The sequence below is a fragment of the Streptomyces sp. NPDC056883 genome, from assembly GCF_042788835.1.
GTDB classification, from domain to species: domain Bacteria; phylum Actinomycetota; class Actinomycetes; order Streptomycetales; family Streptomycetaceae; genus Streptomyces; species Streptomyces stoeckheimensis.
This window is the reverse complement of the sequence record NZ_JBHUBS010000028.1, coordinates 1-55172: the sequence shown is the minus strand read 5'-3', so window position 1 is coordinate 55172 and position 55172 is coordinate 1. Positions and strand designations below refer to the sequence as shown.

The 55172-nt window shown below is 71.7% G+C and carries 58 protein-coding genes (1 of these 58 running past the window's edge); 35 read left to right on the top strand and 23 right to left on the bottom strand.

Going from position 1 to position 55172, the window contains the following annotated elements:
• The 8 genes from ACFRU2_RS39000 to ACFRU2_RS38965 form a co-directional block, all read left to right on the top strand.
• A protein-coding gene (locus tag ACFRU2_RS39000; RefSeq protein ID WP_250742257.1) for an ABC-F family ATP-binding cassette domain-containing protein crosses the window boundary here: on the top strand, positions 1–377 show its 3' portion. 1222 nt of this gene lie to the left of the window's left edge; only the last 377 of its 1599 coding nucleotides appear in the window; the start codon falls outside the window, past its left edge; its stop codon occupies positions 375–377.
• Between the two features lie 352 nt (positions 378–729).
• Positions 730–951 carry a helix-turn-helix domain-containing protein gene (locus ACFRU2_RS38995; RefSeq protein ID WP_204357858.1) on the top strand — a complete coding sequence of 74 codons (222 nt, stop codon included), beginning with the start codon at positions 730–732 and terminating at the stop codon, positions 949–951.
• 169 nt (positions 952–1120) lie between these two features.
• A complete protein-coding gene (locus ACFRU2_RS38990) occupies positions 1121–1900 on the top strand; it encodes an enoyl-CoA hydratase/isomerase family protein (RefSeq protein ID WP_382981051.1) in 780 nt (259 codons plus the stop codon).
• 290 nt (positions 1901–2190) lie between these two features.
• Entirely contained in the window at positions 2191–2628 is a 438-nt protein-coding gene (locus tag ACFRU2_RS38985) for an Asp23/Gls24 family envelope stress response protein (protein WP_382981050.1), read from the top strand.
• A gap of 10 nt (positions 2629–2638) precedes the next feature.
• Complete coding sequence (locus ACFRU2_RS38980) at positions 2639–2875, top strand: hypothetical protein (protein WP_382981049.1); 237 nt, start codon at positions 2639–2641, stop codon at positions 2873–2875.
• Positions 2872–3234, top strand: coding sequence for a hypothetical protein (locus tag ACFRU2_RS38975; RefSeq protein ID WP_250742253.1), 363 nt, complete (start codon positions 2872–2874; stop codon positions 3232–3234). Before ACFRU2_RS38980 ends, ACFRU2_RS38975 begins: the two co-directional genes overlap by 4 nt.
• Positions 3231–3761, top strand: coding sequence for a DUF6286 domain-containing protein (locus tag ACFRU2_RS38970; protein ID WP_382981048.1), 531 nt, complete (start codon positions 3231–3233; stop codon positions 3759–3761). The genes ACFRU2_RS38975 and ACFRU2_RS38970 overlap by 4 nt, the downstream gene beginning before the upstream one ends.
• On the top strand, positions 3758–4306 hold the full coding sequence (locus ACFRU2_RS38965) for an alkaline shock response membrane anchor protein AmaP (RefSeq protein WP_382981047.1): 549 nt from the start codon (positions 3758–3760) through the stop codon (positions 4304–4306). The genes ACFRU2_RS38970 and ACFRU2_RS38965 overlap by 4 nt, the downstream gene beginning before the upstream one ends.
• Positions 4307–4327: 21 nt before the next feature.
• Here ACFRU2_RS38965 and ACFRU2_RS38960 read toward each other — a convergent pair whose 3' ends face one another.
• The 6 genes from ACFRU2_RS38960 to ACFRU2_RS38935 form a co-directional block, all read right to left on the bottom strand.
• Positions 4328–5083, bottom strand: coding sequence for an SDR family oxidoreductase (locus tag ACFRU2_RS38960; protein WP_382981046.1), 756 nt, complete (start codon positions 5081–5083; stop codon positions 4328–4330).
• Positions 5084–5093: 10 nt separating this feature from the next.
• Positions 5094–5891, bottom strand: coding sequence for an SURF1 family protein (locus tag ACFRU2_RS38955; protein WP_382981045.1), 798 nt, complete (start codon positions 5889–5891; stop codon positions 5094–5096).
• Positions 5892–6020: 129 nt separating this feature from the next.
• A complete protein-coding gene (locus ACFRU2_RS38950; protein ID WP_112453882.1) occupies positions 6021–6254 on the bottom strand; it encodes a hypothetical protein in 234 nt (77 codons plus the stop codon).
• 154 nt (positions 6255–6408) lie between these two features.
• Entirely contained in the window at positions 6409–7389 is a 981-nt protein-coding gene (locus tag ACFRU2_RS38945) for a DEDDh family exonuclease (protein ID WP_382981044.1), read from the bottom strand.
• 63 nt (positions 7390–7452) lie between these two features.
• A complete protein-coding gene (locus ACFRU2_RS38940; protein WP_382981078.1) occupies positions 7453–10071 on the bottom strand; it encodes an MXAN_6230/SCO0854 family RING domain-containing protein in 2619 nt (872 codons plus the stop codon).
• Positions 10072–10218: 147 nt separating this feature from the next.
• Positions 10219–10842, bottom strand: coding sequence for a TetR/AcrR family transcriptional regulator (locus ACFRU2_RS38935; RefSeq protein ID WP_382981043.1), 624 nt, complete (start codon positions 10840–10842; stop codon positions 10219–10221).
• Positions 10843–10968: 126 nt separating this feature from the next.
• Between ACFRU2_RS38935 and ACFRU2_RS38930 the strand changes: the two genes are divergently transcribed.
• The 4 genes from ACFRU2_RS38930 to ACFRU2_RS38915 are packed head-to-tail and all read left to right on the top strand — an operon-like array spanning position 10969 to position 15175.
• Entirely contained in the window at positions 10969–11766 is a 798-nt protein-coding gene (locus tag ACFRU2_RS38930; protein ID WP_382981042.1) for an acetoacetate decarboxylase family protein, read from the top strand.
• Entirely contained in the window at positions 11766–12650 is an 885-nt protein-coding gene (locus ACFRU2_RS38925; protein WP_382981041.1) for an SDR family NAD(P)-dependent oxidoreductase, read from the top strand. The genes ACFRU2_RS38930 and ACFRU2_RS38925 overlap by 1 nt, the downstream gene beginning before the upstream one ends.
• A gap of 12 nt (positions 12651–12662) precedes the next feature.
• Positions 12663–13949: an amidohydrolase family protein gene (locus ACFRU2_RS38920; protein WP_382981040.1), complete on the top strand. Its 1287-nt coding sequence runs from the start codon at positions 12663–12665 to the stop codon at positions 13947–13949.
• On the top strand, positions 13946–15175 hold the full coding sequence (locus tag ACFRU2_RS38915; RefSeq protein WP_382981039.1) for an amidohydrolase family protein: 1230 nt from the start codon (positions 13946–13948) through the stop codon (positions 15173–15175). The genes ACFRU2_RS38920 and ACFRU2_RS38915 overlap by 4 nt, the downstream gene beginning before the upstream one ends.
• 82 nt (positions 15176–15257) lie before the next feature.
• Here the strand turns inward: ACFRU2_RS38915 and ACFRU2_RS38910 are convergent, their stop codons facing one another.
• Positions 15258–18263, bottom strand: coding sequence for an NACHT domain-containing protein (locus ACFRU2_RS38910; protein ID WP_382981038.1), 3006 nt, complete (start codon positions 18261–18263; stop codon positions 15258–15260).
• Positions 18264–18391: 128 nt separating this feature from the next.
• Between ACFRU2_RS38910 and ACFRU2_RS38905 the strand changes: the two genes are divergently transcribed.
• The 3 genes from ACFRU2_RS38905 to ACFRU2_RS38895 are packed head-to-tail and all read left to right on the top strand — an operon-like array spanning position 18392 to position 21099.
• A complete protein-coding gene (locus ACFRU2_RS38905) occupies positions 18392–19315 on the top strand; it encodes a sterol desaturase family protein (protein WP_382981037.1) in 924 nt (307 codons plus the stop codon).
• On the top strand, positions 19312–20037 hold the full coding sequence (locus tag ACFRU2_RS38900; RefSeq protein ID WP_382981036.1) for a lysoplasmalogenase: 726 nt from the start codon (positions 19312–19314) through the stop codon (positions 20035–20037). Before ACFRU2_RS38905 ends, ACFRU2_RS38900 begins: the two co-directional genes overlap by 4 nt.
• Positions 20038–20055: 18 nt before the next feature.
• Positions 20056–21099, top strand: coding sequence for a zinc-dependent alcohol dehydrogenase family protein (locus ACFRU2_RS38895; protein WP_382981035.1), 1044 nt, complete (start codon positions 20056–20058; stop codon positions 21097–21099).
• An 84-nt stretch (positions 21100–21183) separates the two neighbouring features.
• Here the strand turns inward: ACFRU2_RS38895 and ACFRU2_RS38890 are convergent, their stop codons facing one another.
• Entirely contained in the window at positions 21184–22731 is a 1548-nt protein-coding gene (locus ACFRU2_RS38890; protein ID WP_382981034.1) for a S8 family serine peptidase, read from the bottom strand.
• A 265-nt stretch (positions 22732–22996) separates the two neighbouring features.
• Here ACFRU2_RS38890 and ACFRU2_RS38885 point away from each other — a divergent pair, with 265 nt between their 5' ends.
• From ACFRU2_RS38885 to moaA, 3 genes are all read left to right on the top strand, one after another.
• Positions 22997–23362, top strand: a complete 366-nt coding sequence (locus ACFRU2_RS38885) for a DUF485 domain-containing protein (RefSeq protein ID WP_382981033.1) — start codon at positions 22997–22999, stop codon at positions 23360–23362.
• A complete protein-coding gene (locus tag ACFRU2_RS38880) occupies positions 23359–25014 on the top strand; it encodes a cation acetate symporter (protein WP_382981032.1) in 1656 nt (551 codons plus the stop codon). The genes ACFRU2_RS38885 and ACFRU2_RS38880 overlap by 4 nt, the downstream gene beginning before the upstream one ends.
• A 196-nt stretch (positions 25015–25210) precedes the next feature.
• Positions 25211–26200: a GTP 3',8-cyclase MoaA gene (gene moaA, locus ACFRU2_RS38875; protein WP_382981031.1), complete on the top strand. Its 990-nt coding sequence runs from the start codon at positions 25211–25213 to the stop codon at positions 26198–26200.
• Positions 26201–26248: 48 nt separating this feature from the next.
• On the opposite strand, the gene ACFRU2_RS38870 is transcribed toward moaA, so the two are convergent.
• Complete coding sequence (locus ACFRU2_RS38870) at positions 26249–26509, bottom strand: hypothetical protein (RefSeq protein ID WP_382981030.1); 261 nt, start codon at positions 26507–26509, stop codon at positions 26249–26251.
• Positions 26510–26645: 136 nt separating this feature from the next.
• Positions 26646–26924, bottom strand: a complete 279-nt coding sequence (locus ACFRU2_RS38865; RefSeq protein WP_382981029.1) for a DUF3099 domain-containing protein — start codon at positions 26922–26924, stop codon at positions 26646–26648.
• 232 nt (positions 26925–27156) lie between these two features.
• On the opposite strand from ACFRU2_RS38865, the gene ACFRU2_RS38860 reads away from it, so the two are divergent.
• Positions 27157–27435, top strand: coding sequence for a GlsB/YeaQ/YmgE family stress response membrane protein (locus tag ACFRU2_RS38860; protein ID WP_250742233.1), 279 nt, complete (start codon positions 27157–27159; stop codon positions 27433–27435).
• Between the two features lie 105 nt (positions 27436–27540).
• Here the strand turns inward: ACFRU2_RS38860 and tyrS are convergent, their stop codons facing one another.
• The 3 genes from tyrS to ACFRU2_RS38845 form a co-directional block, all read right to left on the bottom strand.
• Complete coding sequence (tyrS, locus tag ACFRU2_RS38855; protein WP_351439341.1) at positions 27541–28806, bottom strand: tyrosine--tRNA ligase; 1266 nt, start codon at positions 28804–28806, stop codon at positions 27541–27543.
• 94 nt (positions 28807–28900) lie between these two features.
• Positions 28901–30301: a metallopeptidase TldD-related protein gene (locus tag ACFRU2_RS38850; protein ID WP_382981028.1), complete on the bottom strand. Its 1401-nt coding sequence runs from the start codon at positions 30299–30301 to the stop codon at positions 28901–28903.
• Positions 30298–31821 carry a TldD/PmbA family protein gene (locus ACFRU2_RS38845; protein ID WP_382981027.1) on the bottom strand — a complete coding sequence of 508 codons (1524 nt, stop codon included), beginning with the start codon at positions 31819–31821 and terminating at the stop codon, positions 30298–30300. The genes ACFRU2_RS38850 and ACFRU2_RS38845 overlap by 4 nt, the downstream gene beginning before the upstream one ends.
• Positions 31822–32007: 186 nt before the next feature.
• On the opposite strand from ACFRU2_RS38845, the gene fabG reads away from it, so the two are divergent.
• The 3 genes from fabG to ACFRU2_RS38830 all read left to right on the top strand — a co-directional run bounded on the left by fabG (position 32008) and on the right by ACFRU2_RS38830 (position 34147).
• The gene (gene fabG / locus ACFRU2_RS38840; protein WP_250742229.1) at positions 32008–32727 is read left to right on the top strand and encodes a 3-oxoacyl-[acyl-carrier-protein] reductase; all 720 of its coding nucleotides are present in this window, start codon (positions 32008–32010) and stop codon (positions 32725–32727) included.
• A gap of 5 nt (positions 32728–32732) precedes the next feature.
• Positions 32733–33506, top strand: coding sequence for an enoyl-ACP reductase FabI (gene fabI / locus ACFRU2_RS38835; protein WP_382981026.1), 774 nt, complete (start codon positions 32733–32735; stop codon positions 33504–33506).
• A 209-nt stretch (positions 33507–33715) separates the two neighbouring features.
• Entirely contained in the window at positions 33716–34147 is a 432-nt protein-coding gene (locus ACFRU2_RS38830) for a hypothetical protein (RefSeq protein WP_382981025.1), read from the top strand.
• Here the strand turns inward: ACFRU2_RS38830 and ACFRU2_RS38825 are convergent.
• Positions 34128–34835 carry a FadR/GntR family transcriptional regulator gene (locus tag ACFRU2_RS38825; RefSeq protein ID WP_382981024.1) on the bottom strand — a complete coding sequence of 236 codons (708 nt, stop codon included), beginning with the start codon at positions 34833–34835 and terminating at the stop codon, positions 34128–34130. The two genes, ACFRU2_RS38830 and ACFRU2_RS38825, sit on opposite strands and share 20 nt — an antisense overlap.
• 99 nt (positions 34836–34934) lie before the next feature.
• On the opposite strand from ACFRU2_RS38825, the gene ACFRU2_RS38820 reads away from it, so the two are divergent.
• The 4 genes from ACFRU2_RS38820 to ACFRU2_RS38805 all read left to right on the top strand — a co-directional run bounded on the left by ACFRU2_RS38820 (position 34935) and on the right by ACFRU2_RS38805 (position 37371).
• On the top strand, positions 34935–36230 hold the full coding sequence (locus tag ACFRU2_RS38820) for a CynX/NimT family MFS transporter (protein ID WP_382981023.1): 1296 nt from the start codon (positions 34935–34937) through the stop codon (positions 36228–36230).
• Between the two features lie 5 nt (positions 36231–36235).
• Positions 36236–36355 (top strand): SGM_5486 family transporter-associated protein, encoded by a 120-nt coding sequence (locus ACFRU2_RS38815; RefSeq protein ID WP_266958903.1) that lies wholly within the window; start codon positions 36236–36238, stop codon positions 36353–36355.
• A 151-nt stretch (positions 36356–36506) separates the two neighbouring features.
• Positions 36507–36722: a hypothetical protein gene (locus ACFRU2_RS38810; protein WP_382981022.1), complete on the top strand. Its 216-nt coding sequence runs from the start codon at positions 36507–36509 to the stop codon at positions 36720–36722.
• A gap of 130 nt (positions 36723–36852) precedes the next feature.
• Complete coding sequence (locus ACFRU2_RS38805; RefSeq protein ID WP_266958907.1) at positions 36853–37371, top strand: histidine phosphatase family protein; 519 nt, start codon at positions 36853–36855, stop codon at positions 37369–37371.
• A gap of 109 nt (positions 37372–37480) precedes the next feature.
• Here the strand turns inward: ACFRU2_RS38805 and serB are convergent, their stop codons facing one another.
• Positions 37481–38680 (bottom strand): phosphoserine phosphatase SerB, encoded by a 1200-nt coding sequence (serB, locus tag ACFRU2_RS38800; protein WP_382981021.1) that lies wholly within the window; start codon positions 38678–38680, stop codon positions 37481–37483.
• Positions 38681–39063: 383 nt separating this feature from the next.
• Here serB and ACFRU2_RS38795 point away from each other — a divergent pair, with 383 nt between their 5' ends.
• Entirely contained in the window at positions 39064–41619 is a 2556-nt protein-coding gene (locus ACFRU2_RS38795; RefSeq protein WP_382981020.1) for an FHA domain-containing protein, read from the top strand.
• A gap of 120 nt (positions 41620–41739) precedes the next feature.
• Here the strand turns inward: ACFRU2_RS38795 and ACFRU2_RS38790 are convergent, their stop codons facing one another.
• The 3 genes from ACFRU2_RS38790 to ACFRU2_RS38780 all read right to left on the bottom strand — a co-directional run bounded on the left by ACFRU2_RS38790 (position 41740) and on the right by ACFRU2_RS38780 (position 44753).
• Positions 41740–42429: a transglycosylase SLT domain-containing protein gene (locus tag ACFRU2_RS38790; protein WP_382981019.1), complete on the bottom strand. Its 690-nt coding sequence runs from the start codon at positions 42427–42429 to the stop codon at positions 41740–41742.
• A 306-nt stretch (positions 42430–42735) separates the two neighbouring features.
• Positions 42736–43848, bottom strand: coding sequence for an S-adenosylmethionine:tRNA ribosyltransferase-isomerase (locus ACFRU2_RS38785; RefSeq protein WP_382981018.1), 1113 nt, complete (start codon positions 43846–43848; stop codon positions 42736–42738).
• Positions 43845–44753, bottom strand: coding sequence for an SDR family NAD(P)-dependent oxidoreductase (locus tag ACFRU2_RS38780; protein ID WP_382981017.1), 909 nt, complete (start codon positions 44751–44753; stop codon positions 43845–43847). The genes ACFRU2_RS38785 and ACFRU2_RS38780 overlap by 4 nt, the downstream gene beginning before the upstream one ends.
• 248 nt (positions 44754–45001) lie before the next feature.
• On the opposite strand from ACFRU2_RS38780, the gene ACFRU2_RS38775 reads away from it, so the two are divergent.
• From ACFRU2_RS38775 to ACFRU2_RS38765, 3 genes are all read left to right on the top strand, one after another.
• Positions 45002–46159 (top strand): GAF domain-containing sensor histidine kinase, encoded by a 1158-nt coding sequence (locus ACFRU2_RS38775; protein WP_382981016.1) that lies wholly within the window; start codon positions 45002–45004, stop codon positions 46157–46159.
• Entirely contained in the window at positions 46152–46829 is a 678-nt protein-coding gene (locus tag ACFRU2_RS38770) for a response regulator (RefSeq protein WP_382981015.1), read from the top strand. The genes ACFRU2_RS38775 and ACFRU2_RS38770 overlap by 8 nt, the downstream gene beginning before the upstream one ends.
• 128 nt (positions 46830–46957) lie before the next feature.
• Positions 46958–47203, top strand: coding sequence for a chaplin (locus ACFRU2_RS38765; protein WP_243338617.1), 246 nt, complete (start codon positions 46958–46960; stop codon positions 47201–47203).
• A 421-nt stretch (positions 47204–47624) separates the two neighbouring features.
• On the opposite strand, the gene ACFRU2_RS38760 is transcribed toward ACFRU2_RS38765, so the two are convergent.
• Positions 47625–48404: a hypothetical protein gene (locus ACFRU2_RS38760; RefSeq protein WP_382981014.1), complete on the bottom strand. Its 780-nt coding sequence runs from the start codon at positions 48402–48404 to the stop codon at positions 47625–47627.
• Between the two features lie 144 nt (positions 48405–48548).
• On the opposite strand from ACFRU2_RS38760, the gene ACFRU2_RS38755 reads away from it, so the two are divergent.
• From ACFRU2_RS38755 to ACFRU2_RS38740, 4 genes are all read left to right on the top strand, one after another.
• Positions 48549–49343, top strand: coding sequence for an ABC transporter ATP-binding protein (locus ACFRU2_RS38755; RefSeq protein WP_250742216.1), 795 nt, complete (start codon positions 48549–48551; stop codon positions 49341–49343).
• A gap of 65 nt (positions 49344–49408) precedes the next feature.
• A complete protein-coding gene (locus ACFRU2_RS38750; protein WP_266958917.1) occupies positions 49409–49840 on the top strand; it encodes an NfeD family protein in 432 nt (143 codons plus the stop codon).
• A 129-nt stretch (positions 49841–49969) separates the two neighbouring features.
• Positions 49970–50977 (top strand): SPFH domain-containing protein, encoded by a 1008-nt coding sequence (locus ACFRU2_RS38745; RefSeq protein WP_382981013.1) that lies wholly within the window; start codon positions 49970–49972, stop codon positions 50975–50977.
• Between the two features lie 99 nt (positions 50978–51076).
• Positions 51077–51847 carry a sulfite exporter TauE/SafE family protein gene (locus ACFRU2_RS38740; RefSeq protein ID WP_382981012.1) on the top strand — a complete coding sequence of 257 codons (771 nt, stop codon included), beginning with the start codon at positions 51077–51079 and terminating at the stop codon, positions 51845–51847.
• A gap of 79 nt (positions 51848–51926) precedes the next feature.
• On the opposite strand, the gene ACFRU2_RS38735 is transcribed toward ACFRU2_RS38740, so the two are convergent.
• The 3 genes from ACFRU2_RS38735 to ACFRU2_RS38725 all read right to left on the bottom strand — a co-directional run bounded on the left by ACFRU2_RS38735 (position 51927) and on the right by ACFRU2_RS38725 (position 53988).
• Positions 51927–52430: an HNH endonuclease gene (locus ACFRU2_RS38735; protein ID WP_254387938.1), complete on the bottom strand. Its 504-nt coding sequence runs from the start codon at positions 52428–52430 to the stop codon at positions 51927–51929.
• A gap of 162 nt (positions 52431–52592) precedes the next feature.
• Positions 52593–53126 carry a YbhB/YbcL family Raf kinase inhibitor-like protein gene (locus ACFRU2_RS38730; RefSeq protein ID WP_382981011.1) on the bottom strand — a complete coding sequence of 178 codons (534 nt, stop codon included), beginning with the start codon at positions 53124–53126 and terminating at the stop codon, positions 52593–52595.
• 79 nt (positions 53127–53205) lie between these two features.
• Complete coding sequence (locus tag ACFRU2_RS38725) at positions 53206–53988, bottom strand: sporulation protein (RefSeq protein WP_274552572.1); 783 nt, start codon at positions 53986–53988, stop codon at positions 53206–53208.
• Positions 53989–54131: 143 nt separating this feature from the next.
• Between ACFRU2_RS38725 and ACFRU2_RS38720 the strand changes: the two genes are divergently transcribed.
• A complete protein-coding gene (locus ACFRU2_RS38720; protein WP_382981010.1) occupies positions 54132–54773 on the top strand; it encodes a DNA-3-methyladenine glycosylase in 642 nt (213 codons plus the stop codon).
• Positions 54774–54944: 171 nt separating this feature from the next.
• On the opposite strand, the gene ACFRU2_RS38715 is transcribed toward ACFRU2_RS38720, so the two are convergent.
• On the bottom strand, positions 54945–55172 hold a 228-nt coding region (locus ACFRU2_RS38715), incomplete at its 5' end, for a hypothetical protein (RefSeq protein ID WP_382981009.1).

Genomic DNA, 55172 nt, shown 5'->3' with positions numbered 1-55172 from the left:
AGAACATGCGCTCCTCGGCGCCCGACCTGGACCTGGTCTCCGTACGCAAGACGCTGGGCTCGTTCCTCTTCTCCGGCGACGACGTGGACAAGCCCGCGGGCGTCCTGTCCGGCGGCGAGAAGACCCGCCTGGCCCTGGCGACGCTGGTCGTCTCCTCGGCCAACGTGCTGCTGCTCGACGAGCCCACCAACAACCTCGACCCGGCCAGCCGCGAGGAGATCCTGGGCGCCCTGCGCACGTACAAGGGCGCCGTCATCCTCGTCACCCACGACGAGGGCGCGGTCGAGGCGCTGGAGCCGGAGCGGATCATCCTGCTCCCGGACGGCGTCGAGGACCTCTGGGGTCCGGACTACCGGGACCTGGTGGCGCTCGCCTGAGGCGCTTCCGCTTCCGTGATCCTTCGCTTATGGATCATTCGGCTCAGGCGTGATCCATCATCTGAGTGAGACGGTCTCATACCGCTCCGTGCTCGACGAAGGCCCCGGCCGCATCTCCCAGGATGTGCGGCCGGGGCCTTCCGTTTGTGCGCTCCGGCCCCTGACCTGGTGATTCACACCGGGGGAGCGGAAATGTGACGGAGGTCATGCAGCGGAAGAGAAGATTCCGTTCTGCTCGTGTGTCCACGGCCGAAGAAATGCCGCCGTACCGACCTTGCTGAATGGGTGGCCAGGAAGCCGGGGAGGGGTGATCATGAGAAGTCCAGAGCGCACTTCCCATGAGGAGGCACGGGTGGCCGAAACTCTGAAGAAGGGCAGCCGGGTAACCGGCGCCGCGCGCGACAAGCTCGCGGCAGACCTGAAGAAGCAGTACGACTCCGGTGCGAGTATCCGGGCGCTGGCCGAATCGACTGGCCGGTCCTACGGATTCGTCCATCGGATGCTCAGCGAGTCCGGAGTCACGCTGCGTGGTCGCGGAGGCGCGACGCGCGGCAAGAAGGCGGCTACGGCCTGACCATTTGGTTCCCCTTGGTTCCAACGGTTTTCCGTATTCAGCTTCACGGTTCCAGTTCCACCGTCCTTCGGTGACCCCCGGTCGGCTCCATGGCCGGCTGGGTGGTTACTGTGCAGTCACTTAGGCCGAGATCGCGGCCGAACGACGGCACAACACCGGAGGCACACAGATGGCTCTGCTCGACAAGGACGGCGTACGGCTCACCGTCGACGACACGGTCGCCACGGTGACACTGACCAATCCGGCCAAACGAAACGCTCAATCCCCCGCGCTCTGGCGGGCGTTGACGGAGGCTGGAAGGTCGTTGCCGGGCACCGTCCGGGTCGTCGTGCTGCGCGGCGAAGGGCAGTCCTTCTCCGCAGGGCTCGACCGGCAGGCGTTCACCCCCGAAGGCTTCGAGGGCGAGCCGTCCTTCCTTGACCTGGCGCGCGGTTCGGAGGAACTGCTCGACTCCACCATCGCCGAGTACCAGGAGGCGTTCACCTGGTGGCGGCGCAACGACATCATCTCCGTCGCCGCCGTTCAGGGGCACGCGATCGGTGCCGGTTTCCAGCTTGCCCTCGCGTGCGATCTGCGCGTCGTCGCGGACGACGTGCAGTTCGCCATGCGCGAGACCGGGCTGGGCCTGGTGCCCGACCTCGGCGGCACCCAGCCGCTGACCTCGACGGTCGGCTATGCCCGCGCGCTCGAAATCTGCGCGACGGGACGCTTCGTCCACGCCGAGGAGGCCGAACGGATCGGCCTCGCGAACCTGGTCGTCCCCGCGGGTGAGCTCGACGCGGCCGTCCAGGACCTCACCACCGCGCTGCTGGCTCCGCCGCGGGATGCGGTGGTCGAGACGAAGGCGCTGCTGCGCGGCGCGACGACCCGGGCGTACGACGACCAGCGGGTCGCGGAGCGTGCGGCCCAGGCCCGCCGCCTGCGGGACCTGGCGGGCCTCTCCGACTAGCCGCGCCGCCGCGGCACGGGGACCAGCCCCCGGACCCCCGCTCCTCAAACGCCGGAGGGGCTGGATTTTGGCCGGCCCCGGGGTTTGGCCTTTTCAGCCGTCCGGCGTTTGAGGACCGGGGTCTGGGGCGGAGCCCCAGGGCGGGTCCGGGCAGCGCCCGGGGAACGGGCGAAGGGCGGGTAGGGGACTTCGCCCCGCAGGGTCGCCACCCGGGCGGTCGCGTCGGGGCGGGCAGCGGAAGCGGTCCCGACTTACCGTGGTCGGGAGCCCACCGTGCGAAGGGATCCGCCATGACCGAATCCGCCCCGGGCGGCGGCAGCACCGCCAAACCCCCCGCCGACCGCGGCCGCACGAGCATCGCCGACGGCGTGGTCGAGAAGATCGCCGGTCTGGCCGCCCGCGAGGTGCCCGGCGTCCACGCCATGGGCAGCGGCAGCGGCCTCTCCCGTACCTTCGGAGCCGTCCGCGACCGCGTCCCCGGCGGGGCCAAGTCCACCGTCAGCCGGGGCGTGAAGGCGGAGGTCGGCGAGGTGCAGACCGCCCTCGACCTGGAGATCGTCGTGGATTACGGCGTGTCGATCAGGGACGTGGCCCGGGCCGTCCGTGAGAACGTCGTCTCGGCGGTGGAGCGGATGACCGGCCTCGAGGTCGTCGAGGTCAACATCGCGGTCAGCGACGTCAAACTGCCGGACGAGGACGACGAGGAGCCGGAGTCCCGACTGCAGTAGAGGAGCCCGCATGAGCATGGCGGTCGTCGGCCTGGTGGCCGGCATGGCACTGGGGTTCGCCGGGTACTTCGGCGGGTTCGGGGCCTTCCTGCTGGTGGCCGCCCTCGGCGCCATCGGCTTCGTCGTGGGCCGGTTCCTCGACGGGGACCTGGAACCCGGGGACTTCTTCCGCCCCAGGGGCCGCCCCGGCGACCGGGACCGGGAGCGTAACCGGAGCCGCGACCACGACCGAGACCGGGACCGATGAGCACCCCCCGCCCCACCCCGCCCCGGGTGCCCGCCGCCGAGCGGGGCGCCACCCGGATCGCCGACCGGGTCGTCGCGAAGATCGCCGCCCGGGCCGCCCGCGAGGCCCTGACCCGGCCCGCTCCGGACGCGGCCCCGCCGCACGCCACCGTCACCGTGCACCACGACATCGCCCGCGTACGGGTGGTCCTGGAGCTCCCCTACCCCTCCGACCTCGCCGCCCAGTGCGCGGCCGTGCGCCGCAGCGTCGCCCGGCGCGTGGAGGAGTACGCGGAGATGGCCGTACCCGAGGTGGACGTCGACATCGAGCACCTGCGCCCCGCCCGGCCCGCCGCCGGACGAGACCGGCGGGTCCGGTGAGCGCCCGGTTCCAGTCGCCCCGGCGGCTGCCGGCCGCCGTGGGGGCGTTCGCCGTCCTCGGCGTGGCGGGGCTGTTCCTGTACGACCTGGCCGCCGTACGGGCGCACCACCCGGGCATGCGCTGGCGCGACGAGCTCTCCCGCGCACTGGAGCGGCACACCCCGGCCGACCCCGGCGTGCTGCTCGGCGGCGGGATCCTGGCCGCGGCCGGGGCAGCACTGCTGCTGTACGCCCTCACCCCGGGCCTGCGCGGAATCCTCCCCATGGCCTCCGGCCACCCGGAGGTCCGGGGCGGACTGGAACGCAAGGCCGCCGCGCAGGTGCTGCGCGACCGGGTCATGGAGGTGTCCGGGGTGCGCTCGGTGCGGGTCAGGGTGGGCCGGTCCCGCATCGGGGTCCGGGCCGTGTCCCACTTCCGCGAACTGGACGACGTACGGGCCGATCTGGACGCGGTGCTGGCCGTCGGCGTCGACGAGCTGGGCCTGGCCCGCGAGGTACGGCCGAGGGTACGGGTGAACCGGCGGTGACCCTCGGGACGGTGAACCGGGTCCTGCTCGGGCTGCTCGGGCTGGTCCTGCTGGCGGCGGGGGTATCGGTGCTGAGCGCGTCCGGGCCGTTCGAAGGCCGCGACGAACCCCTGCTGGCCCCGCACGGTCCGGGCCGGCCGGTGCCCTGGTGGGCGGTGCTCGCCGCGCTCGGGGTGTGCGTCCTGCTGGCGCTGTGGTGGCTGCTGTCCCAACTGCGGCGGCCCCGGCTCGCGGCGGTGCTCGTGGACACCGGGGACGGGGCCTTCGCCGTGCTGCGCGGGCGGGCGCTGGAGGAGGCCGTCGAGGCCGATGTCCAGGAGGCCGTGGAGGGCGTGGCGCGGTGCCGGGTCACCCTGTGCGGGCGGCGCGGGGCCCCGGCCCTGCGGGTCGCCCTGGAACTGGAGCCGCACGCGGTGCCGGCCGACGCACTGGCGGCCCTCGCCGGACCGGTGCTGGGCCGGGCCCGCACCTCGGCGGCGCTCCCGGCCCTCCCGGCGGAGGCCCGCCTCCACGTCACCCCGCGCCGGGCGCGGCGGGTGACGTGAGGCGGAGCCGGGGCGGACGGCTCAGAAGCCGTGCCGGGAGCCGCCGTCCACCGGGAGCATGACGCCGGTCAGGTAGGAGGCCGCCGGGGACAGCAGGAACGCCGCCGAGCGGCCGAACTCCTCCGGGGTGCCGTATCGCCGCAGCGGGATCCCCGCCTCGTTGCGGGTGCGCGCGAGGTCCGCGTCCCCGGACAGGGCGTCGAGCTCGCGGACCCGGTCGGTGTCGATGCGGGCGGGCAGCAGGCCGACCACCCGGATGCCGCGCGGGCCCAGCTCCACGGAGAGGGACTTCGCGAAGCCGGCCAGGCCGGGGCGCAGTCCGTTGGAGATGGTGAGGCCCGGGATCGGCTCGTGCACGGAGCCCGACAGGACGAAGCCGATGACCCCGCCGTCGGAGAGCTCGGCGGCCGCCGCCCGCGCGAGGCGGACCGCGCCGAGGAAGACCGACTCGAAGGCCGCCGCCCACTGCTCGTCGGTGTTGTCCGCCGCCGAACCGGGCGCCGGGCCACCGACGCTGATGAGGATGCCGTCGAGGCGGCCGAAGTGTTCCCGGGCCGCGGCGACGAGCCGCGCGGCGGCCCCGGGGTCGGAGTTGTCGGCTGCCACGCCGACCGCGTTCGGGCCCAGCGCCTTGGCCGCGGCCTCGGCGCGGGCGGCGTCCCGGCCGGTGAGCACCACCTTCGCGCCGTCGGCGGTGAGTTCGCGGGCGGATGCGTAGCCGAGGCCCCTGGTGGCGCCGGTGACTACGTAGACACGGTCCTTCAGTCCAAGATCCATGCCCGACACGCTACGCGGTCGCCACCGGCTCCCGCTCGGAAGCGGCGGTCCCGGCGGCTGCCGCCGCCTCGCGGTCGCGCTTCTCGCGCCGTACGAGCACGATCCAGCCCACCGGCACCGCGAAGGTGAACAGCCACCACTGGATGGCGTACGCCATGTGCGGCCCGATCGAGTCGTGGTCGGGCTCGGCGACCACCTCGGGCTTGCCGTCGGCCGGGACCGGGGAGGTGAGTTCCAGGTAGCCGCCGAGGACGGGCTTGCCCAGGTACTGCGCCTGCTGTGCGCTGTTGATCAGCATCACCTGGCGGTCCGGCAGGCCCTTGCGGTCCTTGATGCCGCTGCCGCCGCTGGTCTCGTCGGCCTTCAGCCGCCCGGTGACCGTGACCTCGCCGGTGGGCGCGGCCGGCACCGGCGGGTAGGCGCGCGGGTCGTCGCCGCCCTGCACCCAGCCCCGGTTGACCAGGACCACCCGGCCGTCGGAGAGGACCAGCGGGGTCAGGACGTGGAAGCCGACCTTGTCGTCGTTGTCGGTGCGCATCCGCACGACGACCTCGTGCGCGGAGTCGTACGTACCGGTGGCGGTCACGGCACGCCAGTAGTCGGCGCGCGGGACCACGTGGCCGGGGGAGGTGACCTCGGTCATGGGGACCGGCTTCGCCCGCAGGTTCGCGTCGATCAGCTGGTTCTGCGCGACACGGTGCTCATGCCGGTGGAACTGCCAGAACCCCAGCTTGATCATCGCGGGGATCAGGGCGAGGCCGATGAGGGTGAGGCACACCCACTGCCGGGTCAGCACAAAGCGGTACACGCCCACGACGGTACCCCCAGCGGCGAGGACCCCGGCGGCCGGGTGGCCGTCCGGGGTCGTGGCGGAGGGAGGGGAGGAGCTGGGGGAGAGGAGGGGAGGAGGGGGAACTCGGGGAGGACGGGACGGGAATCAGACGCGGTCGGTGATGCCCACCTTCCCCTCCGCGCGGGCGCAGTGCCCTCCGCAGAACCACTGTCCTTCGACCTCGACGCCCTGCCCGATGATCTGGACCCGGCAGTGCTCGCAGATGGGCGCCATGCGGTGAATGGCGCAGGAGAAGCAGTCGAAGACGTGCACAGCACCCTGTGCGTGTACTTCGAAGGACATGCCGTAATCGTTCCCGCAGACTTCGCAACGTGCCATGCGCGGCATGCTGCGCAGGGCGGACCGCCGGAACAAGATCCACCGGGGTGAGTCGCCGAGCGTGCACCCGGCCGGCCCAACGTCCGGCCTGACGTCCGGCCCAAGGTCCGGCCCGAGGGCAGCCCGACGTCCGCCCCCCCGGCCCTCCCCGGGGTCAGTCCTGCGCCGGCGCCACGTCGCGCAGCAGCTGGGTGAAGGCCGCCTCGTCGACGACGGGGGTTCCGAAGGACTTCGCCTTCACCGTCTTGGAGGTCGAGGAGTCCGGGTCGTTCGTCACGAGCAGGCTCGTGAGCCGGGACAGGCTCGTCGCGACGTGCAGGCCGGCTTCCACGGCGCGGTCCTCCAGCAGCTCCCGGTCCACCGAGGTGTCGCCGGAGAACGCGATCCGCATGCCCTGCTTGAGCGGGGTGCCGTCCGCCCACCGCCCCGGGTTCGGGTACGGGCACGGCGGCCGCTTGCGCGAGGGCCGCCAGCTCGAGCTCGCACCGTACGAGGCCTGGTACCCGACGCGCGGGGCGGCGGGGGTGTCCGACCACTCCGTCAGCGGCCGGCATTCCAGCAGGGGGAGCCGTACGTTGTCCCGTGCGGCCGCGTGCAGGGACGGACGGAACGCCTCCGCGAGGACCCGGGCGTCGTCGAGCGCGTGGTGGGCGCGCTGCTGGACCACGCCGAAGTGCGCGGCGAGCGACTCCAGCTTGTGGTTGGGCAGCGGGAGGTTCAGTTCCTTCGACAGGGCGATGGTGCACAGCCGCTGGCGCACCGGCGCGGTGGCCTCGGCCCGCGCGTACTCGCGGGCGATCATCTGCCAGTCGAAGATCGCGTTGTGCGCGACCAGGACCCGGTCGGCGAGCCGGTCCGCGAACTCCCCGGCGATGTCCTTGAAGAGCGGCGCGTCCTGGAGCATGTCGCTGGTCAGACCGTGGATCCACACGGGCCCGGGGTCCCGGAGCGGGTTGACCAGCGTGTACCAGTGGTCCTCGACGTTGCCCTGAGCGTCGAGCCGGTAGACGGCGGCGGAGATTATCCGGTCGTCGCGAGCGAGCCCGGTGGTCTCCACGTCGACGACCGCGTACCCCTGTGGGTACGCGGTCGGCCACATCGTCTCTGCGGTCGTACGGTCGGCGAGCATGGTCACAGAGGATATCGGCCCGCGCCGACACTCGAAGCCTTACGGCCCTTCAGCCCGGCTCAGCTCGGCTCAGCCCAGCTCCGCCACGAGGTCCCCGGCCGTCACCCGGGTGAAGGACCCGGGCACTTCGGCGGGTCCGGGGAAGAGCCGGTAGGCCGTCCCCGAACCCCCTTCGGGGGCCACGCTCGCGCAGGTCAGCGCCAGGAACGCGCGCTTGCCGGCGGCCAGTTCGGCGGCCTCCGCGTCGGCGTCGGCACGGGTCCGGCGCTCCTCGGGCGGCTCCAGGGCGGCGACCCGGGCGGCGAAGCCGGCCGGTTCCTCGCCGTCCGCGGCCCGGTAGAGCCACACCTCGTCGGTGGCCGAAGTCTCGGTGGCCCGCCGGATCACCGCCACCTCACGGGTGCGGGCCGCCGCCCGCCACACGGTGAGGTCCCACAGGGTGGTGCGGGTGCCGGAGCCGAAGTGCGCGCAGACGTCCTCCGCGGCGGCGGCGAGCCGTGCGCCGCCGGAGGCGCCGACGCTCTGGAAGGAGCCGGAAGGGGGCAGGTGGACGTCCGCCCACAGGGCCCGCCGGTTGCTCAGGTCCACCACCATCGGGAGGTAGGCCTTGGACTCGCCCGCCAGGTCGAAGCGCTGGCGCACGGTCCGGGGATCGTACGAGGCGTCGCGCGGCCCGTCCGCAGGCAGGGCCATGAAGCCCGCGAAGGCGTCCGGCAGCTCCTCGAACGGCACGTTGTTGAAGCTGAACACCAGGGGCACCGCGTACGCGTCCCCGTGCGCGGCCAGCTTCGCCAGGTCCAGGTCCACGTATTCGGTGGCCCCGGCCGGGGCCGGCGCCGAGGTCAGGTCGCCGGAGTGCACGGCGGCGCCCTCGGGGCCGTGCCGCAGCCGCGTGTAGTCGCACTGTCCGGTGAACCGCCAGTCGGCGTCGAAGAAGGCGACGGACAGGTCGAGGTCGGTGCGCTGGCCCGTGGGCTCCGTCCAGTGCAGGAACAGCCGCAGGACCTCTCCCGTGGGCAGGCTCTGGGTGCTGCCCCGCGGCACCGCGACCAGGGTCCTCGCCGCATCGTGCTCCGCGAAGGGGACGACGAGGTCCGCGAGCGCGGAATCGAGCACCGCCAGGTCGTACGGCTCCGCACCGGGCCGGGCGAACCGGCGCAGCACCTCCGCCTCCAGCAGCCCCGCGACCTCCCGGACCAGCGGCTCCGGCAGCGGCGGCCGGTCCTCCGCCACCGACAGGGCGCGGGTGACCTCGCCGCGCGGGAAGAACACCCGGCGGGCACCGCGCCGGTCCTCGGCGCGCACGCGCAGCGCCCCGAAGGCGGAGAGCAGCGGGCCGGGGCCCACGGAGGGCAGTCCGCGCTCCAGCGCCCGCACGAGCTCCGGGACGGGGCGGTCGCCGGTGTGCAGCCGCAGCAGGTGGTCGAGGCGCCGGACGAGCTCGCCGGGACGCTGCCCGGCCAACGCCGCGGCGGCCCCGGGGTTCCCGTCCGCCAGGGCCCGCTCCAGGCGCCCGCCCCAGGATGCGGGCCGGACCCGGTCCTCCTCCACGCACACGGCGTCCGGGTGCGCGGCCGCGGTGTCCCGCAGGGCGGCGCCCAGGGCTCCGTCGAGCCGGGTCCCGCGCAGGACGGCGAAGGCGAGCGCGGCCCGCGGATGGCGGGCGTGCCGCTCGAAGGGGTGCAGGGTCTCGGCGGCCCGCTTCCAGGCGGTCGGATGCCGCAGCAGGTCCTCGACGAGGTAGGGGACCGGCAATGCGTCGAGCAGGGAGAGGAGTTCGCGTCGCAGCGGCCGGCCGAGGGAGACGAACGCGGGCAGGGGCAGCAGTCCGGGATTGCCCCCGGACGCCACGGCCAGCAGCCGGAGCACGTCCGTGGCCGTGGTCAGCCACTCGGCGAGCAGCGGCCGTACGCGGTCCTGCGCGCCGGGAAAGGTGAGCATGGTGGCCAGGACCAGCGCCTTGGTCTCCCGTACGGGGATCTCCTCGGGGAGCTCCCCGCGCGCTGCCGGGGTCAGCGGCAACAGTGTGACCAGGTCCTCGCGGTCCTGCGGGGACAGGGGGGTCGCGCGGGCGAGCAGCGCCGCCACGATCGGGGTGGCGTCAGCGGCCGGGGCGGTGCCGTGCCGCAGCAGCCGGAGCGGGCCGGGGCGTGCGGGCCTGGCCGCGCCGACGGCCCGCACGGGACGCAGGAACGGGTCGGCGGGATCGAGCCGCCGGTGGCACAGCGGGCAGCCCGCGTAGTCGGCGCCGTCCCAGCAGAGCCGGCACACGAGGTGGGCGCAGGGGGACACGGGGAAGACGGTGCGCTGCTCGCCGCAGAGCACGCACGGGTGGTCGGCCTGCTGGAGGAGATGGGCGAACACCCGGTCCACGTAGAGCCGTTCGGTGTCGCGCGGGGCGACCACCGGTATGGCCGGGAAGCGGCGGAAGAGCGGCGTGTGGGTCCGGTCGGCGCCGAGCAGGTCGTCGACCAGGGCGAGGAGGCGGACGTGGGAGGCGGCGAGCTCCTCGGGGGGCAGTGCGGCCAGTGCCGCGTAGAGCTCCGGGTCCAGGGTGTGGCCGCGTCCCAGGAGTTCGGTTTCGAGCCTGCGCAGGGCGGGCCCGCCGGGTGCGCCGACCGGGGCGGACGGACCGTCGACGTAGAAGGTCTGAAGGCGGCGCAGCAGGACGGATTCTGCGGTTGCTATGGGTGTTTTCCCCTCCGTGAACGTGCAGAACGGGGGCGGGGAGTGGGCGCGCGGGGTCGTCGGAGGAAGGGTGAGAAGGATGCGCGCCGGGGAGCCGCCCCCGTGTCCACGGATCCCATCACGAGGCCGCCGCAGGGCGCAAAGGAATTACCCGCCCGGTGTGAGCAGGGCCCGCACCAGTGCCCTCAGGGTGAGTTGGAAGAGCCGTTCGGGATCGACCGGCCGGGCCAGTGCGCGGGCCAGCGGCGGGTCGTGCGGGGCGTCGGCCGGGTCCCAGAGCTCGCTTTCGGCGGGGGACTGGGCGGGGGAGCGTTCGCGATTGCGCTCGACCAGGACGAAGCCGATGATCTGGAACTGGATCGCGCGCACCGCGTCCGCGGCCCGGGTCCCGCGCAGGCCCGCCGCGTGCACCTCGTGGACCAGGGCCTGCTGGGCGGGCAGGAACATCCGGTCGGTGAGGCCGCGCTCGTGGACCATCGCGATCAGGTGCGGGCGCTCGCGCAGCTCGCGGCGCAGGATCCGGGCGACCGAGAGGATGCGGTCGCCGGGGTTGCGGCCGGCCGGCCGGATGGCGCCCACCTCCTCCACGGTCCGCTCCACGAGGGCGTCGAGCAGTGATTCGCGGTTGCCGACGTGCCAGTAGATGGAGGTCACCGCGGTGCCCAGCTCGGCGGCGAGCTTGCGCATGGTGAGGGCGGCCGGGCCGTGCTGCTTGACCAGGGACGCGGCGGCGTCCAGTACCTCCGCGCGGGTCAGCGTGGTTCTGGCCATCGTGTCCGTCCCAACTTTCTGTCGATCCGTCAGATCGGTTACGTGCACGGGTCTTTACCCTTCATCGGCGGCGGTGTAACTGTGTTACAGAACCGACTGCGTCCTAGACGAAGGATGGTGCGATAGATGGCACGCGTACGGTACGGAGCGCGCACCGAGGCCGAGATCGCCGCTTCGCGCGAGAAGAGTTCCAAGCTCCCCGACATCTGGTCCACCGGCGTGGTGGCCGTCTGGGAGACCGACCCGGACGTGGTGGCGGCGGTCCTGCCGCCGCCGCTGAAGCCCACCGAGCGGCCCCTGGTGCGGGCCAACATCAGCAAGGTGGACCTGCCCGGCTACCCGCTCGGCGCCGGTTCGGTGGCCGTCGCCGCCCAGCACGACGGGGTCGAGGGCTGGTACCCGCTGGTCATGCCGATGAGCATGGAGCGCGCCCTGATCGGAGGCCGCGAGGTCTTCGGCGAGCCGAAGAAGCTCGGCGAGATCACCGTCGAGCGCGAGGGCCTGGTCGTCCGGGCCTCGCTCGCCCGGCACGGGATCGCCTTCGTGGAGGTGCGCGGCGCGGTGGACCGCGAGCTGCCGCTGCCCGAGCCCACCGTGAAGACCGACTTCTACTTCAAGTTCCTCCCCGCGGTGGACGGTTCGGGCTTCGACGCCGATCCGGTGCTGGTGCACTGCACCCGCAACGAGAAGGTCCGCAAGCTGGAGCACATCACCGGCGACGTGGTGCTCCGGGAGTCGATGTTCGATCCGATCGCCGATCTCCCCGTACGCCGCCTCGTCGAGCTCGCCATCGGCGAGAAGACCACCGACCAGCGGGGCAAGGTCGTCGAGCGGGTCAGCGCCCAGGCCCTGCTCCCGTACATCCACCAGCGCTACGACGACCCGATGCAGATCCTCGACGGACCGCCCGAGGGGAGCGTCTGATGCGACTCGAACCGGGACAGGTGGCCGTCGTCACCGGAGCCGCGAGCGGCATCGGCCTCGCCATGGCCCGCCGCTTCGCCGCCGAGGGGCTGAAGGTGGTCCTCGCCGACGTGGAGGAGGGCGCCCTGCGCAAGGCCGCCGACGAACTCACGGCCGACGGCGCCGAGGTGCTCGCCAAACTCGTCGACGTCAGCGACCGCGACTCCGTGATCTCCCTCGCCGACGCCGCGTACGAGACCTTCGGTGCCGTGCACGTCCTCTGCAACAACGCAGGCGTCGGCTCCGGAGCCGAGGGCCGCATGTGGGAGCACGAGCCCAACGACTGGAAATGGGCCTTCTCCGTCAACGTCTGGGGCGTCTTCCACGGCATCCAGGCCTTCGTCCCCCGCATGATCGCGGCCGGCGGCCCCGGCCACATCGTCAACACCTCCTCCGGCGACGGCGGCATCGCCCCGCTGCCCACCGCCTCGGTCTACGCGGTGACCAAGGCGGCCGTGGTCACCATGACCGAGTCGCTCTACGCCCACCTCAAGGCCGAGGGCGCGGCCATCGGCGCCTCCGTCCTCTTCCCCGGACCGCACATGCTGCGCACCGGCCTGTGGGAGTCGCACCGCAACCGGCCCGACCGGTACGCCAAGGAGCGCCCGCGCAAGTCCCCGTACCGCAGCCTCGACCAGTACGAGGCCGCCATGAAGCAGGCCGGCCACGAGGTGAACTTCACCCCGGTCGAGGACGTCGCCGACCACGTCGTCGACGGCATCCGCGCCGACCGCTTCTGGATGCTGCCCGACAGCGAGCACAGCGACCGGCAGATCCGCGCCCGGTCGCAGTCGATGCTCGACCGCGCCAACCCCGCCTACCTGGAAAGCTTCATCCTCGACTGAGGAGCCTCAATCGTGAGTGCGTACGAAGACCCGTACCTGATCATCTCCTCCGACTGCCACGCGGGGCTGCCCACCGAGCAGTACCGCCCCTACCTGGACAGCGCCTTCCACCCGCAGTTCGACGAGTTCCTCGGCGAGCGCGACGCCCGGCGCGCCGAGGCCACCAAGCTCGGCGTGCGCAACGAGGCCTTCGCCGAGAAGTGGTTCCACGACCACGAGGAAGGCCTCAAGGGCGGCTGGGACGTCACGCAGCGGCTGAAGGAACTCGACGGCGACGGCGTGGCCGCCGAAGTCGTCTTCCCCGACGCCGACGCCGTGGACAGCCAGACCGCCGCCCCCTTCGGAGTGGGCCTCGGCCTCTCCGGGGACCAGGACCCCGAGCTCGGCATGGCCGGCGCCCAGGCGCACAACCGGTGGCTCGCCGAGTTCGTCTCGGAGAACCCCGAGCGGCACTGCGGGGTCGCCCTGCTGCCCATCACCGGCGAACCGGACAAGGTCGTCGCCGAGATATACCGGGCCAAGGAATCCGGGCTCGGCGCCCTGATGATCCCCGCCATGTGGGTGGACAAGGCCCCCTACCACGACCGCCGTTACGACCCGGTGTGGGCCGCGGCGGCCGAGACGCAGATGCCGATCGTCACCCACTCCGGCTCCTCGCCGCGCCACGAGTACGGGGACCACCTGGGCATCTTCGTCTCCGAGGTCACCTGGTGGCCGGCCCGCCCGCTGTGGTTCCTGCTCTGGTCCGGGGTCTTCGAGCGGCACCCGGGGCTGAAGTTCGGCGTCGCCGAGTCCGGCTGCTGGTGGCTGCCGAACCAGCTCTGGTTCATGGACCGGCTCTACCTCGGCGCGCACGGCGGCAAGAAGCTCTCGCCGTTCGAGGAGCTGAAGCGGCCGCCGAGCGAATACCTGGACCGGCAGGTGTTCGTCTGCGCCACCAACACCAAGCGGCGCGAGCTGGCCCAGCGCTACGAGATCGGCGTGGACAACATCCTGTGGGGCTCGGACTTCCCGCACCCCGAGGGGACCTGGCCGAACACCCGCAACTGGCTGAAGAACACCTTCCACGACATCCCCGTCGAGGAGACCCGCCGGATGCTGGGCCTGGCCGCGGCCGAGGTCTTCGGCTTCGACACCGAGAAGCTGGCGCCGATCGCCCGCCGCATCGGCCCCACCCCGGCCGAGCTCGGCCAGAGCGAGGACCAGGCGGCCGTCGAAGCCTCCTGGGCGCGCTCGCGCGACGTGGGCCGGCACTGGCTGACCGACAACGACTTCCCGGTCCTGGGGGTGAACCCGTGAGTTCGAGTTCCGAGGACCGCTACACGGTCATCTCCGCCGACTGCCACGCGGGCGCCGACCTGCTGGACTACAAGCCGTACCTGGAGAAGCGGTACCACGCGGAGTTCGACGCCTGGGCCGCGACCTACGTCAATCCGTACGAGGACCTCCTCGCGGACACGGCCGACCGCAACTGGAACTCGCAGCGGCGCCTCGCCGAGCTCGAAGCCGACGGGATCGTCGCGGAGGTGCTCTTCCCGAACACCATCCCGCCGTTCTTCCCCAAGGCCTCGCTGATGGCCCAGCCCCCGACGGCGGCCGAGTACGAGATGCGCTGGGCCGGGCTCCAGGCCCACAACCGGTGGCTGGCGGACTTCTGCGCGGACGCGCCGGGCCGCCGGGCGGGCGTGGTCCAGATCCTGCTCAACGACGTGGACGCGGCGGTCGAGGAGATCCGCCGCACCCGCAACGCGGGCCTGACCGGCGGCATCCTGCTGCCCGGCGTCCCGCCCGGCTCCACCGTTCCCGAGCTCTACTCGGAGGTCTACGACCCCATCTGGGCCGTCTGCGACGAGCTGGACGTCCCGGTCAACCACCACGGCGGCTCCGCCTCGCCGCCGCTGGGCGACGAGCCGGCGGCGCGGGCCGTCTTCATGGTGGAGACCACCTGGTTCTCCCACCGGGCCCTGTGGCACCTCATCTTCGGCGGAGCCTTCCGCCGCAACCCCGGGCTGAAACTGGTCCTGACGGAGCAGGGCTCCGGCTGGATCCCGGGCGTGATCGAGATGCTGGACTACTACCACGGCCGCCTGGTCGCGGCCTCGGCCACCGCCGAGGCCAAGTTCGGCGCCGGGCTGGCGGAGTCCATGGGCAAGGGGCCGAGTGAGGTCTGGCGGGAGAACTGCTTCGTGGGAGCGAGCTTCATGCGCCCCCACGAGGTCCCGCTGCGGGACCGGATCGGCCTCGACAAGATCATGTGGGGCAGCGACTACCCCCACGACGAGGGCACCACGCCCTACTCGCGCGAGGGCCTGCGCATCGCCTACGCGGGCCTGCCCCGCGAGGAGGTCGCCGCCATGGTCGGCGGCAACGCCGCCCGGGTGTACGGCTTCGACCTCGCCCTCCTGGACGCGGTCGCCGCCAAGCACGGCCCGCTCGTCTCGGAGGTCGCGCAGCCCCTGACGGAGGTCCCGGCGGGAGCCACCAGCCCGGCCTTCGCCCGCGGGGGCTCGGTCCGGGTCTGGTGACCGGGAGCGCGCGAACGCCCCGTGGCACCGGGGCCGCCTGACCCGGCGGTCCCGGCGCTCCGAGAGCTCCCGGTGGAGCGGCTCAGTCCCTGCGGACGAGCCGCTCCGGCGGGATCGGCGCCGTGCCCCGCACGTGGGTGCCCCGGCGCAGTTCGATCACCAGCTGCTCCATGGGCGCCAGCGGCGACAGGTCCACGGTTCCGAGGCATTCGCTGAGTACGAGCCGGCGCAGCGCGGGGAACTCGCGCAGCGCCTCCAGCGACCCCTCCAGCGCGCACCGGATCAGCACGAGCCGGCCGAGTCGTTCGTACGGCAGGAGGGCCCCGGCCGATACCGGCGCGGCGTGCCGGATCTGCAGCGCGGTCAGTCCCCTGAGCGGCAGCGAACGCACCAGCTGCCGGTACTGCCCGCTCCCGGCGACCGTCAGCTTCTCCACCCGCGGCCAGCGCTCGATCCCGTCGAGCGTCATCCGGCGGGCGCCCTGCCACAGGTGCAGCGCGGTCAGCGAGTCCGCGGCGGGGACGTCCCCGATCCGGCGCTGCTCCGGCTCGAAGCCGATGATCAGCGAGCGCAGGCCGGCCGCGCCCGCCAGCGGGGCGAGCGAGAGGTCGTCCCGGAGGTAGCCGAAGGCGAGGCTGTCCGCCCGGAGTTCGCCCACCACCTCGATCCCGGTGACCTGCGGGCAGTCCAGGACACCCAGGTGCCGCAGGGCGGACTGTCCGGCCAGCGGGGACAGATCGGCCAGCCGCGGATTGCGGTGCAGGGTCAGCGACTCCAGGTCCCGCCGCCGCACGATCTCGGGCGGGATCGGGCCGTCCCAGGTGACGTGCAGCCGGCGGACGTGCCGGAGCCGGTCCAGGGCCCGTAACTGTCCGGGCGTCCGCACGTGCAGGTGGGCCGTGTTCATGGGGGCGTCCGCGAGGACCGTGTCCGCGTACACGTCCACGGGGAACCGCCCCCAGGCGTCGGAGAGTTCGCGGGCGGCCTCGTAGCGGTCGTCCGTCCGGAAGCCCGCGATCACCTGGAGCGCCCGGTCGCCGCCGACGAGCGCCGCCGTACGGATCGTCGCGGCCGCCTCGGCCTCGACGAGCCCGGCCGGCTCCGGCAGCAGTTCCAGCACCAGTTCCCCCGCCTTGGCCAGTTCCTCGGCCTGGCCCGGGGAGCGAGGGGGCAGCAGGAGCGCCGTCCGGGCCGTCACCTCGCGCCGGACCTCCGGATCCAGTTCCGGTGCGTGTTCCAGGCAGGCGGCCGCGAGCAGCACGAGCCGGCTGCGGTCGGGCTCCGACTGATCGGCCCGTGCGAGCAACTCGCGCAGCAGATAGGCGCGTTCGTCGGGCCGGGCGTGCCCCACGGCCATCCGGACCACGTTGTCCCAGGTGTACTCGTGCGCATTGCGCACCAGGACGCCGAAGTCCCGGGCCTCCACCGCCGCCTTGGCGCCGAGGTAGTCCTGGAAGGTCTGGTGGACGAACAGGACCGAGCCCGGCACCGGCTCGCGGAGCAGCCCGCTGCGGATCAGCAGGTGGCGGAACACCGTCTGCGCGCTGCCCTGCGCCTTGACCTGGGGCATGGAGTCGAGCGATGCGGCGATCATCCCGATCGCCTCCTCGGCGGAGGCCTCCACCTGTCCGTTGCGGATCAGCCAGTACGCCAGCCGCTGGAGCAGCAGGGTCTGCTCGTCCCGGCTGAGGTAGACGCCCTCGACCCCCGAGATGTCCCGTTCGCTGTCGCGGCGGATCAGCAGCATGTCCAGAGCCGTGTCGTAGAGCTCCTTGCGGGCCCGGGGCAGATGCATCCGGCGGTCCCGGTTCAGGGCGCACAGCAGGGCGCACATGAGCGGGTTCGTCGCCAGCCTGCCCAGGTCCCGGCGCGATCCCACGGCCTCCAGGAGCGCCTTCTCGTACCGGTCGAGCAGCTCGCGCTCCGGCCCCTCGCCCTCGCCGTCCGCCTCCGCCCGGGCGGAGGCGTGCCAGTGCGTGATGAAGGCGCCGACGTCGTCCCGGTCCATCGGCAGCAGGGCGAGGGAGCTGAAGCCGTGGGCGGCCAGCCAGTCCTCGGGCACCGCCGAGTGGCGGGTGGTGACCACGAAGCGGGCCGCCGGGTACTCGGTGAGCAGGGCCCGCAGCCAGGACTCCGTCCTGTCGCGCAGCCGCGGGGGAACCTCGTCCACCCCGTCGATCAGCACCAGCGCCCGCCCGGAGGCGAGGAGCCCGGTGATCCAGCCCTCCGGAGGCGGCAGCGGGACCCCGGTCGCACCGAGCCAGTCCTGCGGCCGGGGCAGTCCGGCGGGGGAGTTGAACGAGCGCAGCGGCAGGACGAAGGGGACCAGGCCGTTCCAGTCCGGCAGCTGGGGGCCGAAGCTGTTCCGGGCGGCATTGAGGGCCAGCCATTTCACGAGGGTGCTCTTGCCCGAGCCGGCCGGGCCGCGCAGCAGCACCCGCTCCGTCGCGTTCAGCGCCACCTCGGCCTTCACCGAGCTCTGCAGGCCCGGCTCCTCCAGGAACTCCCCGCCGCTGACCGCGAGGCTGATGTAGGCCAGGTCCAGCGACCAGTCCTGGCGGTCCTGGCTGAGCGTCAGGCCGTACAGCTGGACCCGGCCCTGGGCGCCGGCGACGTACCGGGCGTACTGCTCCTCGAAGGCCGCGGCGGTCTCCGCGTCCGCTGCGGCGCGGGGGTCGTCGCCCCCGGCGGAGCCCTCCTCCTGAGCCGTCCGGCCGCCGAGGCACAGCACGAACAGCTCCCGGTAGGCGGCCTCCGCCGCGGAGGTGAGCTCCGCGGGCGGCGGGGGCACCGGGACGGCCGAGGGGCCGTAGGCGGCCATGACGAGGGCCCCGGCCTGCCGCGGGCCGAGCACGGCGAACGACCGGCCGACGGCGGCCACCGCGGCGGAGCGGTCGGGCTCGTCCAGCCCCGCGCTGGCCTCCGTCAGCAGGGCGATCAGCCTGTTCGCGCGGCGCAGCAGGTCGGGGCCGTTCTCCCGCACCGGCCTGATCCGGATTCCCCCCGGCGGCCGGGCCCTGGCCAGCGCCCGAGCCACGGCGTCCGCCGCCTCTAAGGCGATCCCCTCGAAACCCGGTTCGTACCCCATCCCCACGCCCTCCCCTTGGCCCGGACACCCTCACCGGGAAGCATCTCGTGAACCGTCGGTAACACCGATGGATACCGATCGGTAACAACCCCTAGCCGAGTCCCCGAACCCGCCTCTATGGTGCGGACATGCCGAACCTGCCCGATGTCGTGCTGTGGTCCATACCCGCCTTTGTCCTGCTCACCGTCATAGAGCTGGTGAGCTACCGCATCCATCCCGACGAGGACGCCGCCGGGTACGAGACCAAGGACGCCGTCACCAGCCTCGGCATGGGGATCGGCAGTCTCGGCTTCGACTTCCTCTGGAAGATCCCGATCGTCGCGATCTACACCGCGGTCTACGAGCTCACCCCGCTGCGCGTCCCCGTCCTGTGGTGGACCGTTCCGCTGATGCTGCTCGCCCAGGACTTCCTCTACTACTGGCAGCACCGCGGCCATCACGTCATCCGGATCCTGTGGGCCTGCCACGTCGTCCACCACAGCAGCCGCAAGTTCAACCTCACCACCGCCCTGCGCCAGCCCTGGACCAGCGCCACCTCCTGGCCGTTCTACCTCCCGATGATCGCGCTCGGCGTGCACCCGGCCGCCATCGCGTTCTGCTACTCGGTCAACCTCGTCTACCAGTTCTGGATCCACACCGAGCGCATCGACAAACTGCCCCGGCCCATCGAGTTCGTCTTCAACTCGCCCTCCCACCACCGCGTCCACCACGCCTCCCAAGGCGGCTACCTGGACCGGAACTTCGGCGGCATCCTGATCGTCTGGGACCGGATGTTCGGCTCCTGGGTGGGGGAGACCGACAAGCCCGTCTTCGGCCTCACCAAGAACATCGGGACCTACAACCCGCTGCGCGTCGCCACCCACGAGTACGCCTCCATCGCCCGGGACGTCCGCGGGGCCACCACCTGGCGCGAGCGCGCCGGACGCATCTTCCGCGGCCCCGGCTGGCAGCCGGCACAGGCCGCACAGGCCGCACAGGCCGCACAGGCCGCGCAGCCCGCACAGACCGCCCCCGCCGAGGCGTCCGCGCCCGCCCCGGAGCACGCCGCGTGAGCGCCGCCGGGTCCACCGATCGCGCGCAGTCCCGTACGCCCTCCTGGGCGCGCCCCGCCGTCCCCCCGGGCTCCGGTCCCGCCACCAGGGCGCTGCTCGTCGCCTTCGCGGCCGCCACCGCCGTGGACCTCGGGTCCCTGCTGGCGGGCTGGCACACCGGGCACCTCATCGCCAAGCCGCTGCTGATGCCGCTGCTCGTCGCCTACGTGATCACCCGCCGGGCTCCCCGCCTGCTGATCGCGGCCCTGCTGTTCGGCTGGGGCGGGGACCTGGCCCTGCTCTTCGACGCCGATCCCGCCTTCCTGATCGGCATGGGCTCCTTCGCCGCCGGGCACGTCTGCTATCTCGTGCTGTTCGGCCGCCGCCGGACGGGCCCCCTGCTCGGGGCCGCGTACGCCGCCGCGCTCCTGTCCACCGTCACGCTGCTCTGGGGCGACCTGCCCGCGGAGCTGCGGATCCCGGTCGCCGGGTACAGCCTGCTGCTCACCGCCATGGCCTACCGCTCCAGCGCCCTGGGGCGGCGGGCCGGGCTCGGCGGGGCGCTGTTCCTGCTCTCCGACACGCTCATCGCCACCGGGGTTGCCGAGTGGCCCCAGCTGCCCCGCCCCGACTTCTGGGTCATGGCCACGTACGTGGCGGCCCAGTACCTGCTGGCCACGGGAGCAATCGCTCCGGAGCGGGCGTACGGTAGGGAGGCCCTACAGGGCTCAACCATTTCCTAGCCGGAGGACTGCACCACCATGCGCGCCACCGTCATCCACGCCCCGCACGACATCCGCGTGGAGGAGGTGCCCGACGCTGCGATCCAGCGCCCCGAGGACGCCGTCGTCCGCGTCCTGCGTGCCTGCATCTGCGGCAGCGACCTCTGGGCCTACCAGGGCGTGGCCAAGCGCCAGCCGGGCCAGCGGATCGGCCACGAGTTCCTCGGCGTCGTCGAGGAGACCGGCTCCGCCGTCTCCGGCCTGCGCGCCGGCGACCTCGTCGTGGCCCCCTTCATGTGGTCCGACGGCACCTGCGACTACTGCACCGAGGGCCTGTACACCTCCTGCGAGCACGGCGGCTTCTGGGGCTCGGTCGGCCACGACGGCGGCCAGGGCGAGGCCGTCCGCGTCCCGCACGCCGACGGCACGCTCGTGAAGCTGCCCGCCGACGCCGTCTCCGACGACCACCTGCTGACCGCGCTCCTCGCGCTGTCCGACGTCATGGGCACCGGCCACCACGCCGCGCTGGGCGCGGGCGTCCGCAAGGGCTCCACGGTCGCCGTCGTCGGCGACGGCGCGGTCGGCCTGTGCGGCGTCCTGGCCGCCAAGCGCCTGGGCGCCGACCGGATCATCGCACTGGGCCGGCACACCGTCCGTACGGACATCGCGAAGCTCTTCGGGGCCACCGACGTGGTCGCCGAGCGCGGAGAGGCCGCCGAGGCGGCCGTGCGCGAGCTCACCGGCGGCCAGGGCGCCCACTCGGTCATCGAGGCGGTCGGCACCGAGATGTCCATGCGCACCGCCGTGAACATCACCCGCGACGGCGGGGCCATCGGCTACGTCGGCGTCCCGCACGGCAGCGGCACCGGCCTCGACCTCGGTGTCATGTTCGACCGCAACATCACCCTGCGCGGCGGTGTCGCGCCGGTCCGCGCATACATCCCCGAGCTGCTCGCGGACGTGCTCAGCGGTGCGATCGACCCGTCGCCCGTCTTCGACCGGGCCGTCACCCTGGACGAGGTCCCGGACGGCTACCGGGCGATGGACGACCGCAGCGCGCTGAAGGTCATGATCAAGCCGTAGTCGTCCAGGACGACGCCGAAGCACGAAGGAGGGGCCGGCCCGGGGAGATCACCCCGGGCCGGCCCCTCCGTCGGTTCCGAACGGTTACTTCACGGCCCGCAGCGCGTCGACCACGCCGAAGCCGTCGTAGCTGTTCTGACCCCACTTGCTGTTGCAGGTGGCGGCGTCGACCAGCGCGCCCGTGGCGTCGTAGACCTTCTCGGGGCAGGCGGTCTTCGTGGCCTGCGCCTTGAGGAGCAGCTGGAGCTGCGCCGGGCTCGCCCACGGGTGCGCGCTCTTGAGCAGCGCGGCGACACCGGCGACGTGCGGTCCGGCCATCGAGGTGCCCTGCTTGTAGCCGTAGCCGCCGCCCGGGAGGGTGGACAGCACGCGGCCGTTGGCGTCCGGGGTGGCGGGTATCTGCCACTTGTCGCCGCCGGGGGCCGCGACGTCGACGACGCCCAGGCCGTAGCTGGAGTAGTACGACTTGAAGCCCTTGTCGCCGACCGCGCTCACCGTGACCACGCCCGGGAGCTGGGTGGGGACGTCCAGGCAGACGTGCGGGTCGATGGTGCGGGTCACCGGGGTGGTGTCGTTCGGGCTGGTGTCGTCCACGATGGCGTTGGACGCCAGGTCGTGGTTCGAGTTGCCCGCCGAGGCGACGCTGAGGACGCCCTTGCGCTCGGAGTACTTCGTCGCCCGGGTGAGGGCCTCCACCAGCGCCTTCTGGTCGTCGTCGTCCTTGCAGTTGTAGAGCCAGGGGTCGACGTAGTAGCTGTTGTTGGTCACCTCGATCCCCTTCTCGGCGGCGAACATGAAGGCGCAGACGACGGCCTCGGTGTAGAAGAGGCTGGTCGCGGGCTCGCTCACCTTGATCGCGGCCACCTGGACGCCGGGCGCCACACCGCTGATGCCGACTCCGTTGCGGGGGGCCGCGATGGTGCCCGCCACGTGGGTGCCGTGGTCGCTGCCGTCGGCGTACGGGCGCCAGGAGCCCTCGGTGGTGTCGGCGACGCCGCCGACGCAGTTCGCGGACTGGCCCTTGGAGAAGTTCGGGGCGAGATCCGGGTGCGTGTCATCGACACCCGTGTCGATGACGCCCACCGTCACGTTCCGGCTGCCATCGTTGATCTTGTGAGCCTGGTCGGCCTTGATCGCGCGCAGGTCCCACTGGTTGGACTCCAGGGGCTCCTGTCCGGGCTCGGCCTGCGCTGCCGCCTTGGCGGCGTCCGCGTCGCTCAGCCGCTGCGTCGACCCCTCCTCGTCGGTCTGCACGACCGAGAGGGGAGCGGTGCGGGTGGCGCCGACGGAGACGAACAGGCTCCGCTGGCCGCGGAGCTGCTTGGCGAACTCCGGGTTCTGCGAGTGGGCTACGACCACTCCGATCTGCTCATATGCGATCACCACGGTGCCGCCGGCACGCTCGATCGCCTTCTTCGCCTGCTTCACGCTTCCGTACGAGGTCAGGTTGGCCACGTAGGACAGCTTGGGGCCGGAGGTGTCGGGCGTGGCGGTGGCCGAAGCGTCAGCCGTCGTGCCGAGCGGAGCGGCGGAGGCCGCGACCGAGGGCAGGAAGGCGAGCGAGGCGGTGAGCGCCAGGCCGACCGGAACGGCGAGAGCGCGCCGCCGGTTACCGGTTCCCAGATGAGCCATGGGTTCTCCACATCATCGTGAAAAAGCCGTGCGGGCGCGGTCGCGCCCGACGGGTTCATGTCACGTGAACCTAGTGCCGGTGTTCGACTCAGCGCCATCAGTTCGAGGAATCAGTTTCCAAAGAAACCAACAGGTGTTGAACCGCCCCGACGCGCCGGCCGTGCCGATGACAGGGGGCTCGGCACCACAGTCCCCCCACACGGAGGTTGTTTTGTCCGCCGTCCCCGCCGTCCCCACCGCCCCCGCGTCACAAGGAGAGTCCCCCGTGACCACCGAAGCAGCGCCACCTCCGGGCAGTTCGGGAGCGCCGCCGGCGACCCCCGCGGCCGAGGAGTTCGTACGCGTCCAGCAGAGCGCGGAGTTCTCCGAACTGCGCCGCGCCCACCGCTCGTTCGCCTTCCCGCTCACCGTGGCGTTCATCGCCTGGTACCTGCTCTACGTGCTGCTCTCCAACTACGCGGGCGGCTTCATGGGGACGAAGCTCTTCGGGAACATCAACGTCGCGCTCGTCCTGGGCCTCGGCCAGTTCGCGACGACCTTCCTCATCGCCTGGCTGTACTCGCGCCACGCGGCGGCCCAGCTCGACCCCAAGGCCTCGGCCATCAAGGCAAGGATGGAGGCGGGCGAATGAGCGCCCCGCTGTACGTGGCGGTCGCCGGGGCGGCCACGGCGGGCACGACCACCGCCGCCGGCGCCTCCGAGCACCGCCCGCTGATCATCACCCTGTTCGGGCTGTTCGTCGTCGCCACCCTGGCCATCACGGTCTGGGCCGGACGCCAGACCAAGGACGCCGCCGACTTCTACGCGGGCGGCCGCCAGTTCACCGGATTCCAGAACGGCCTGGCCATCTCCGGCGACTACATGTCCGCCGCGTCCTTCCTCGGCATCGCCGGAGCCATCGCGCTCTTCGGCTACGACGGCTTCCTCTACTCGATCGGCTTCCTCGTCGCCTGGCTGGTGGCCCTGCTCCTGGTCGCCGAGCCGCTGCGTAACTCCGGCCGCTACACGATGGGCGACGTGCTCGCGTACCGGATGCGCCAGCGCCCCGTACGCACCGCCGCCGGCACCTCCACCATCGTGGTATCGATCTTCTACCTGCTCGCCCAGATGGCCGGCGCCGGCGTGCTCGTCTCGCTGCTCCTCGGCATCACCAGCGACTTCGGCAAGGTCGTGATCGTCTCGCTGGTCGGCGTCCTGATGATCCTCTACGTCACCATCGGCGGGATGAAGGGCACCACCTGGGTCCAGATGATCAAGGCCGTGCTGCTGATCGCGGGCACGCTGCTGATCACCTTCCTGGTGCTGTGGAAGTTCAACTTCAACATCTCCGACCTGCTGGGCAAGGCCGCCGACAACAGCGGCCAGGGAGCGAAGTTCCTGGAGCCGGGCCTGAAGTACGGCAAGGACTCACTCTCGAAGCTGGACTTCCTCTCGCTGGGCCTCGCCCTGGTCCTGGGCACCGCCGGCCTGCCGCACATCCTGATCCGCTTCTACACGGTCCCCACGGCCAAGGCCGCCCGTAAGTCCGTGAACTGGGCCATCGGCATCATCGGCGCCTTCTACCTGATGACGATCGTCCTCGGCTTCGGCGCCGCGGCCCTGCTCAAGCGGGCCGACATCATCGCCTCCAACAAGGCCGGCACCACCGCGGCCCCGCTGCTCGCCCAGGAGATCGGCGGCGGCTCGGGCTCCACCGGCGGAGCGGTGCTGCTCGCCGTGATCTCGGCGGTGGCCTTCGCCACGATCCTCGCGGTCGTCGCGGGCCTGACGCTGGCCTCCTCCTCGTCCTTCGCGCACGACATCTACGTCAACGTGATCCGCAAGGGCAAGGCCACCGAGAAGGAAGAGGTACGGGCGGCCCGCTGGTCGACCGTGGTCATCGGAGCCGTGGCCATCGGGCTCGGCGCCCTGGCCCGCGACCTCAACGTGGCCGGCCTCGTCGCCCTGGCCTTCGCGGTCGCCGCGTCCGCCAACCTGCCGACGATCCTCTACAGCCTCTTCTGGAAGCGCTTCACCACCCAGGGCGCCCTGTGGTCCATCTACGGAGGCCTGATCTCCTCGGTCGTCCTGGTGCTCTTCTCGCCGGTCGTCTCCGGCAAGCCCACCTCGATGTTCAAGGGCGCCGACTTCTACTGGTTCCCCCTGGAGAACCCCGGCATCATCTCCATCCCGCTCGGCTTCCTGCTGGGATGGCTGGGAACCGTCCTCTCCAAGGAGAAGGCCGACCCGCAGAAGTTCGCCGAGCTGGAAGTCCGGTCACTCACCGGAATCGGCGCGCACTGACACGCAGCACCTGAGCGAGATCCTCCGAGCACCCAGCGTGGCCGTGTCGTATTTCCCTACGACACGGCCACGCCTCGTCTCGTTCATTCGGGCATCCCTACACGGCATGGGCTTCGCGTAGGCTCGTCAGTAGCGCTCGTAATCTCATCCGCTATGGCGCAAACCTCTACAAACCGGACAGGGGAGGGGGCTCACAGTGCTTCTCGACACTTACGGCCGCGTGGCCACTGACCTGCGTGTCTCGCTCACCGACCGGTGCAATCTGCGCTGTACGTACTGCATGCCCGAGGAGGGTCTGCAGTGGCTCGGCAAGTCGGATCTGCTCAGTGACGACGAGATCGTCCGCCTGATCCGCATCGCGGTCACCCAGCTCGGGATCGAAGAGGTCCGCTTCACCGGCGGCGAACCGCTGCTGCGCCCCGGCCTCGTCGGGATCGTCGAGCAGTGCGCGGCCCTGGAGCCCCGCCCCAAGATGTCGCTGACCACCAACGGCATCGGCCTCAAGCGCACCGCGCAGGCCCTCAAGGCCGCCGGCCTGGACCGGGTGAACGTTTCCCTGGACACCCTGCGGCCCGAGGTCTTCAAGACCCTGACCCGGCGCGACCGCCACAAGGACGTCATCGAGGGCATGGCCGCCGCCCGCGACGCCGGCCTCACCCCCGTCAAGGTCAACGCGGTCCTGATGCCCGGACTCAACGACGACGAGGCCCCCGACCTGCTGGCCTGGGCCGTCGAGAACGAGTACGAGCTCCGCTTCATCGAGCAGATGCCCCTCGACGCCCAGCACGGCTGGAAGCGCGACGGCATGATCACCGCCGGTGACATCCTGGAATCCCTGCGCACCCGCTTCACGCTCACCGAAGAGGGGTCCGAGGAGCGCGGCTCCGCCCCGGCCGAGCGCTGGGTCGTCGACGGCGGCTCCGCCACCGTCGGCGTCATCGCCTCGGTCACCCGCCCCTTCTGCGGAGCCTGCGACCGTACGCGCCTCACGGCCGACGGCCAGATCCGCACCTGCCTCTTCGCCACCGAGGAGTCCGACCTGCGCGCCGCCTTGCGCTCGGGCGCCCCGGACGAGGAGATCGCCCGCCTGTGGAAGGTGGCGATGTGGGGCAAGAAGGCCGGGTCCGGCCTCGACGACCCGACCTTCCTGCAGCCCGACCGCCCGATGTCGGCGATCGGCGGCTGACCTCCACCGTCAGGAACGGTTCCGAGCGACCCCGAGGGCTCGCAGTGGCTACGGCCGCTGCGAGCCCTCGGGCGCTTCCCACTCGTCGAGCTTCACCACGTCCTTGAGGAAACCGCGGACCCCCAGGAACTGGGACAGGTGCTCGCGGTGCTCCTCGCACGCCAGCCAGGTCTTGCGGCGCTCGGGGGTGTGCAGCTTCGGGTTGTTCCACGCCAGGACCCAGACGGCCGCCTCGCGGCAGGCCTTGGCGGAACAGGTGGGCGCGTCGGCGGCGGAACCGTCGTTCAGGAGTGCGTCAAGGGGAGTCACGGCTCAACCCTAAGACGGAATGGCGACGCCGAGCAGCCACGGGGGGAGCTGCCCGGCGTCGGTCCGTCGCTCCGACGGGGGATGCGGAGCGCGTAGGCAGTATGTCACGCAGGACCCGGTGCGGTGCACTGGAACTTCATGATTGATCTGAGCTTTTCTTGAGGTTCCCGTCACCCAGCGCGGGTCGCACGGGCGCCGGAACGAAGTGGGACGGCAGGGAGGGCGTCGATTCGCGCCCCGCGTTGGCGATGACCACCGCGATGTACGGCAGCAACGCCCCCGCGACGAGCGTCACGACGGCCACGGGCCGCTGCACGTTCCACAGGACGATCGTCGCGACGACCGACAGGGTCCTGATCAGCATCGAGATCACGTACCGGCGCTGGCGTCCGCGCACGTCCTCGGCGAGGCTCATCCGCGCCCCCGTGATCCGGAAGACCTCGGACCCGTTCCGCTTCGTCCGCTCCACAACCCACCACCCGATCGATCGCCGGACGCTCCCCGGCCCGGACGTCTCCACGGTACGCCGCGTGCGCGCGGCCGGGCAGAGGGGGTGTCCCTCGAATGGCCCTGTCCGAAATGCGCAGTAGGCCGGACGGGTCGAGACTGGGCCCACATGCGCACAACGCGCCAGGAGGAGGCTCGACATGGGTTGGTTGTGGGCGATCATCGTCGGCTTTGTTCTGGGACTGATTGCCCGGGCGATCCTGCCGGGCAAGCAGCACCAGCCCCTTTGGCTGACGACCATCTTCGGCATCGTCGGCGCGGTCCTCGGCAACGCCGTGGCCACGTGGATCGGCGTCAACGAGACCAGGGGCATCGACTGGATCCGGCACCTGCTGCAGCTTGCCGGAGCCGTCGTGGTGGTGGGCCTCGGAGACCTGATCTACAGCTCGCTGCGCGGCGGCAAGAAGCAGATGACCTGAGGGTGATCCGAGGGCTCCCGCCCGCTCTGCGGCGGAGCACGACGGAGGGGCCGGCCCGGACAGTGCGTCCGGACCGGCCCCTCCGTCGTGCTTCCGAGCCGGCGCCTAGCCGGTGACCTCGACCGCCGCCAGGTTCTTCTTGCCGCGGCGCAGCACCAGCCAGCGCCCGTGCAGCAGGTCCTCCTTGGCGGGGACCGCGTCCTCGGAGGCGACCTTCACGTTGTTCACGTAGGCGCCGCCCTCCTTGACGGTCCGGCGGGCGGCCGACTTGCTCGCGACCAGCCCGGTCTCCGCCAGCAGGTCGACGACCAGGCCCGGCTCCGCCACCTTCGCCTGCGGCAGCTCGGACAGGGCCGCGGCCAGGGTGGCCTCGTCCAGGTCCGCCAGCTCGCCCTGGCCGAACAGCGCCTTGGACGCCGCGATCACGGCGGCGCACTGGTCCGCGCCGTGCACCAGCGTGGTCAGCTCCTCCGCCAGCGCCCGCTGGGCGGCGCGCGCCTGCGGCCGCTCGGCGGTCTGCGCCTCCAGCGCCTCCAGCTCCTCGGGGGTCTGGAAGGACAGGATGCGCATGTAGGTGGAGACGTCCCGGTCGTCCACGTTCAGCCAGAACTGGTAGAACGCGTACGGGGTGGTCATCTCCGGGTCGAGCCAGACGGCGCCGCTCTCGGACTTGCCGAACTTGGTGCCGTCCGCCTTGACCATCAGCGGGGTCGCGATGGCGTGGACGTGCGCGTCCGGCTCCACCCGGTGGATCAGGTCGAGACCGGCCGTCAGGTTGCCCCACTGGTCGGACCCGCCCTGCTGGAGCACGCAGCCGTGCCGGCGGTACAGCTCCAGGAAGTCCATGCCCTGGAGCAGCTGGTAGCTGAACTCGGTGTAGCTGATGCCCTGGTCGGACTCCAGCCGCTTCGCGACCGAGTCCTTCGTCAGCATCTTGTTCACGCGGAAGTGCTTGCCGATGTCCCGGAGGAACTCGATGGCGGACAGGCCCGCCGTCCAGTCCAGGTTGTTCACCATGAGCGCCGCGTTCTCGCCCTCGAAGGACAGGAACGGCTCGATCTGGGTGCGCAGGCGCGTCACCCAGTTCGCGACGGTCTCCGGGTCGTTCAGGGTGCGCTCGGCGGTCGGCCGCGGGTCACCGATCTGACCCGTGGCCCCGCCGACCAGCGCCAGCGGGCGGTGGCCCGCCTGCTGGAGCCGGCGCACGGTGAGGACCTGCACCAGGTGGCCGACGTGCAGCGAGGCCGCGGTCGGGTCGAAGCCGCAATAGAACGTGACGGGACCGTCCGCGAACGCCTTGCGCAGCGCTTCTTCGTCGGTGGACTGGGCGAAGAGCCCGCGCCACTTCAGTTCGTCGACGATGTCCGTCACGGTTCTGGGTCTCCTTGAACGAGGTGGAACAGAAAGCTGAGGGATTCCCCGCCAGTCTAGGCGGGGAAGGCCCGCACCTCTCACGCTTTGTTGATCAGACGCCCTTGCTGACCGAGCTCATGTTGAAGTCCGGGATGCGCAGCGCCGGCATCGAGGTCCTGGTGAACCAGTCGTTCCATTCGCGCGGCAGGGTCTTCTCGGTCCGGCCGGCCTCCGAGGCCCGCGACAGCAGGTCCACGGGGGACTCGTTGAACCGGAAGTTGTTGACCTCGCCGACGACCTGGCCGCCCTCCACCAGGTAGACGCCGTCCCGGGTCAGCCCGGTGAGCAGCAGCGTCGCCGGGTCCACCTCGCGGATGTACCAGAGGCAGGTCAGCAGCAGCCCGCGCTCGGTCGCCGCCACCATCTCCTCCAGCGACTTCTCCCCGCCGGCGTCCAGGATCAGGTTCCCGAAGGACGGGGTGACCGGCAGTCCGGTCAGTTCCGCGGTGTGCCGGGTCGTGGTCAGCCGGGCCAGCTCGCCGTCCTTGATCCAGTCGGTCGCCGGGACCGGCAGGCCGTTGTCGAAGACGGACGCGTCGTCGCCGGAGCTGTGCGCGATCACGAACGGCGCGGACTCCAGGCCCGGCGCGTTCGGATCGCTGCGCAGGTTCAGCGGCAGCGGGGAGAGCCGCTCGCCGAGCCGGGTGCCGCCGCCGGGCTTGGAGAAGACGGTCCGGCCCTCCGCCGCGTCCCGGGCCGACGCCGACCACATCTGGTAGATCAGCAGGTCGGCCACCGCCGTGGGAGGCAGCAGCGTCTCGTACCGCCCGGCCGGCAGGTCGATCTTCCGCTCCGCCCAGCCGAGCCGTACGGCCAGCTCCGCGTCCAGCGCGGTCGGGTCCACGTCCTTGAAGTCCCGCGTCGCACGGCCCGCCCAGGCCGAGCGCTGGCGGTCCGGGGACTTCGCGTTGACCTCCAGGGTGCCGTTGGGCTGGTCGTGGCGCAGGCGCAGCCCCGTAGAGGTGCCGACGTACGTGGAGACCAGCTCGTGGTTGGCGAACCCGTACAGCTCGCGGCCGCCCGCGCGGGCCCGGGCGAAGGCCTCGCCGAGGGCCGGGGCGAAGTCCGCGAACACCGCCGAGGAGGTCTCGACCGGGGCGTCGGTGAAGTCCGGCGAGGACGGGGTGCCGGTGACCAGCGGCCGGGCGTCCTCCGCCGGTCCGGCGCCGCGGGCGGCCGCCTCGGCCGCCCGGACCAGCGGCTCCAGCTCCGCGGCCGTGACGGCGGAGCGCGAGACGACCCCCGAGGCCGTGCCCTCCTTGCCGTCGACGGTGGCGATGACCGTGAGGGTCCGGCCGCGGGTGACCCCGTTGGTGGTCAGGGCGTTGCCCGCCCAGCGCAGGTTCGCGCTCGACTGCTCGTCGGCGATGACGACGCAGCCGTCCGCGGTGGACAGCTCCAGCGCCCGCTCGACGATCTCGTGGGGCTTGGTGGTACGACTCGACGAGGTCATCGTCCGGCCTCCTGCGTGGTGTTCAAGATGTTCACGTCGCGGAACAGCGCGGACGGGCAGCCGTGCGAGACCGCCGCGACCTGGCCCGGCTGGGCCTTGCCGCAGTTGAAGGCGCCGCCCAGGACGTAGGTCTGCGGGCCGCCGACCTTCTCCATCGAGCCCCAGAACTCCGTGGTCGTGGCCTGGTAGGCGACGTCGCGGAGCTGACCGGCGAGCTTGCCGTTCTCGATGCGGAAGAAGCGCTGCCCGGTGAACTGGAAGTTGTAGCGCTGCATGTCGATGGACCAGGAGCGGTCCCCGACCACGTAGATCCCGCGTTCCACCCCGCCGATCAGGTCCTCGGTGGAGAGACCGCCCGGATCCGGCTGGAGCGAGACGTTCGCCATGCGCTGGACGGGCACGTGCCCGGGGGAGTCGGCGTAGGCGCAGCCGTTGGAGCGGCCGAGCCCGGTCAGCTTCGCGATCCGCCGGTCGGTCTGGTAGCCGGCCAGGGTGCCGTCCTTGACCAGGTCCCAGCTCTGCGCCTCGACGCCCTCGTCGTCGTACCCGATGGTGGCCAGTCCGTGCTCGGCCGTCCGGTCGCCCGTGACGTTCATGATCGGGGAGCCGTAGGCGAGCTTGCCCAGCTGGTCGAAGGTGGCGAAGGAGGTCCCGGCGTACGCCGCCTCGTAGCCCAGCGCCCGGTCCAGCTCGGTGGCGTGGCCGATGGACTCGTGGATGGTGAGCCACAGGTTCGAGGGGTCCACGACCAGGTCGTAGCGCCCGGCCTCCACGCTCGGCGCCCGCATCTTCTCGGCGAGCAGCCCGGGGATCTCCTCCAGCTCGGCGTTCCAGTCCCAGCCGGTGCCGGTCAGGTACTCCCAGCCGCGCCCGGCCGGCGGGGCGATGGTGCGCATCGAGTCGAACTCGCCGGTGGTGGCGTTCACCGCGACGGCGGTGAACTGCGGGTGGATGCGGACCCGCTGCTGCGTGGTGGAGGTGCCCGCGGTGTCGGCGTAGAACTTGTTCTCGTGGACGGCGAGCAGCGAGGCGTCCACGTGGGCCACCCCGTCGGCCGCCAGGAGACGCGCGCTGAAGTCGGCGAGCAGCGCGGCCTTCTCCGCGTCCGGGACCTCGAAGGGGTTCACGTCGTAGGCGGAGATCCAGGTCTTGTCGGCGTGCACGGGCTCGTCGGCGAGCTCGACCCACTCGTCCGAACCCGCCGCCTTGATCACCTGGGCGGAGAGCTTCGCCATGGCCACGGCCTGCGAGGCCACCTTGGCGGCACCGTCCATGGTCAGGTCCACACCGGAGGCGAACCCCCAGCTGCCCCCGTGCACGACGCGGACCGCGTAGCCGAGGTCGGTGGTGTCGGACCCGCCCGAGGGCTTGGCGTCACGCAGCCGCCAGGAGGCGCTGCGGATGCGTTCCAGGCGGAAATCCGCATGGTCGGAGCCCAGCGCGCGGGCCCGCGCGAGCGCCGCGTCGGCCAGCGCCCGCAAGGGCAGCGCGGTGAAGGCCGCGTCGATGGAATGGGGCACGGAGGTCCTCCCGGGGGGTTGGAGCAGCTGGCACGATCATGTCGCGCCGGGGCTCGCGGTGCCTACATCTTTCTGTAGGGACTCGACAGAGCGCGTACCGAGGCCCTGTCGGAGCCGGATTCTCCGTAAGGGGTACTTGACCTATAGGTTTTTGGTATTCAGACCGCTAGTCGAAAGGGTGATCCGTTGAGCCGCTCGGTTCTCGTCACCGGAGGTAACCGGGGCATCGGCCTCGCCATCGCCCGAGCTTTCGCGGAGGCAGGGGACAAGGTCGCGATCACGTACCGGTCGGGCGAGCCCCCGGCGGAGCTCACGGCTCTGGGCGTGCTGGCGGTCCGCTGCGACATCACCGACTCGGACCAGGTCGACCAGGCGTACAAGCAGGTCGAGGACGCGCACGGTGCGGTCGAGGTCCTCGTGGCCAATGCCGGCATCACCAAGGACACGCTGCTGATGCGCATGTCCGAGGACGATTTCGCCTCGGTCGTCGACACCAACCTCACCGGCACCTTCCGCGTGGTCAAGCGCGCGAACCGCGGCATGCTCCGCGCCAAGAAGGGCCGTGTCGTCCTGATCTCCTCGGTCGTCGGCCTCCTCGGCTCGGCCGGCCAGGCCAACTACGCCGCCTCCAAGGCGGCGCTGGTGGGCTTCGCCCGCTCCCTCGCCCGTGAGCTGGGCTCCCGCAACATCACCTTCAACGTCGTCGCTCCCGGCTTCGTGGACACCGACATGACGAAGGTGCTCACGGACGAGCAGCGGGCCGGCATCGTCGGCCAGGTGCCCCTGGGCCGCTACGCGCAGCCCGAGGAGATCGCGGCCGCGGTCAGCTTCCTGGCGTCCGACAACGCCGCGTACATCACTGGTGCCGTCATTCCCGTTGACGGCGGATTGGGCATGGGTCACTGATCACCATGAGCGGAATTCTCGACGGCAAGCGCATCCTCGTCACGGGGGTGCTGATGGAGTCCTCCATCGCCTTCCACGTCGCCAAGCTGGCCCAGGAGCAGGGCGCCGAGGTCATCCTCACCGCGTTCCCGCGGCCCACGCTGACCGAGCGCATCGCCCGCAAGCTGCCCAAGCCCGCGAAGGTGATCGAGCTCGACGTCACCAACGACGAGCACCTGGCCCGTGTGGAGGACGTCGTCCGCACGGAGCTCGGCGGCCTCGACGGCGTCGTCCACTCCATCGGCTTCGCGCCGCAGGACGCGCTCGGCGGCAACTTCCTGAACACCCCGTTCGAGTCGGTCGCGACCGCCATGCACGTCTCGGCGTTCTCGCTGAAGTCGCTGACCATGGCCTGCAAGCCGCTCTTCCCGGAGAACGAGGGCGCTTCGGTCGTCGGCCTCACCTTCGACGCGCAGTACGCGTGGCCGCAGTACGACTGGATGGGCCCGGCCAAGGCCGCGCTGGAGGCCACCAGCCGCTACCTCGCCCGTGACCTGGGCAAGGAGAAGATCCGCTGCAACATGATCTCGGCCGGTCCGATCGGCTCGATGGCTGCGAAGTCCATCCCGGGCTTCAGCGGCCTGGCGGACATCTGGGACCAGCGGTCCCCGATGGACTGGGACATGTCGGACCCGGAGCCGGCCGCCAAGGGCGTCGTCGCCCTGCTGTCGGACTGGTTCCCCAAGACCACCGGCGAGATCATCCACGTCGACGGCGGTCTGCACGCGATGGGTGCCTGACCTCTCCGGTCCGCCCGATCCGGGACGACCCGTTCCATCCGTACGGCGGCGGGGCGGGGGTCGTACGGGGACCGCACGGGGGCGGCACGGGGTGGCTCGATCAGATGTCCGCCCCCGGACCGGATCTTCCCGAGTCGAAAATCAGGACATTTGCCTGCAAACTGGGCCCGTCGGGATCTTCCCGGCTCCTGCGGGGAGGAGGTACGGGAGTGCGCGCGAGGCGGAGCCGAGCGGTATCCCTGCTGGTCACCTCGGTGGTCCTGACCGGATTCCTGCTCCCGGGAGCCGTCGCGCAGGACGAGGGGCCCGCCCCGGCGCCCGGTACGGACGTCCAGGCCCCGGCCGTGGTCGACCTGGCCCAGATCCCCGCCGAACCGCCCGTACAGCCCGCGAAGCCCGCCGCCCGGGAGCTCTTCGGGGCCGACTGCGACACCGAGATCAACGGTTCGCAGGTGGTCGCGTTCTGCCACAACGCCTATCCCCAGACCGACCTGGTCCGCCTGCACGTGGAGTGCGACCGCTGGTGGGACGTGGACGGGGACGGCACCGCCGTGGCCGTCGGACCGGCGGGCCGGGTGGAGCTCTCCGGCCGCTGCTGGAAGGAAGTCCGCTCCGCGTGGGTCAGCCACCAGCGGCAGTGATCCCGACGGGCTGCCGCCCTTCCTTGGCCAGGCAGACGAACGGATAGCCGGCCGCCTCCGAGGCCGCCGCGTCCCCGTCGCCGCGCCGGATCGCCTCGATCAGCCGGGCGTGGTCCAGGTGCGAGGCGGGATCGAGCTCCGTGCCCACGTCGGTGCGCAGCCAGTCGGCCACCAGATCGCCGAGGTCCGCGTACAGCTCGATGAGCACGTCGTTGTGCGAGGCCGCCACCACCGCCATGTGCAGGGCCACGTCCGCCGCGATGAACGGCTCCGCGTCCCCGCCCGACCACGCCTCCTCGCGCCGCGCCAGCAGCGCGTCCAGCTGTACGAGGTCCCGCGCCGTCCGCCGCTCCGCCGCCAGACGGGCCGCCGAGGACTCCAGCGTCGAGCGCAGCTCCGCGATGTGCCGGGGATCGGCGCCGGCGAAGCGGCGGTGCATGACCCCGGCCAGCTCGCTGGTGGCGATGACGTACGTCCCCGAGCCCTGGCGGATGTCGAGGAGGCCGTTGTGCGCGAGGGCCCGGACGGCCTCCCGCACGGTGTTGCGGGCGACGCCCATCAGCTCCACGAGCTCCGGCTCGGTGGGGATCCGGGAGCCCACGGGCCATTCGCCGGTGGTGATCTGGTTCCTGAGCTGGGCGATCACCTGGTCGACGAGCGCGGATCGCCGGGGCGAGGTCAGCGGCATGCGGTCGGGGTTCCTCTCGGGACGGGAGCGGTGCGCGTGACGGGAACGATACGGCCGCGGGGTGGACAGTCAATCATCCCATGATTCTATGATGGTCGAATGTCCGACGAAGAAGTCCAGATCCTGAACCGGCCCCAGGCCGCGCGCACGGCATCCCAGCAGCCCCTTCCCGCCCCCGCCACCACCCCGCAGCCGGCGTGGCTCGGACCCGTGCTCCTCGTCGGCATCGTGCTGGCCGCCCTCAACCTGCGGCCCGCCATCACCAGCCTCGGCGCCCTGTTCGAGGAGACCCGCGAGGGCCTCGGCATGAGCGGAACCGTCGCCGGACTCATCACCTCCGTGCCCGCCCTCTGCTTCGCCGTCTTCGGGTTCACCGCGCCCCGGCTCTCCCGCCGCTTCGGCCCGGCCGCCGTCGTCTGCGCCGGCATGGCCGCCGTCGCCGCGGGCCTGCTGATCCGGCCCTTCGCGACCAACGCCGCCGGATTCCTCGCGGCCAGCGCCCTGACCCTGGCGGGCATAGCCCTGACCAACGTGCTCCTGCCGGTGATCGTCAAGCGCTGGTTCCCCGACCGGGTCGGCACCATGACGGGGCTCTACTCCATGGCCCTGGCCGCCGGCACCTCGCTCGCCGCGGCGGCGACCGTCCCGATGACCCAGGCCCTCGGCGGCAGCTGGCGCACCGGCCTGCTGGTGTGGGGCTTCCTCGCCCTGGCGGCCGTCCTGCCCTGGCTGGCCATCGGCGCGGCGGCCCGCAAGGAGAAGGCCGCGGCCGCCGGCGTACCGGCCGCCCGCCCCGACGCCGGGCCCGGCGTGATGCGCAGCCGCACCGCCTGGGCCCTCGCCTGCTACTTCGGACTCCAGGCCACGGGCGCGTACATCACCATGGGCTGGCTCCCGCAGATCTTCCGCGACGCAGGGGTCTCCGCCTCCACGGCGGGCGTCCTGCTCGCCGTCACCATGGTCATGGGCGTCCCGCTCGCCTTCGTCATCCCGGGCCTCGCGGGCCGGATGAAGAACCAGGGCCCCATCGCCGTCGGCCTCGGCCTCTTCGGCCTCGTCGGCTACCTGGGGCTCTACTTCGCCCCCGCCGGCGGCGCCTGGGTCTGGGCCCTCCTGCTCGGCGTCTCCAACTGCGCCTTCCCGCTCGTCATCACCATGATCGGACTGCGGGCCAAGTCCCCGGCCGGCGTCGTCAAGCTGTCCGCCTTCGCCCAGAGCACCGGCTACCTCATCTCCATCCCCGGGCCGCTCCTCATCGGCACCCTCTACCAGCACACCGGCGGCTGGGACCTGCCCCTCGCCCTGATGGCCGGTCTGCTCGTCCCGCAGATCGTGCTCGGCGTGCTGGCGGGCCGGGACCGCACGATCGAGGACGAATGCGGCATGCGAGACTGATCGGCATGTCGCCCGTACTTGAACCGAACCCCCAGAACGGCCACCGGAAGCTCGGCCTCGTGCTGGGCGCGATGCTGCTGGTCACCGTGATCATCGCCGTCCTCGCCACCCTCGCCTCGCCGTAGGGGACGTCCTGGGGGTGGGGTTAACCCCCCAACCCCTAGGGGGTCAGGCTCAGGGACATCTGGGGTGCGTCCCGGATGGGAACCGCCTGCTCGAATCCTTAGATTCGAAGAGCAAGAGCGAGCCCGCCCGACGCACCCCACGGAGGCGGCCATGTCGGCCCCCACACACCTGGCCCCCGGCCACCCGTCCGCACCCCGCGCCGCCGGGGCCGACGCACGGCTGCCCTGGTGGGCGCTCGCCCTGCCCGCCCTCGCCTTCGGCTTCCTGCTCATACTCCTCGCCGGATCCGGCCAGGCGCACGCCGCCTCCGGCGAAGGCTCCGCGCTCGTCCAGGTCACCGAACGGCTGCTGAGCGCCGTCGGCTGACGGGCCGCCAGCCACCCGGAGCCCACCCGCACGGCCGCGAGCCGGGGCACGCCCCCTGCCCGCCACACCTGCGGGGGGACCCCCTCAACACCCTGCGCCCCGTGGCTCGATTCATGCGAAGCTGGGAGCCATGAGCGCCGACACACCCCGCAGGATCGTCCTCCTCCGGCACGCCAAGGCCGAATGGTCGGACGGCACGGACCACGACCGCCCCCTGGCAGAACGCGGCCGTCACGACGCCCCGGCCGCGGGCCAGAAACTGGCCCAGACCGGCATCACCTTCGACCTGGCCCTCTGCTCCAGCGCGGCCCGCACCAGGGAGACCTGGAAGCTGGCCGTCCAGGAGCTGCCGCACCGGCCGAAGACCACGTACGAGGAACGGCTCTACGAGGCCTCGCTGGGCGAGCTCATCGCCCTGGTCAACGAGACCTCCGACGAGGTCAAGAACCTCCTGGTCATCGGCCACAACCCCGGCATGCACGCACTGGCCGACGCCCTCGCGGGCAGCGCGCAGGGCGACGTGCTCGCCCGGATGAACCGCAGCGGCTTCCCGACCTCCGGGATCGCCGTCGTCTCCTTCACCGGCTCGTGGAAGTCCGTGGAACACGGCGTGGGCACCCTGCTGGACTTCTGGACCCCGCACAGCTGACGCGCACACCCCCCGTCGACTACGCCCTCCGCCGACGCAGCGGGCCCCGGCACTTCGACAGTGCCGGGGCCCGCTGCGTCTGTGTCTCGTCGGGGTACGGACGCCATCGTCACGCCAGGTCGGCGGCCTCGACCTCTTCGCGGGTGATCCCGAGCAGGTAGAGCACGGCATCCAGGAAGGGCACGTTCACCGCGGTGTGCGCGGCCTGGCGGACCACCGGCTTGGCACAGAAGGCCACGCCCAGCCCGGCCGCGTTCAGCATGTCCAGATCGTTGGCACCGTCACCGATGGCCACCGTCTGGGCCAGCGGTACGCCGGCCTCCGCGGCGAAGCGGCGCAGCAGCCGGGCCTTGCCGGCCCGGTCCACGATCTCGCCGGTGACCTTGCCCGTCAGCTTTCCGTCGACGATCTCCAGGGTGTTGGCGGAGGCGAAGTCCAGCCCGAGCCTCTCCCGCAGATCGTCCGTCACCTGCGTGAACCCGCCGGAGACCACGCCCACCTGGTACCCGAGGCGCTTGAGGGTGCGGATCAGCGTCCGGGCACCCGGGGTGAGGCGCACCTCGGAGCGGACCTTGTCCACCACGGAGGCGTCCAGCCCGGCCAGCAGCGCGACCCGGGCGTGCAGCGACTGCTCGAAGTCCAGCTCCCCGCGCATGGCCCGCTCGGTCACCTCGGCGACCTCGGCCTCACAGCCGGCGTGGGCGGCGAAGAGCTCGATGACCTCGTCCTGGATCAGGGTCGAGTCCACGTCCATGACGACGAGGCGCTGGGCCCGCCGGTGCAGCCCGGACGAGACCACGGCCACGTCGACGCCGATCTGCGCGGCGGCGGTGGCCAGCGCGGTGCGCAGCGGCTCGGTCGCGGTGCCGGAGACGGCGAACTCCACGGCCGTCACCGGATACTTCGCGAGCCGGAAGATGCGGTCGATGTTGCCGCCGGTCGCGGTGATCCGCGCGGCGATGGCGGCCGTGGACTCGGCGGTGAGCGGATGCCCGAGCACGGTGACGTGCGAACGGCCACTGCCGCGCGGCCGGTTGTCACCGGTGCCGGAGAGGATCTCGGCCTGCAGCTTGAGGGACTCGGCCCAGCTGTGGACGGTGGCCCGCAGCTCGCCCTCGGTGCCGGCGGTCGGATGGGTGACGAGGGCGCACAGGACGATGCGGCCTCGGGTGACGACCTGCTCGATGTCGACCACGTCGACGGAGTAGGCGGCGAGGGTGTCGAACAGCCCGGCGGTGATCCCGGGACGGTCCTTGCCGAAGATCTTGACGAGGAGGGTGGGGACGTCGGAGGTCTGCGAAGCGCTCATGGTGCCTTCACCGTATCTCCCCGGCCTGTGGGCACGGAGCCCCGTCCCACCTGGCGGAACCGTTTCGCTCCGTACGGACGTGCGGACGCCACACGGTGGACGTGTGGAGGTCGTGCGATGGCCATGGGCGGGCCCCGGAGCGGGTGCGTGGAGATCCGGCGACGGGACGAAGCGATGCACCGGCCCGGCCGGAGGCATGCCGGAGCGTCCCGAAACACACCATCCGGGAGGCTTTGGACCCCCTCGGCAGGGCCTTCCGGGCGCCGCCGAGTGGCCCGGATTCCCCTTGTGGCCGTGCGCCTGAAATAGTTCCCCCGGATGTTCGCCATCCCTAGACTCCCAGACGTCATGGGGGATTCTCGGGGGACTTAAGTGGGGCTGGAGTGCCGGAACTCGTACTGGAATTGAATGGAAGGACCTGGACGCTCGATCCGTCCAGGTCGTACTCGCTGGGGCGTGATCCCCAGGGAGACGTGGTGATCGATGACGCCCGGGTGTCGTGGCGGCACGCCACCATCGCCTGGAACGGGCGAGGTTGGGGAATCGAGGACCACGGAAGCACCAACGGCACGTACGTGCGCGGGGCGAGGGTCCAGCAGGCCGAGCTCGTACCCGGCACGCCGGTGCACCTCGGCAACGCCACCGACGGGCCGAGGCTGAATCCCGTCGCGGGCGCGGCCGCCGCCGCTGCGCCGCAGCCGGCCGTGGCGCAGCAGTCGCCCGCCCAGGCGTACGCGCAGCAGCCGCAGGCCCAGCAGCAGGCACCGCAGCAGCAGGCCCAGCAGCCTTGGGAGCAGCAGGTCCAGCAGGCCCCGCCGTTCCCGCAGCAGCAGGCCCAGCAGCCGCACCAGGCGCAGCCCTTCCCGCAGCAGCAGCACCAGCCGCAGCAGCAGCCGGGCGGCGGCGGTACCCCGGGCTACGGAGACCACCGCAGCCCGACGACGTTCCACCAGCTCGCGCTGGGCCACGTCATGCGCATCGGCCGTGCGCTGGAGAACGAGCTGGTGGTCTCCGACCTCCAGGTCTCCCGCCACCACGCGGAATTCCGCTCGATGCCGGGCGGCCGCTTCGAGATCCGCGACCTCGGCAGCCACAACGGCACCTACGTCAACGGCCAGCCGCTGGCGAAGTCCGGCACCGCGCTGCTCGGCCCGAACGACATCGTCGGCGTCGGCCACTCGACCTTCCGGATCGTCGGCGACCGCCTCGAGGAGTTCGTCGACACCGGTGACGTCTCCTTCTCGGCCCGCCACCTCACGGTCACGGTCGACGGCGGCAAGCAGATCCTCAAGGACGTCACCTTCGGCGTCCCCGAGAAGTCGCTGATCGGCGTCATCGGCCCCTCCGGCTCCGGCAAGTCGACGCTCCTCAAGGCGCTGACCGGCTACCGCCCGGCCAACCAGGGCGACGTCCTCTACGACAACCGCAACCTGTACAAGCAGTTCGCGGAGCTCCGCCAGCGCATCGGCCTGGTCCCGCAGGACGACATCCTGCACAAGGAGCTGAAGGTCAGCACCGCCCTCAAGTACGCGGCCAAGCTCCGCTTCCCGGGCGACACCGCCGAGTCCGAGCGCGCCGCCCGCATCAACGAGGTGCTGCGCGAGCTCAAGCTCGACATCCACAAGGACAAGAAGATCACCGCCCTCTCGGGCGGCCAGCGCAAGCGCGTGTCTGTGGCCCTGGAGCTGCTGACCAAGCCCTCGCTGATCTTCCTGGACGAGCCCACCTCCGGCCTCGACCCGGGCATGGACCGCGATGTCATGCAGCTGCTGCGCGGCCTCGCCGACGACGGCCGCACGGTCCTCGTCGTCACGCACTCGGTGGCCGAGCTGTCCATCTGCGACAAGCTGCTGGTCATGGCCCCGGGCGGTTCGGTCGCGTACTTCGGCCCGCCGGACGAGGCGCTGAACTTCTTCGGCTACTCCACCTGGGCCGACGTGTTCTCCGCCTTCGAGAGCTACCGCGACTACGACTGGGCCGGCCGCTGGAAGGGCTCGCAGCACTACCAGCTCTACGCCGCCGACATCGACGCGGTCGCCCCGCAGTCGGTGCAGCCCGCCGTGCAGTCGACCCGGCCGCCGAAGCCGCAGGGCTGGGGCTCCCAGCTCTGGACGCTGATGCGCCGCTACATGTCGGTCATCGCGTCCGACAAGGGCTTCATCGGGCTGATGCTGATCCTCCCGGCGGTCCTCGGCGTGGTCTCCGTCGTCATCCCCGCGAAGTTCGGACTCGCGCCGCCCGTGGCGCCGTCCCGCTTCAACGGCGACGCCGGCACGATCATGCTGATCCTCGCGGTCGGCATGTGCTTCTCCGGCGCCGCGAACTCGGTCCGCGAGCTGATCAAGGAACGCGTGATCTACGAGCGCGAGCGCGCGACCGGCCTGTCCCGGTCGGCGTACCTCGCGTCGAAGGTGATCGTCCTCGGGTTCATCACGGCCATCCAGGGCGTGATCATCTGCGCGATCGGCTTCTACCCGCGCGACCTGCCCGCCGAGGGCCTGCTGATGCCGCCGGCCGTGGAGATCTGCCTGTCGGTCATCGCGCTCGGCTTCACCTCCATGATGTTCGGCCTGGTGATCTCCTCGCTGGTGAAGACCGCCGAGAAGACCATGCCGCTGCTCGTCATGTTCGCGATCGTCCAGGTCGTCTTCACCGGCATCCTCTTCCAGGTCTACGACTCTCCGGGCCTGGAGCAGTTCGCCTGGCTGATGCCGTCCCGCTGGGCGATCGCCGCCGCCGGCACCACGCTGAACCTCGGCGTGCTCATGCCGCCGTGGGACCAGGACAACCCGACCAACACCGACCCGCTCTGGGACGCCACGGTCGGCCAGTGGAGCCTGAACATCACGATCCTGCTGCTCATCGGCGTCGCCTGCGGCTTCGCCGTGCAGCGCCTGCTCCGCCGCCACGAGCCCGAGGTCATGCGCGCCGGCAAGTGACCCGGCGAGCAGAGACCAGGGCCGCGTAGGCACGCGGGCACGCACGAAACGCCTCAGGGCGGCTCCGGAACACCGGGGCCGCCCTGAGGCGCATGGGGGGCTGGGGAGGACGCCAGAGGCCTAGTAGGCGCTGTTGACGTTGTCCATGGAGCCGTAGCGGTCGGCCGCGTAGTTGCAGGCGGCGACGATGTTGGCGACCGGGTCGTACTGGTCGAACTTGGTGCCCTTGACGTGGTACGCCTTGAAGGTCGGGGCGATGACCTGGAGCAGACCCTTGCTGGGGATGCCGTTCTGGGCGTTGATGTCCCAGTTGTTGATCGCCATCGGGTTACCGCTGGACTCACGCATGATGTTCTTGTGGATCCCGGCGTAGGTGCCCGGAATGCCTTCCCGCTTCATGATGAAGAGGGCTTCCTTGATCCAGCCGTCCAGGTTGTTCGCGAAGACCGGAGTGCGGGTCGCGGAACGGCTGGCGGCCGCCTTCTTCTCGCGGTCCTTCTTCGCGTCGGCCTCGGCCTTGGCCTTGGCGGCCGCATCCTTGGCGTCCTTCGCGACCTTGGCCTGCTGGTCCGCGACGACCTGCTGAACGGTGAGGTGCTGCTGCACGGCCTGCGCCTGCGCACCGTCGACGACCTTGGACCAGGCGACGGGGGCCGCGGCCACGGCGGTCGAGGTCTCACCGGCGGAGGCCGGGACGAGGGAGAAGGCGAGGGCGGCGGCGCCCAGGGTGGCTACACCGGCGATGGAAAGCTTGTGCGCCTTCGTCATCGTCAGACGACGACTGTGGCCGGGAGTGCTGGTCTCGGTCATGCGTAGCAACCTCTTCGAATAGCGGGGGCCGCAGGAAAGCGCCTGCCGGATCCGAGATCCGCGGCGCTGTGCGGCGAGAGCAATTCTTAGCGGTGGCAAAAACCTGTGGCAAAGGTGTGACGTACGATCCCGCTTAGTGGATCAGGGGCCGGAGCCGGGCCCTGAATTCAGGGCCCGGACCACGCGAGCCAGTGCTAACAGCGCCCTTATTCGTCCACTAGGGAGCTTCGTAAGTGATGTGCGTCCTATGCCCGGGCTCACATCGGTCACGTATCAATCTCACCAACCGTTGCGTCAGCAATCCGTTCAGTGACGGTTCTCATCCTTGAGTAGCAGGTGAACGTCCCCGAACTCGTGCCAAAGGCACAGGTTCGCTACGGCTGCGGCATACCCGCGCAGTACGGCCTCCCGCCCGGCCACCGCCTCCAGCATCAGCAGGTGCGAGGCCCCGGGCTCGTGCAGCCCGGTCAGCAGGCCGTCCACCGCCCGCACTCCGCGCTCCGGCGTCACGACCAGCCCGGTCCAGCCCCCTGCGGCCCGCACCACCCCGTCCCCGTCGGCGGCCGACTCCAGCGCCCGCACCGCCGTGGTCCCCACCCCGATCACCCGCCCGCCCGCCGCCCTCGCCGCGTTCACCAGCCGGGCCGTGGTCGCGGGCACCTCGTACCGCTCCGGGTACGGCGGCTCGTGCGCCTCCTGCGAGGCCACCCCCGTGTGCAGGGTCAGCGGGGCGAAGCAGACCCCCCGGCGCACCAGCTCCGCCACCAGCTCCGCCGTGAAGGGCCGGCCCGCGCTCGGCATCTCCGCCGAACCCGCCCCGTCGGCCCGGGGCACCGCGAAGACCGTCTGGTACGCCGCGAGCGGCTGGTCCCGCTCCGTATGGGCGTACCGGATCGGCCGCCCGTACGAGCGCAGCAGCGCCGGCACCTCCTCAGGCCGCCCCCGCGGCGGCGCGGGCCGCGCCCACCACAGCCGGTCCGCCCCCGGCGCCATCGGCTCCTCCAGTACGAGGCGCCACCCGCCCGGCAGCTCCACGACGCCCCCGGCGGGCCCCCCGGCCCGGGGCCGGGTCGACCCCCGTACGACCCGGTCCCGCTCCCGGAGCTCCACGGTCCAGCGGCCGTCCTCGCCGCGCGTGGAGAAGTGCACGACGAGCTCCTCGCCCCCGAGCCGCCCGTCCACGGCCGCCGGCAACGTCGCCGAGGTGTTCACCACCAGCACGTCCCCGGCGTGCAGCAGCCCCGGCAGCTCCCGGAAGGCGTGCAGCGACACCTCGGAAGCGCCCCGCGAGACCAGCAGCCGCACCGAGTCCCGCCCCCGTCCCGGCCCCCGCTGCTCGGCGGGAACCCGGGCCGCAAGACCCGGCGGAATGTCCCTTATATACGGTCCCTTCTCCCGTAGCCCCCGCTCCCCGCTCACCGCACCGCCCCGTCCGCCCCGAGAACCGCCTCCACACCGTCGCGCCCCTGCGCCGCGTCGCGCCCCTGCGCCGCGTCGCGCCCCTGCGCCGCGTCGCGCCCCTGCGCCGCGTCGCGCCGCTGGGCCGCGTCGCGCCCCTGTACCGCGTCGCGCCCCTGTACCGCGTCGCGCCCCTCCACGCCGTCGCGCCCCTGTGCCTTGGCGCGCCCCTGCGCCGCGGCGAGCCCCTGGGCCGTGTACCGCCCGCTGGGCGCGGGTCCCGTCAGCAGGGTCAGCAGCACCGGAGCCACCTCCTGCGGCGTCGGCAGCGCCGCCAGGTCCTCCGCGGGATCGGCCGCCGCCATCATCCGCGTCCGCATCGAGCCCGGATCCGCCCACCACACGCGCAGCCCCGGTTCCTCCCCGGCCAGGACCGCCGACATCAAGTCACCCGCCGCCTTGGTCGCTCCGTAGCCACCCCAGGTCCTGTAGGGCACCACCGCCGCGTCCGAGCTGATGTTCAGCACCGCCCCGGCGGCGGCCGCCCGCAGCAACGGCAGCGTCTCCTGGACCAGCCCCAACGGCGCCACCACGTTCACCTCGAACGCCTCGCGCAGCCCCTCCAGCGGGTGCACCGCCAAGGGCACCAGCGGCTCCGCGCCCAGCACGCCCGCGTTGTTCACCAGCAGGTCCAGCCCGCCCAGCTCCCGCGCCGCCGCCACCAGCTCCGCCCGGTGCGCCACCGAGGACACGTCCCCGGCCACCGCCGTCACCCGCGCCCCCGCCGCCCGCAAGGCCTCCCCGGCCTCCGCCAGCGGGCCCGCGCCCCGTGCGCTCAGCACCAGGTCCCAGCCCCGGGCCGCCAGCTCCCCGGCCAGCGCCCGCCCCAGCCCCCTCGACGCCCCCGTCACCATCGCCACCGACATGACCGCACCCCTCGCCTTCCGAACCACCCGGCAGATGCCCCCAACGTAGGAACCCGGCCGCCCCCGCCGCCTCGGCCGCCGGCCGCACCGCGCCAGGTCCCTTCGACCTAGGCCGTCTCTTCCGGATCGGGCCTGACCGGCAAGATCCGAAAGAGACGGCCTAGGGCGAAGACCTACGCCGCGCCCCGGCCGCGCCCTACGCCCCCCGCCCGATCCGCCCGCCCCGGCGCCGCGAGTACCGTGAGGCCATGGACTCCGGACCCCGAGCCCCCCGCGGCGGCGGCCTGGCCGCCGTGAGCACCGCGCTCCTCGCCATGAGCCGCCGGCTGGAGGTCCGCGACGTGCTCCGCACGATCGTCGCCTCGGCCCGCGAGCTGCTCGACGCCGAGTACGCGGCCCTGGGCGTCCCGGACGACCACGGCGGCTTCGCCCAGTTCGTCGTGGACGGCATCAGCGAGGAGCAGTGGCGGGCGATCGGCCCGCTGCCCCGCCAGCACGGCATCCTCGCCGCGATGCTCCACCAGGACGGCCCCGAGCGGCTGGCCGACGTGCGCAAGGACCCCCGCTTCGAGGGCTGGCCCGCCGCCCACCCCGACATGTCCGACTTCCTCGGGCTGCCCATCCGGGACGGCGAGGAGACCCTCGGCGCCCTCTTCCTCGCGAACAAGCGGAGCGTCCCGGGCGGCAGGCACGGCTTCACCGACGAGGACGAGGAGCTCCTCTCCCTCCTCGCCCAGCACGCGGCCATCGCCCTCACCAACGCCCGCCTCTACGAGCGCAGCCGCGAGCTGACCATCGCCGAGGAGCGCTCCCGCCTGGCCCACGAGCTGCACGACGCGGTCAGCCAGAAGCTCTTCTCGCTCCGCCTGACCGCGCAGGCCGCCGCCGCCCTGGTGGACCGCGACCCGGCCCGTGCCAAGGACGAGCTCCAGCAGGTCGCCCTCCTCGCGGCCGAGGCCGCCGACGAACTGCGCGCGGCCGTCACCGAGCTCCGCCCCGCCGCCCTCGACGAGGACGGCCTGGTCGCCACCCTGCGCAACCAGGTCCGCGTCCTGGACCGCGCCCACACCGCGCACGTCACCTTCACCTGCGACGGCGTACGGGCCCTGCCCGCGGCCCAGGAGGAGGCGGTCCTGCGCGTGGCCCAGGAGGCCCTGCACAACGCCCTGCGCCACTCCGCCGGCGACCGGATCGACGTCACCCTGACCCGCCGGGAGACCGGGGGAGCCCTGCTCCGGGTGACCGACGACGGAACCGGCTTCTCCCCTCCCACCGTCCGCCGGGCGGGCCGGCACCTCGGCCTGGTCTCCATGCGGGACCGGGCCGCCGGCGTCGGAGGGAGACTCACCGTACGGTCCGAGCCCGGCACCGGCACCACGATCGAACTGGAGGTACCCGGTGGCTGACACGCCGGGCCGCAGCGGCGACGGCAGCCGCAGCCGCAGCATCAACGTACTGCTCGTGGACGACCACCAAGTCGTCCGGCGGGGCCTGCGCACCTTCCTCGAGGTCCAGGACGACATCGAGGTGGTCGGCGAGGCGGCCGACGGCGAGGAAGGCATCGACCGCGCCGAGGAACTGCGCCCCGACGTCATCCTGATGGACATCAAGATGCCGGGCACCGACGGCATCGAGGCGCTGCGCCGGCTGCGCACGCTGGCGAACCCGGCGCGCGTGCTGATCGTCACCAGCTTCACCGAGCAGCGCACGGTGGTCCCCGCCCTGCGCGCGGGCGCGGCCGGCTACGTGTACAAGGACATAGACCCCGACGCCCTCGCCGCCGCCATCCGCTCGGTGCACGCGGGCCACGTCCTCCTCCAGCCGGAGGTCGCAGGGGCCCTGCTCGCCGAGGAAGGCCCCGGCCCGTCATCCGGGCGAGGCGGCAACCTGACGGACCGCGAGCGCGAGGTGCTGCACCACATAGCGGACGGGCGCTCGAACAGGGAGATCGCCCGCGCGCTCGTCCTGTCGGAGAAGACGGTGAAGACGCACGTCTCGAACATCCTGATGAAGCTGGACCTCGCCGACCGTACGCAGGCGGCGCTGTGGGCGGTCAGACACGGCATCGCGCAGTGACTCATACGGGCGGCGGTTCATTCGGTCGGGTGTATGTAGCCCACATGGCGCATCCCGTTCGTCGGATGAGCGTTCTTCATGACGTGCCGCGGCGGCTGGTCGCGGCAGACGTACTGGAGGACGAGAACGTGAAGAACTTCAAGAAGGCCACCGCCGTCACCATGATCGCGGGCGGCCTCCTCGCCGCCGGCGCGGGTGTCTCGTCGGCGCACGGCGGTGCGTCGGCGGAGGGCGAGGCCCTGAACTCGCCCGGCGTGGCCGCGGGGAACCAGCTCCAGCTCCCCGTCCACATCCCCGCGAACGTGGTGGGCAACTCGGTCAACGTGATCGGCCTGCTCAACGGCGCCTGGGGCAACACGGGCGTCAACAACTGACCCCACACCCTTCTTGACGCGGTGCTCGCACTGCTCCCCTTCTTGACGCGGTGCTCGCACTGCTCCCCTTCTTGACGCGGTGCTCGCACTGCTCCGCAGGCTTCGCCCCGCTGCGCCGGCCTCCGACCGGCGGCGCAGTCGGGTCCGCCTGGCCGCGGGGCCCGGTGCCGCGTCGGAAACTTCGGCCCTGCTTCCCCCCTCTCCCTGGGAAGCGGGGCCGATACCGTTTCCGTGCCCTCGGGCAGCCCGCACGCTTGCCCGTGCAGGGGGCGGCCTCCTGGCGCAGCCGGGCAAAATCAGCCTCGCCGGCGTTTGAGGCGCGGGGTCCGGGGCGGCGCCCCGGAAAGCCCGGCGCAGCCGGGGCCGCTCGCGCAACGGCGCCGCACCCGATCACCGCACACCGCGGTCAGCGCCACCGCGGTCAGCGCAACCTCTCCTCGACGGCCGAGTTGTACGCCGCGACCAGCGCCCGCCGGGCAACCCGCTCCACGGGCCGCAGCGCCTCCGCCCGGGCCGCCATCTCCGAGGCGGCCACCGCCGCCCCGTGCCCCCGCTCGGTCGCCAGCGACACCATCAGGTCCACCCGCTGCGCCAGCGAGAGGACCCGTACCGCCCGCGCCGGATACCCCGGCGCCAGCGCGTCCCGCCCGGCCTCCGTCCGCGCCCGGTACGCGGACAGCGCCGCCTCCGCGACCGGCCCGGATCCGGCCACGTCCAGCCGGGTCAGCACCACCGTGGCCTCGCGCAGCGCCTCCGCGAGTTCCCGTTCCGCCTCGCCGAGCGACGGCACGTCCGCCGGCGGGGCCTCCCGTACGGGCAGGCAGTGCCAGGTCACCGATACGTGCACGTCCCCCTTCGGCCCGGCCTCGTGCACCTCCGGGACGAGCCCGAGCGCCGCACCCACCGCGACGACCGCCTCCTCCGCGTCCAGCGCCCTCGCGTTGAACTCCGGCGGCCCGCTCAGCCCCAGCGGATGTCCCGGCGCGGGCAGCGCGATCCGCAGCCCGGTCACGCCCAGCACCCGCAGCCGGCCCAGCGCCAGGGTCAGACCCACGGGGCCGGATTCCCCGGGCAGCCCCTCCACCCGGTGCACGGCGTCCTCGCCCACGATCGACAACACGGCCTCGTCGGGCGAGACGAGACCGGCCAGCAGAGCGTTCCCCCAGGCGGCCAGCCGCCCTGAACGCGGTTCGAAAAGCATCCCCCTACTTTACGGACGGCCCCCCGGACCCGGGCCCGGGCCCGGACCCCTCCCCGAGTGGCGTAGGTTTTCCCCTGGGGCTGCGCCCACCGACACGGGGCGGCGCACAGACGAACCGAGACTGCAAGGGGAGACAACACGCTCATGAGCGATGTTCTGGAGCTGGTGGACGTATCCGTGGTCCGCGAGGGCCGGGCTCTGGTGGACCAGGTCTCCTGGTCGGTCAAGGAGGGGGAGCGCTGGGTGATCCTCGGCCCCAACGGCGCCGGCAAGACCACGCTGCTGAACCTCGCCTCCAGCTACCTCTTCCCCACCAAGGGCTCCGCCACCATCCTCGGCAGCACCCTCGGCAAGGTGGACGTCTTCGAGCTGCGCCCCCGGATCGGCATGGCCGGCATCGCGATGGCCGACAAGCTGCCCAGGCGCCAGACCGTCCTGGAGACCGTCCTCACCGCCGCGTACGGGATGACGGCCACCTGGACTGAGGAGTACGAGGAGATCGACGAGCAGCGCGCCCGCGCCTTCCTCGACCGCCTCGGGATGACGCCCTACCTCGACCGGAAGTTCGGCACCCTCTCCGAGGGCGAGCGCAAGCGCACCCTGATCGCCCGTGCGCTGATGACCGACCCCGAGCTGCTGCTGCTCGACGAGCCCGCCGCGGGTCTCGACCTCGGCGGCCGCGAGGACCTCGTACGACGCCTCGGCCGGCTCGCCCGCGATCCGCTCGCCCCGTCGATGATCATGGTCACGCACCACGTCGAGGAGATCGCCCCCGGCTTCACGCACGTGCTGATGATCCGTCAGGGCAAGGTGGTCGCGGCCGGACCCATCGACCTCGAACTGACCTCCCGCAACCTCTCCCTCTGCTTCGGCCTGCCGCTCGTCGTCGAGCGCAACGACAGCGACCGCTGGACCGCCCAGGGCCTGCCCCTGCGGTAGTCCGGGCACCGGACGGACTTCCCGCACCCTGTCCGGACCGCGCCCACCCGACCTACCATGACCATGTGGACATCGACGCGTGGGTGTGGTGGCTCATAGGCGCGGTCGGACTGGGCATTCCCCTGGTCCTGACCGCGATGCCCGAGTTCGGCATGTTCGCCGCCGGAGCGGTGGCGGCCGCCGTCACGGCGGCCCTCGGCGGGGGAGTGGTCGCCCAAGTCCTGGTCTTCGTGGTCGTGTCGGTCGCGCTCCTCGCGGTCGTCCGCCCGATCGCCAACCGGCACCGCAATCAGAAACCCCAACACCGCAGCGGAATCGACGCGTTGAGGGGCCGGAGCGCCGTCGTCCTCGAACGCGTCGATGCGAGCGGCGGCGGCCGGATCAAGCTCGCCGGCGAGATCTGGTCGGCGCGCTCCCTGGACGCGGACATCACCTTCGAACCGGGTCAGTCCGTCGACGTCGTGGAGATCGACGGGGCGACCGCCGTCGTCATGTGACGGACCAGCACGTGAGCAACCCACCTGCGTGACACCGCATGTGGGCAAGCAGCCGACCCGCGGCCCCGGGGTCTGCGAGACTCCGCTGAACGGGGCAGCACAGACAGCCGGAAGGGCACGGGGAACCGCATGCAACCGATCATCATCGTTCTGATCATTCTGGTGGTTCTGGTCTTCATCGCACTGGTCAAGACGATCCAGGTGATCCCGCAGGCCAGCGCCGCCATCGTCGAACGGTTCGGGCGCTACACCCGCACCCTCAACGCGGGCCTCAACATCGTCGTCCCGTTCATCGACTCGATCCGCAACCGGATCGACCTCCGCGAGCAGGTCGTCCCCTTCCCGCCGCAGCCGGTCATCACCCAGGACAACCTGGTCGTCAACATCGACACCGTCATCTACTACCAGGTGACCGACGCCCGCGCCGCGACGTACGAGGTGGCCAGCTACATCCAGGCCATCGAGCAGCTCACCGTCACCACGCTCCGCAACATCATCGGCGGCATGGACCTGGAGCGGACCCTGACCTCCCGCGAGGAGATCAACGCGGCCCTGCGCGGAGTCCTCGACGAGGCCACGGGCAAGTGGGGCATCCGCGTCAACCGCGTCGAGCTCAAGGCCATCGAGCCGCCGACCTCCATCCAGGACTCGATGGAGAAGCAGATGCGCGCCGACCGCGACAAGCGCGCCGCGATCCTCCAGGCCGAAGGTGTCCGCCAGTCCGAGATCCTGCGCGCCGAGGGCGAGAAGCAGTCCTCCATCCTGCGCGCCGAAGGTGACGCCAAGGCCGCGGCCCTGCGCGCCGAGGGCGAGGCCCAGGCCATCCGTACGGTCTTCGAGTCCATCCACGCCGGCGACGCCGACCAGAAGCTGCTCGCCTACCAGTACCTCCAGATGCTCCCGAAGCTCGCCGAAGGCGATGCCAACAAGCTCTGGATCGTCCCGAGCGAGATCGGCGACGCCCTCAAGGGCCTCTCCGGAGCGATGGGCAACTTCGGCCCGATGGGCGCCGCCTCCGGCTTCAACCCGCAGCCCGCGGGCAAGGACGGCGGCAAGGACGGCGGCGCCGGCGGCGGAATCCCCGCCGCCAGGGACAAGGACGCCGCGGACCGCCGCGAACAGCCGACCATCGACTGAGCGGTCCGAACGGGCCGTCCCCTCCGGCATGATCAGTGAGGCCCCCCGACCTTCATGGCGGGGAGGCGACTCACTCATGCAAAGGGGACGACCCCGCCCATGTCCATCTGGGAATCACTCGCGGTCTTCGCGGCCGGCATCGGCGCCGGCACCATCAACACCATCGTCGGTTCCGGCACCCTGATCACCTTCCCGGTGCTGCTGGCCACCGGCCTGCCGCCGGTCACGGCCAACGTCTCCAACACCTTGGGCCTCGTGCCCGGTTCCATCAGCGGAGCCATCGGCTACCGCAAGGAGCTCCAGGGCCAGCGCGCCCGCATCATCAGGCTCGGCGCCGTCTCGCTCGTCGGCGGACTCGCCGGCGCGATCCTGCTCCTCACCCTGCCGTCGGATTCCTTCGACACGATCGTGCCCGTCCTGATCGGCCTGGCCCTCGTGCTCGTCGTCTTCCAGCCCCGGCTCGCCGCCGCCCTGCGCAGGCGCCAGGAGGCCGCCGGAGGCGACACCGGCCACCCCGACGGCGGCCCGCTGCTGCTGTCGGGCATGCTGCTCTCCAGCGCGTACGGGGGCTACTTCGGCGCTGCCCAAGGCGTGCTCTACCTCGGCCTGATGGGCCTGCTGCTCCGCGAGGACCTCCAGCGGATCAACGCGGTGAAGAACGTCGTCGCGGCGCTGGTGAACGGCATCGCGGCCGTCTTCTTCCTCTTCGTCGCAGAGTTCGACTGGACGGCCGTCCTGCTCATCGCCGTCGGCTCCACCATCGGCGGCCAGCTCGGCGCCAAAGTCGGCCGCCGACTGCCGCCCACCGCTCTGCGCGCCGTCATCGTGACCGTCGGGATCATCGCGATCGTCCAGCTGCTGCTCCGCTGAGCGACGTAGAAAACGTACGTCGCCCAGCGCAGCCGTCTACCCGGCGGGACGATCCCGCCCTACGTGATCACGAGCAGCCCTACGCGGAACGCTCCAGCCACTCGGGCAGCGCCTCCCGCCCGCCGACCCCCAGCGCGAGCAGCATGGCGTCGGCCGGCGAGGGAACGAAGGGCTTCCGGAGGAGCGGCATCCCCGCCTCCTCCGGAGTCCGGGCCGCCTTGCGGTGGTTGTCCTCGGAGCAGGAGGCCACCGTGTTCAGCCAGGTGTCCCCGCCGCCCTGAGCCCGCGGAAGTACGTGGTCCACGGTCGTCGCGCGCTTCCCGCAGTAGGCGCACCGGTGTTGGTCCCGGATCAACACCCCCCTCCGTGACCAGGGAGCATGTCTCCGGAAGGGCACCCGGACGTACCTGCAGAGTCTGATCACCCGCGGCAACGGAAGCTCCATCGTGGCCGCGCGCACACGGAACTCGGGATGCGCCTGTTCGACCACGGCCTTGTCCTGGAGCACCAGGACCACAGCTCGGTTCATCGTCACCGTCGACAGCGGCTCGAAGCTCGCGTTCAGCACCAGCGTGTCCCGCATCTCGCCCACCTCCCGTGTGCAGGCCCGCGACCACCCTGGCGGCAAGGCCCGCAACCACTCTGGTCGCGCGCGCCACGCGGGACAACGCAATAAAAATGCCCGGTCCTGGTCGTCTTTAGACCAGGACCGGGCTAACGCTCGGAGAACGAAGGGCGGAAACGCTCAGCTGGCGGGAGCTTCGTACTCACCGACGAGCTGCGCACGCCCCAGCGTGTGGAACCGCAGATTGAACCCGACGGCGGCCGGCGACACGTCCGCCCCGGGACCGAGCTTCTCCTGGTCCACCGCGTACACGGTGAACACGTAACGGTGCCGCTCACCGGCCGGGGGAGCCGCCCCGCCGAAGTCCTGCGTGCCGTAGTCGTTGCGCACGTGCACGGCCCCGGCGGGCAGCCCCTCGAACTTCCCGCTGCCCGCCCCGGCCGGCAGCTCGGTGACCGAGACCGGCAGGTCGAAGAGCACCCAGTGCCAGAACCCGCTGCCCGTCGGGGCATCCGGGTCGAAGCAGGTCACGGCGAAGCTCTTCGTCTCCTCCGGGAACCCCTCCCACCGCAGCTGCGGCGATACGTTCCCCCCGGACAGCACCTGGGCGGACCCCAGATCGGCCCCGGGCTCCAGGTCCGCACTGCTCACGGTGAACGCGTGCACCGCCGGATGGAAATCGTGGGGGAGCGGCGCCCTGCTCTGCTCGGCCACTGCGGAACCTCCTGCTGGATCGAGTCGACGCTGACCGGTGCCGGCACCTGTACGGCACCGGCACCGAGCCTAGATCGGCTCAGAACCAGTTGCGCTGCGAACCCACCGACGAGATCCACTGGTTCAGGTAGGCCGCCCAGTCGGTGCCCTGGTAGGACTGCAGCCCCACCTGGAAGCAGCGGAAGGTGTCGCTGCCCTCGCTGAACAGGCCCGGCTTCTTGTCCATCTCCAGGACGACGTCCATCTCGCGCCCGTCGGAGACGAAGGTCAGCTCGACCTGGTTCAGCCCCCGGTACTGCGACGGCGGCAGGAACTCGATCTCCTGGTAGAAGGGCAGCGTCTGCCGCGTCCCCCGGATGTGCCCGCGCTCCATGTCCGCGCTGCGGAAGGTGAAGCCCAGCTGGGCGAAGGCGTCGAGGATCGCCTGCTGCGCCGGCACCGGGTGCACGTTGATCGCGTCGAGGTCGCCGGCGTCCACCGCGCGCGCGATCTCCAGCTCCGTGCTGACCCCGATGTTCATCCCGTGCAGATGACGGCCCCCGAAGTGGGTGATCGGCGTCTCCCAGGGGATCTCCAGCCCGAACGGCACCACGTGCAGGGCGCCCGCCTGGACCTGGAAGGCACCACCGAGACGCTGCTTGGTGAAGACCACGTCCTGCTTGTACTCCTGGTCGTTGCCCTCCACCTCCACCCGCGCCTGGAGCCCGACGGACAGCCCCTCGATCTGCTGCTCCACGGATCCGCCCTGGATCCGGACCTCGCCCTGGACGATCCCGCCCGGCACGACGTTCGGCTCGGTGATGACGGTGTCGACCGAAGCACCACCGGCACCCAGGCTCGCGAACAGCTTCCTGAACCCCATGCTCTGACTCCCCTATACGACTACGACGTGCTCGAAAAAGTCCTGCTCGGCAAGACGCGCGCGACTCCGCGCGGTGCTACCCCTACAAACGCGGAACCTTAGGCCCCGGTTGCAGGAGTACCCAGTCCACTACGCTCGACCGGATGAGCGCGCGCCCCGACCGTACGCCCCTGCTCCGGTCCTTCTTCGACCGCCCGGTCCTCACCGTGGCCCCGGACCTCCTCGGCCGCACCCTGGTCCGCCGCACCCCGGACGGCCCCATGGAACTGCGCATCACGGAGGTGGAGGCGTACGAGGGAGAAGCCGATCCGGGCTCCCACGCCTACCGCGGCCGCACGGCGCGCAACGCGTCGATGTTCGGTCCACCCGGACACGCGTACGTCTACTTCATCTACGGCATGTGGTTCAGCCTCAACCTGGTCTGCGGCCCGCCGGGCCACGCGAGCGGTGTCCTGCTCCGGGCGGGGGAGGTCACCCTGGGCGCGGAGCTGGCCCGCAAACGCCGGGTTTCAGCCAGAAACGACAGGGAACTGGCCAAGGGTCCGGCCCGCCTGGCCACCGCCCTGGCCGTGGACCGCTCCCTGGACGGCGCGGACCTCTGCGCCGGCCCGGATTCCCCCTTGTCCCTCCTGACGGGCACCCCCACCTCGCCGGACCTGCGGAGCCACGGCCCCCGCACCGGAGTGGGCGGCGCCGGCGCGGCCCACCCGTACCGCTACTGGATCACCCACGACCCGACGGTGAGCCCGTACCGAGCCCACGCGCCACGCCGCCGCTCAACTTGACTCGGCGTCGGCGGACGCCTAACGTAGCCCGAGCCGCTTGAACGGGGCACTGCTATCAGCAGACCCCCAGAGCGGCCAACCCACTACCTACGACTTACCCCTGGCGGGGTCTTATTCGGCATGCCCGAATTCGATTCCGAACGGCCGATTATGAGCCACACGGGATAAGCGCTAATGTGGTGGAGCGCCGAAAGGCAAAGACCCCCAACGGTCACCGAATTCAAATCCAGAGTCGGAAACGACAACGGAAATGATCTGGTAGAGTTGGAAACGAAGGAAGCGCCCGGAGGGCCTGGAAACAGGAACAAAGGAAGCGTCCGTTCCTTGAGAACTCAACAGCGTGCCAAAAATCAACGCCAAAAAGTTGATACCCCGTCCACCTCGGTGGATGAGGTTCCT

Excerpts from the sequence above, each read along its gene's own strand:
- ACFRU2_RS38990 (WP_382981051.1), top strand. The coding sequence starts at position 1,121 with ATGGCTCTGCTCGACAAGGACGGCGTACGGCTCACCGTCGACGACACG.
- ACFRU2_RS38985 (WP_382981050.1), top strand. The coding sequence starts at position 2,191 with ATGACCGAATCCGCCCCGGGCGGCGGCAGCACCGCCAAACCCCCCGCC.
- ACFRU2_RS38980 (WP_382981049.1), top strand. The coding sequence starts at position 2,639 with ATGAGCATGGCGGTCGTCGGCCTGGTGGCCGGCATGGCACTGGGGTTC.
- ACFRU2_RS38975 (WP_250742253.1), top strand. The coding sequence starts at position 2,872 with ATGAGCACCCCCCGCCCCACCCCGCCCCGGGTGCCCGCCGCCGAGCGG.
- ACFRU2_RS38960 (WP_382981046.1), bottom strand. The coding sequence starts at position 5,083 with ATGGATCTTGGACTGAAGGACCGTGTCTACGTAGTCACCGGCGCCACC.
- ACFRU2_RS38950 (WP_112453882.1), bottom strand. The coding sequence starts at position 6,254 with ATGGCACGTTGCGAAGTCTGCGGGAACGATTACGGCATGTCCTTCGAA.
- ACFRU2_RS38935 (WP_382981043.1), bottom strand. The coding sequence starts at position 10,842 with ATGGCCAGAACCACGCTGACCCGCGCGGAGGTACTGGACGCCGCCGCG.
- ACFRU2_RS38930 (WP_382981042.1), top strand. The coding sequence starts at position 10,969 with ATGGCACGCGTACGGTACGGAGCGCGCACCGAGGCCGAGATCGCCGCT.
- ACFRU2_RS38925 (WP_382981041.1), top strand. The coding sequence starts at position 11,766 with ATGCGACTCGAACCGGGACAGGTGGCCGTCGTCACCGGAGCCGCGAGC.
- ACFRU2_RS38910 (WP_382981038.1), bottom strand. The coding sequence starts at position 18,263 with ATGGGGTACGAACCGGGTTTCGAGGGGATCGCCTTAGAGGCGGCGGAC.
- ACFRU2_RS38905 (WP_382981037.1), top strand. The coding sequence starts at position 18,392 with ATGCCGAACCTGCCCGATGTCGTGCTGTGGTCCATACCCGCCTTTGTC.
- ACFRU2_RS38895 (WP_382981035.1), top strand. The coding sequence starts at position 20,056 with ATGCGCGCCACCGTCATCCACGCCCCGCACGACATCCGCGTGGAGGAG.
- ACFRU2_RS38890 (WP_382981034.1), bottom strand. The coding sequence starts at position 22,731 with ATGGCTCATCTGGGAACCGGTAACCGGCGGCGCGCTCTCGCCGTTCCG.
- ACFRU2_RS38880 (WP_382981032.1), top strand. The coding sequence starts at position 23,359 with ATGAGCGCCCCGCTGTACGTGGCGGTCGCCGGGGCGGCCACGGCGGGC.
- ACFRU2_RS38865 (WP_382981029.1), bottom strand. The coding sequence starts at position 26,924 with ATGAGCCTCGCCGAGGACGTGCGCGGACGCCAGCGCCGGTACGTGATC.
- ACFRU2_RS38860 (WP_250742233.1), top strand. The coding sequence starts at position 27,157 with ATGGGTTGGTTGTGGGCGATCATCGTCGGCTTTGTTCTGGGACTGATT.
- ACFRU2_RS38850 (WP_382981028.1), bottom strand. The coding sequence starts at position 30,301 with ATGACCTCGTCGAGTCGTACCACCAAGCCCCACGAGATCGTCGAGCGG.
- fabI (WP_382981026.1), top strand. The coding sequence starts at position 32,733 with ATGAGCGGAATTCTCGACGGCAAGCGCATCCTCGTCACGGGGGTGCTG.
- ACFRU2_RS38825 (WP_382981024.1), bottom strand. The coding sequence starts at position 34,835 with ATGCCGCTGACCTCGCCCCGGCGATCCGCGCTCGTCGACCAGGTGATC.
- ACFRU2_RS38820 (WP_382981023.1), top strand. The coding sequence starts at position 34,935 with ATGTCCGACGAAGAAGTCCAGATCCTGAACCGGCCCCAGGCCGCGCGC.
- ACFRU2_RS38815 (WP_266958903.1), top strand. The coding sequence starts at position 36,236 with ATGTCGCCCGTACTTGAACCGAACCCCCAGAACGGCCACCGGAAGCTC.
- ACFRU2_RS38810 (WP_382981022.1), top strand. The coding sequence starts at position 36,507 with ATGTCGGCCCCCACACACCTGGCCCCCGGCCACCCGTCCGCACCCCGC.
- ACFRU2_RS38805 (WP_266958907.1), top strand. The coding sequence starts at position 36,853 with ATGAGCGCCGACACACCCCGCAGGATCGTCCTCCTCCGGCACGCCAAG.
- serB (WP_382981021.1), bottom strand. The coding sequence starts at position 38,680 with ATGAGCGCTTCGCAGACCTCCGACGTCCCCACCCTCCTCGTCAAGATC.
- ACFRU2_RS38790 (WP_382981019.1), bottom strand. The coding sequence starts at position 42,429 with ATGACCGAGACCAGCACTCCCGGCCACAGTCGTCGTCTGACGATGACG.
- ACFRU2_RS38780 (WP_382981017.1), bottom strand. The coding sequence starts at position 44,753 with ATGTCGGTGGCGATGGTGACGGGGGCGTCGAGGGGGCTGGGGCGGGCG.
- ACFRU2_RS38775 (WP_382981016.1), top strand. The coding sequence starts at position 45,002 with ATGGACTCCGGACCCCGAGCCCCCCGCGGCGGCGGCCTGGCCGCCGTG.
- ACFRU2_RS38760 (WP_382981014.1), bottom strand. The coding sequence starts at position 48,404 with ATGCTTTTCGAACCGCGTTCAGGGCGGCTGGCCGCCTGGGGGAACGCT.
- ACFRU2_RS38755 (WP_250742216.1), top strand. The coding sequence starts at position 48,549 with ATGAGCGATGTTCTGGAGCTGGTGGACGTATCCGTGGTCCGCGAGGGC.
- ACFRU2_RS38745 (WP_382981013.1), top strand. The coding sequence starts at position 49,970 with ATGCAACCGATCATCATCGTTCTGATCATTCTGGTGGTTCTGGTCTTC.
- ACFRU2_RS38740 (WP_382981012.1), top strand. The coding sequence starts at position 51,077 with ATGTCCATCTGGGAATCACTCGCGGTCTTCGCGGCCGGCATCGGCGCC.
- ACFRU2_RS38735 (WP_254387938.1), bottom strand. The coding sequence starts at position 52,430 with ATGCGGGACACGCTGGTGCTGAACGCGAGCTTCGAGCCGCTGTCGACG.
- ACFRU2_RS38725 (WP_274552572.1), bottom strand. The coding sequence starts at position 53,988 with ATGGGGTTCAGGAAGCTGTTCGCGAGCCTGGGTGCCGGTGGTGCTTCG.
- ACFRU2_RS38720 (WP_382981010.1), top strand. The coding sequence starts at position 54,132 with ATGAGCGCGCGCCCCGACCGTACGCCCCTGCTCCGGTCCTTCTTCGAC.